The organism is Mucilaginibacter agri, from assembly GCF_009928685.1.
GTDB lineage: Bacteria > Bacteroidota > Bacteroidia > Sphingobacteriales > Sphingobacteriaceae > Mucilaginibacter > Mucilaginibacter agri.
In genome coordinates this window covers 461,371-519,041 of sequence record NZ_WWEO01000041.1, presented here as the reverse complement: position 1 = coordinate 519,041, position 57,671 = coordinate 461,371, and the positions used below count along the sequence as shown (strand labels likewise).

The following is a 57,671-nucleotide window of genomic DNA, read 5'->3' as shown; positions in this document are numbered from 1 at the left end:
GGAAGTGCCCGGCCTGGCCATTATTGTGGTAAAAGACAATAAGGTTGTGTTTAAGAAAGGCTATGGCGTATTAGAGAAAGGGAAAGCCGGTATGGTTGATACGCAAACGATGTTCGGTATAGCATCTACCACAAAAGCTATGACTGCTGCCTGCGCGGGCATTTTGGTTGACGAAGGAAAACTACATTGGGAGGATAAGGTAACTGACTATTTGCCCGACTTTCAGCTGTATGACCCTTATGCAACCCGGGAGCTCACCGTGCGCGATTTATTTTTGCACGATAGCGGCGTGGGCAACACCGACTATTTATGGGGCATGATGGACATTAAATCGGACGAAATGCTTCGCAAGCTGAGGCTAGTTAAGCCTCAGTATAGCTTCCGTTCGGGTTTTGTTTATCAAAACATGTTTTACCTGGCAGCAGGAAAAGTAATAGAAAAAGCAAGCGGCATGCCTTGGGAAACCTTTATTAAAACCCAAATTTTCGAGCCGCTTCATATGACCCGCACCGTAGCCTCAATTAAAGACACTAAAGGGTTGGATAATTTAACATCGGCCCATATGAAGATAGACAGTGTGATTAAAAAGGTACCGCTGGATGCAACCGATCAGATAGGCCCTGCCGGAGGTGTATGGTCGTGCGTGGATGATATGGGCAGGTGGTTACAATGCATGCTGGATAGTACAAAGTACGGCGACAATAAACGCCTATTAAAAGCGGATACCTGGGCTTATTTGTTAGCACCGCACACATTAGTAACTGAAGAAGAATTTTATCCTACAGCCCAGCTAACCCACCCGCATTGGGAAACTTATGGCATGGGCTGGTTTCAGCAGGATTATAAAGGGCAGATGGTTAACTTCCATACCGGTAGTTTAAGCGGACTTATTGCCATTAACGGCATGCTGGTTGATAAAAAAATGGGGGTGTACCTATTAGCCAACCTCGACCATGCCGAGTTACGTCACGCCCTGATGTTCAGGGCCTTCGACACCTTTGCACTCGGTGGTGAAACCGATTGGAGCGCCGACTTTTTAAAGCTCTACAAGGGAATACAAGAAAAGCAAGACAAAGTAGAAAAAGAGACAATTGCCAAGCGCGTGATGGGAACCAAGCCTTCACTGCCCCTAAGTGATTATGCCAGTAAATACACCGACCCGCTATATGGCGAAGTAAATGTTAAGGTTGATAAAGACTCGCTGGTGGTAGATATTAATCACATACTCACGGCTACTGTAACCCACTGGCACTACGATACTTTTGTTGGTAATTACAGCAACATAGCGTATGGCAAAGGAGGAGTAAGCTTTACTTTAGACCCAATAAGCGGGAACGTAAGTACTATCAATATTGACGGGTTTACCCTGAACAAAGTTAACTGATAAAAAACAGGGCAACGGCGTTATTATTGCCTTCTGTACCATTGCAAACCTATGCAGCTGGCATTTGGGGGGCAATTGATAGTTAAGGCTAACGAGTCTTTTTTTGCATTGAAAGCATATGTATATGTGTTTGCAGCACCTTGTCCGCTTAGTGCCACCAATTGATCTTCGGGAACGGGAGTAGTGCCATTATCCTTAATAGCATAGTTAGTTACATTACTAAATGCTAACTGATTAGTTGTGAGCGTATAGCTGCCGGTGCTTTTGTAAAAATAACCCAATAATTTATCGCTAACCGGATCGAATGCACTCTGTTTTATTTCAAATTTGCCGTCGCTATTAAATGTATACGTTGTAGCCCGGGCTGTTGCATTTGGATAAATTTGCTTATTGGCCCAGGTGCCTTCAATGCCCCCATTATTGGATTTAGACGAATCCTTTTTACACCCTGCTACAAAAGCAAACAGTACTACTGCTAAAATTAAAGCTGCGATCGGTTTCATAATTGCTGGTTTTTAATCAATACGCAGCAGCTCAACAAATTGTAACAGGCAAGAAATAAAAAATCCCTCCGGTATGCCGAAGGGATTTTTTATTTCGCTTATCTGCCTCCCGGAGGACAATGTTCTTTCAAGTACTGTGTAAACAGTGTGCGTAAATGTTCCGTTGTACCTTCCCCCTCGCTTATGGCGTGAGTGCGGTTAGGGTACGACATTAGCTGAAACTGCTTGTTATACTTTACCAGTTGGTTAATCAGTTGCTCGGCGTTATCGTAGTGTACGTTATCGTCGCCCGTGCCATGAATATACAGCAGGTTACCTCTTAGGTTTTTAGCATAAGTAATAGGCGAACCTTTGACAAATGGCGCGCGGCCGTCGGCATCGGTTGGTACGCCCATATAGCGCTCCTGGTAAATATTATCGTAGGTAAGCTGGTTGCCAACTGCTGCTATGGCGATACCTGTTTTGTAGATCTCCGGGTATTGGAACATCAGGTTCAATGTTGATGAACCACCACCACTCCAGCCCCAAACGGCTATGCGGCTACTGTCAACGTATTTCCATTTCAGGATTTCTTTAGCAGCCATGGCCTGGTCGCGAATGTTAAGCGTACCGATGTTTTTGTAGATAGACCTGCGCCACTCACGGCCGCGCGGGGCCGGTGCGCCACGGTTGTCAACTGAAATGTAGATATACCCATCATCGGCCATGCTGCCTTTGTACAAGCCGTTACGCGATGCACCAAACCGATCTGTCACGGTTTGCGAAGCAGGTTCGCCATAAACCATAAATACAACAGGATATTTCTTTTCAGGATCGAAATTGGTTGGTTTAACCATCCAACCATCAATGTCGATGCCATCAACAGTTTTCACCCTGAAAAACTCTGCTTTATTTTTTGCAGCCGCCGGATCAACCTTAATTAAGCTGCCGCTGATGTGTTGGTGCTGCGGTATATTAATGACTTCCGACACCGGACGGGTATAAATATTTGAGAAGTTATGCAAAGCCAGTTTGCCATTAGGCGACATTTCATAGCCATGCGTACCTGGTTGATCTACCGGGGTAATCCGATCAGGCACGGTGCTGCTGCCATCTAATTTAACGCGGTACAAGTAGCGCTGCATCGGGTTTTCGGGGGACGCTATGAAGTAAATAAAACCGTTGGCTTCGTCTATCAGGCTTACGCTTATGGCGTCGTAATCGCCTTTGGTTAATAGTTTCTCTTGCCCATCGCGGTCTATTTTGTAAAGGTGTTTCCAGCCGTCTTTTTCGCTGGCCCAGATAAAGGATTTGTAGTTGTTAACCCAATCCCAACCAATCGGCTCTTCCTTTACTTCAACCCAAGCTTTGTCCTTGTCGGTGCTGATTAACCGAGCTATGCCGTTGGATACATTGCAAATAAAAATCTTACTTTCATTTTGCGGACGGCTTAATTGCTGCAAGATCAACTCGTTTGAGTTGCCAGCCCATTCCATTCTTGGGATGTAATGCTGTATGGCATCGCCCGGCACTTTCATCCAATTGGTTTTGCCGGTGGCAATGTTTACCACACCTACTTTACAAGCACTGGGGTCGGTACCCGAAACCGGATATTCAACCGGCACAACATGTGAGTAAACTGAGTCAGTTGTATTCAACATTAGGTAATTACGGATCTTTCGGGCATCAATTTGCCAATAAGCAACAGAACGGCTGTCAGGCGACCAACGGAAACCATCGCGACAATCCAGCTCTTCTTCATAAGCCCAGTCGAACGTACCGTTAATGAGGCGTGTAGTGCCGTCAGTAGTTAATTGCTTGGTGGCGCCGGTAGCAATATCTTCTACAAAGAGGTTATGCTCGCTTACGTAGGCTACCTTATTGCCATCGGGCGATATTTTGGCAAACATTAAAGATGATACCGGTCTGGCTGCGCCAATTTGTTTCAGCTTGTTGGTCGTAAGGTCGTACAACCAGTAATCGCCACGTGTATCGCGTCGCCAAACCTTTTTAGTGTTGTTGTTGATCAGGATCTTTTTTCCATCGGCAGAAACTTCAAACCTGCGGATCTTCAGCGTATCATTATTCTTGAGGGCGAGCTTGCTCCGGCTTAGCAATACGGTTGCTTTGGCATCGTCGCGGGCATCATCAATCATAATGTTGCCGTTCTTCAGGTCGTAATAGTGGTAGCCATCTTTAGTCCATTGGGTGTCGCTTTGGGCATTAGCGGTGTTTCCAACTGCCATTACAAACGCTAGGGCAATTGCGGGGGTAAAACATTTTTTAATATTCATTTAGATCAAAATTGTATCAGATTCGTTACTAAGTATCGAAAGTAGTTTGTAAATATCTAATTTTATCGACCTATGAAGAAGCGCTCCCATGTTTTTTCGGGATTTTTACTGATTTTATTAATAGCGAGCCATGCAACACAGGCACAAAATGTTAACCGCAGTAGATTTATCCCCGATAGTATCGATAATTATATTAACCGCGCGCTAACCAACTGGCGTATTCCCGGTGCAGCAGTTTGTATTGTAAAAGATAATCGCATTGTGCTGTTAAAGGGCTACGGTATTAAAGAGCTGGGGGTGCCAACCAAGGTAGACCAGAACACGCTCTTTATGATTGGCAGCAACACCAAGGCTTTTACCGCCACCGCGCTGGCCATGCTACAAGATCAACACAAGTTATCGTTAGACGATAAGGTAACCAAGTACATCCCAGATTTTAAACTCGAAAATAAATTAGCCACACAAGAGGTTACCATCCGCGATCTGCTTTGCCACCGCTTGGGCATAGGAACGTTTCAGGGCGACTTTACTTACTGGACCAGCAACTTAACCCGTGGCGAAGTAATGGCTAAACTAGGAAGCGTAAAAGCGCCTTATCAGTTCCGCACTAAATGGGGGTATACTAATGCTGCATTTGTAACGGCCGGCGAAATCATCCCACGTATTACGGGCAAAACCTGGGAGCAATATATAAAAGAAAATATTTTTGCACCACTGGGCATGACTAACTCTTTATTGCTCAGCGCCGATTTTCCGAAATCTATCAACAAGGCTTCGGCACATACCCTGGTCGACGGTAGGTTGGTAGCCATACCATTCCCTCAATTAGATAACCTGGCACCGGCTGGGGCTATCAGTTCTTCGGCGCAGGATATGAGTAAATGGGTTTTCTCCTTGTTAGATCAGGGCAAAGTTGGTGCACGACAAGTGATACCAACAGCAGCCATTGAAGCTACCCGCCAGGCGCAGGATATTGTATCGAGCGGTAAACGCATTACCGGCGAAAGCTATTACGAGCTGTATGGCTTAGGCTGGTTTTTGCAGGATTATGACGGCAAGCGATTAGTAATGCACGATGGTGGTGTTAATGGCTACGTATCGTCGGTTACGCTGGTGCCCTCGGAACACCTGGGTATTATCATCCTAACCAACAGCGACCAAAACAGCCTGTACGAAGCATTGCGCTGGGAGATACTCGACGCCTACTTTAACCGCCCTTTTCAGGATTACAGCGAAAAATACCTTGCCGGTTTCAAATTACGTTACAACAACGAATTGCAGGCCAACCAAAAACTACGCGATTCGGTGGCGCTTAACTTAAAACCAGCGCTATCCTTAAACAGCTATACTGGAAAATACACTAACGAACTGTACGGCAACCTTACCGTAAGCAAGGGCGAAAACAACGATCTGGAGGTGCGTTTCGAACATCATCAACGCATGTATGCCAAGCTGCAACCGTTGGGAGGCAATCGCTTTTTCGCTATTTTCTCTGATCCGGAATTTGGCAGGGCGGTGTTCCCGTTCAATGTGCAAAACGGCAAAGTAACCGGCCTACATGTTAAAGTGGCCGATTTTATTGAGTATACGCCGTATGAGTTTAAGAAAGATTAGGTTGACTTGTTGATGGGGTAACTTGGCAATATCTCCTTCGTCCGTCCGTTTCCTCCCGCCATACTCAGCGTTACAACGCCGGACAGCTGTAAATATAGCCTGAAGACTATCGGCAAAGTAGTTCGAAGCCCGGAGACTTCGAATAGCACAGAGTAAACTTTAAAAATATAATGATTTCAAAAAATGTCATTCCGAGGTACGAGGAATCTTCTTCGCCATGTAAGCCGGACTAGCATTGCGAAGAAGATGCTTCACTATCGTTCAGAATGACAAAATAGAGAGAGTCGTTATTTACCCTTCCCACCCATATAATCCAGCGTCAAATCGCATAATGCTTTCACACCCAATGTAAATCCGCTCTCATCAATATAAAAATCGGGGGTGTGGTGCGGTGGCGCTTTCATCGGGTCGCCGCCTTTGGGCATGCCGCCTAAGAAGAAGAACAGTCCGGGTACTTTTTGCTGGTAAAAGCTAAAATCCTCCGCACCGGTTACCGCCTGGCGTAACAGCACGTTATCGGCACCCGCAACAGATTGCAGTGTAGGCAGCATCTGGGCGGTAAGCTTTGGATCATTATAAGTTACTGGGTAATGATTGCTGTACGGAATTTTAACCTCGGCAGTTGCGCCGTTTGCTTCAGCGGTTTTGGTGGCTATGGTTTTAACGCGTTCTATCAGCATTTTTTCGTCAGCAGCGCTTAGTGCACGCAGGGTGCCCAGCATTTCTACCTTTTCGGGGATAATGTTAGATCTATTGCCGCCATTAATAGCACCTATAGTTACCACGCCTCCGTTTTGGGTAACATCCAGGTTGCGGCTTACAATGGTTTGCAGGTTATTAATAATTTGTGCCGAAACCACAATCGGGTCGATACTGCTCCAAGGGTATGCACCGTGCGACGAGCGCCCTTTAACCACAATCTGCATATCATTAACCGCAGCCATTGTGCCACCCGGGCGATAGCCTATTTTGCCAACTTCGGTTTGTGAGTTGATATGCAGGCCAAAAATCACGTCGACCTTTGGATTTTCCAATACACCTTCTTTTACCATTAGTTCAGCACCACCTTCTTCACCGGCAGGCGGCCCTTCTTCAGCAGGTTGAAATATGAATTTTACTGTACCGTGCAGGTCGTTCTTCATAGATGCCAATATCTCGGCAACACCCATTAATATCGCCACGTGCGAGTCGTGCCCACAGGCCGCCATTACGCCCACCTCGTTGCCATTATACATGGTTTTTACTTTAGAGGCGAAGGGGATATTTACCCGCTCGGTAACCGGCAAACCATCCATATCGGCACGCAACGCTACAACCGGACCGGGCTTGCCGCCCCTAAGCACACCCACTACGCCGGTATGCGCTACGCCTGTTTTAACTTCGATCCCTAAAGATTGAAGGTGCTTTGCTACAATATCTGCCGTGCGCACCTCGTGGTTACCCAGTTCGGGGTGCTCATGAAAGTCGCGGCGCCAGGCAATTACCTTTTGCTCCAGGGCATCGGCCTTTTTGCTTACGGTAGCGTGCCTAGCCGGGGTTTGCGCAAAAGCGCTTAAGGATAAAAATGAGAATACTAAGGGGTAAAGTTTTTTCATTATGCTTCAGTAAGTTAGTTGAGACCGTAAGATAATGAAAATACTGATACGATGCAGGGGCGTTAAACAGCAAAAGCGGCTTTTAGGGCCGCTTTTGACATATTATATAGTTGAGTTAAAACTTGATCAGATCTACCGTAAAGTCTAACACCGAGTTTGCAGGTATTTTACCCGATGCGGTATTTTTGTAAGCAAGCGTGCTAGGGATAAGCAGCCTGATACGGCCGCCTTTGTTAATATGCGGAATACCGTACTGCCAGCCTGCAATAACGCTGGTTAACGAGAAGGTAGAGCTGCTGCCCGAATCGAACAAAGTACCATCGAGCAGGTAGCCTTTGTAGTTAACGGTTACAGTTGAAGTAGCGGTTGGGTAGGCGCCATCTCCTGCAATTACCACCTGGTAGTAAACGCCTGACGGGTCTTTCACTGCGGTAATGTTGTTAGTTTTAATAAAGGCCTGAATGGTGGCGTCGTCTTTAGCTGCCTGGGCAGTGGCATCATAAGTAGATGTTGTCGAATCGTCTTTTTTGCTGCACGATGCCAGGCCAACTACGGCTGTTAAAAGTAGGAATAGATATTTTTTCATGTGTGTTTTGAGTCCGGAAGTCGGAAAGACCGAGAGTCCGGGATTTTGTTTTTGTGTCTGTACGTTTGTTTACCGTGAATTGTAACGCTGGATTTAAATAAAAAGTCCGAAAGAGAAAAAATATTTCTTCCGGACTTTCAGGCGTGCTTTATTTCGGACTATTAAACAGTAGTCTTAATTTTCAATTCGGTCATTTGGGCATCTGCAATGGTTGATGGTGAATCTATCATTACATCGCGGCCCGAGTTATTTTTAGGGAAGGCAATCACATCGCGGATAGAATCCAGTCCGGCGAAGATGGAAGCCAGCCTGTCGAAACCAAAAGCAATACCACCATGCGGAGGTGCACCATATTCAAAGGCATCCATCAGGAAGCCGAATTGCTTTTGCGCTTCTTCCTTGCTAAAGCCTAAGTGTTTAAACATTAAGCCTTGCAGATCTTTATTGTGGATACGGATAGATCCACCACCAATTTCTGTACCGTTAATTACTAAATCATAAGCATTGGCGCGTACTTCGCCCGGGTTAGTATCCAGCAGGGCAATATCCTCTGGCTTAGGCGAAGTGAACGGATGGTGCATGGCATGGTAACGGCCGCTTTCTTCATCAAACTCCAACAGCGGGAAATCGATAACCCAAAGCGGTGCGAAAGTATTTTTATCCCGCAAACCTAAACGCGTACCCATTTCCAGGCGCAGCTCGTTCATTTGCTTACGTACTTTATCGGTATTACCGGCAAGAATTAAAATTAAGTCGCCTTGCTCTGCACCGAAAGCAGCAGCCCAGTTAGTCAGGTCGTCTTCGTTAAAGAATTTATCCACTGATGACTTTAATGTGCCATCGGTATTGTAACGCATGTATATTAAGCCAGTAGCACCAATTTGAGGGCGTTTTAACCACTCGGTCAGCTCATCTAATTGCTTACGGGTATAACCCGCAGCACCTTTGGCGTTGATACCAACCACCAGTTCGGCATTATCAAATACGCTGAAATCTTTGCCCTTTACCAGATCGTTCATTTCTACAAACTCCATCCCGAATCTGCGGTCTGGTTTGTCTGATCCATATAAACGCATGGCATCGGCATAATACATGCGCGGGAACTCGTTTAGTTCAATACCTTTCACCTTATTGAACAGGTGACGAGTAAGGCCTTCAAATATATTCAGAATATCTTCCTGGGTTACGAAAGAAAGCTCACAATCAATCTGGGTAAATTCAGGCTGACGGTCGGCACGTAAATCTTCGTCACGGAAACATTTCACAATTTGGAAATAACGGTCGAAACCGCTTACCATCAGCAATTGCTTAAATGTTTGCGGCGATTGCGGCAGGGCATAAAACTCGCCCGGGTTCATGCGGCTTGGCACTACAAAGTCGCGCGCACCTTCCGGGGTCGACTTAATTAATACCGGGGTTTCCACCTCAATAAAGTCCAGATCGCTTAAATAACGGCGAACTTCCTGTGCCATTTTATGACGCAGGATGAGGTTGTTGCGGATAGGCGCACGGCGTAAATCCAAATAGCGATATTTAGCACGCAGTTCTTCGCCGCCGTCGGTATCATCCTCAATCAGGAATGGAGGAATTTTAGCCTCGTTTAATATTTCGATACCCTCAACAGCGATTTCAATTTCGCCGGTAGGGATCTTTGTGTTTTTGTTAGAGCGTTCTAACACCTTACCGGTAACCTTGATCACAAACTCGCGACCAAGCCCGCGGCCCTGCTCGCGCAGTGCAGCATCGGTATCTGTATTAAAAACTAATTGCGTTAAACCATAACGATCGCGGATATCAACGAAAGTTGTACCGCCTAAATCGCGCGATTTCTGAACCCATCCGGTTAAGGTTACTGTTTCACCTAAGTTACTGATGTTTAATTCGCCGCAAGTGTGTGTTCTGAGCATAGCTTCTTAAATTGTCAAAGTCTGCAAAAGTGTAGAAAATGTGCGGAATTATGGAAAATAGTATCGGATTTTTTTCCGAAAACGGAATATTTTCCACTTTCATATTTGTCATCTCGAACGATAGTGAGAGATCTTTTGCGATAATTTATTGTGTGTTGTCATGCTGAGCTCCGTCGAAGCATAGAGGTTGGCCAACTGCGTCCGGTCTTGAACCAGAATCTTCAGAATGTAAGAATTAACAGAATGTTTTAAGTTCAGGTCTCTGTCTCACTCATAATCACTCTTTCACTCATCAAATATAGGCGTTGCCTTCGGTCGGGCTATCCGCTCATACTGCACGGGCATTAGTCACGGGCCGATATCCGCTATTACCACTAACGCGAGAAATTCTTTATAAAACTTATAAAATTTCGATAAACTACTTAGCTTAGAAAATGAAAATAAATGATGCGCAAATTATTCCTGCTACTAATAATAGTGCTTACCGGCTGCCATTCGAAAAGTGACCACGCTGCACAAAAATTAAACGATACCTTGGCAAAACTTCGGATTATGACCGATTTCAGGCCATTGGATAGCACGGAAGCTTACTCATTTATCAACAAATATTATTTGCCGCGATTAGATACCATACCTACCGGGCGCAAAATTTCTATAACCCCATTAATGGGAGGTGATTTTAAAGAAATATTTGAAAGAGATAGCATTCGTTTAACCAAAGAATACCAAGCTAAAAAACAGAGTATTGAACTTTACCCGCCGTCACCAAATTTTTATGACAGCTCTTATAGATGGAATAGCAAACATTTGATAAATACTCAAATAGTTGCAGGTATAGAGAATTTAGATCGACATTCGATCTCGAATCTTTCCAAATGGCACAAAAAGTACGGTTGGGGTTATATGTGCATATCGTATCCTCAATATAATCCACATACAAATAAATTGTTTATACGCGAATACATTGAAAATGGGGATTGGTGCGGCACTGGCAGGGAAAGAACTTTTTTTTATACAAAAACAGCAGACGGCTGGAAACGCGATTAAACGAGATGATTATTTTCGAGCGCTGTCATGCTGAGCTCCGTCGAAGGATAAGCCACCCGCGCCATGCTTCGAGTGCCTCAACATGACAGCCCCATTAATCCGTTTTCCCCAATTCCTCATATTCCAAATCAAATACTATATTTGCCGTATAATTCTTAAGGGGTGCCTTGCTTTGGTTGCAAACAAACTGCAGATTGTTTACCAAACTGAAAGACAGGCTGAGATCATACCCATGGAGAGAAGTTTTAAGTACTGAGTTTTGAGTTCCGAGTCGTTTCCGGCTATGAACCATGAACCAGCAATTAAGAACTTCCTCCTGCACCTGATCCGGGTAATGCCGGCGTAGGGATGAGGTAAAAAGTTAAGTGTACTGCCCGTTTACTCCCTTATGGGCAGATGGTTTAACTCATGTTATTAGTATCACATTTTGAAAAATTTATTTCTGGCGACAATCGCCTTGCTGCTGCCATTTTGGGCGTCGGCGCAATTCACGCTATCAGGCACTGTTATCGATAGCCAAACCGGCAACACACTTCCGGGTGCAACCGTAAGCATTTCTAAAGCACAAACCATTATTGCCGATGCCACAGGGCATTACCAACTTGGCGGCCTTAAAAAGGGCAGCTATATTCTTCACGTAAGTTTTATCGGCTATACCTCCGTAAATCAGGAGATCAATTTATCGGCCAACCTTACAAGCGATATTAAACTAACAAGCGGCGCAATTATTACCGAAGATGTTAACGTAAGCGCCACAAGGGCAAGCAGCAAGTCGCCCACGGCCTTTACTAACCTAAAACGCAAAGACATTCAGAAAAATAACCTGGGGCAAGATCTGCCGATGCTTTTAGGTGGCACACCTTCGGCGGTCACCACGTCAGATGCCGGTGCAGGCGTGGGTTATACGGGTATCCGTATCCGCGGGTCCGATGGCACACGCATCAACGTAACGGTTAATGGTATTCCGTTAAACGACTCCGAAAGTCAGGGTAGCTACTTTGTAGACCTGCCCGACTTCGCTTCGTCAGTAGATAACATACAGGTACAACGTGGCGTGGGTACATCAACCAATGGAGCCGGTGCATTTGGTGCCAGTATTAATATCCAAACCACCACCCGTCGCGATTCGGCTTATTTGGAACTAAACAATTCGGCCGGTTCTTACGGAACGGTTAAAAACACCGTACAATTAGGTACGGGTTTATTAGGCGGGCATTTTAGTTTTGATGGAAGGCTATCGCGCATAAACTCTGATGGTTATATCGATAGGGCCTTCTCTAAACTGAAATCATACTTTTTGAGTGGGGCATACTATGGTAAAAACAGTATTGTGCGGGTGAATGTATTTTCGGGACAGGAGCAAACTTACCAGGCCTGGGACGGCGTTCCGGCTGATAGCATCGCCAAAGGCAATCGTACTTATAACGAGTTGGGCTACATTAACTCAAGCGGCACTTATTATAAAAATCAGACCGACAATTATACCCAAAACCATTATCAGTTATTGTACGATCAGCAATTGGGCAGCAAGCTGTCTTTCAGCGGCGCATTACACTATACCAAAGGTTATGGTTATTACGAAGAATACAAGAACAACGCAGCAGTAGCTGACTATGGCTTAACACCGGTTGTGACAGGCGGTGTTAGTATCGACGAAACAGATTTAGTTAGGCGCTTGTGGCTTAATAACGAGTTTTACGGTTTAACCTACAACTTCAAATATCAGCCTATTAATCCGCTTAACATTATTTTAGGCGGGGCTTATAACGAGTACAAAGGTGCGCACTACAACAACATCGAGTGGACGCAGTTGAGTACAACCGCAAGTCCGGATTATGAGTACTCGCGCGATGATGCTAAAAAGAAAGACTTTAACACGTTTGCCCGTGCAGAATTGCAGGCAGGAAAGTTTTTGCTCTACGGCGATTTGCAATACCGACATATTAATTACTCGTTCCTCGGCTTCGACAGAAACCTGAACAATGTTCAGCAAGCAGTTCAACTTAACTTTTTCAATCCCAAAGCTGGTATTACTTATGAGTTGAACGATCATAACAACGTGTACGCATCCTTTGCTGTAGGTAACCACGAGCCTAACCGCGACGACTATACCAACTCTACGCCAGACAGTCGCCCGAAATCTGAAAACCTGAAAGATTTTGAATTAGGGTACCGCACCAACCAAGGTATATTTACCGGAGGCATCAACGCCTTTTACATGCTGTACAAAAATCAGCTGGTGTTAACCGGATCGTTAAATGATGTTGGCGCAGCCATCCGTACTAACATAAAAGATAGCTACCGTGAGGGTGTAGAACTCGATGGTCGTTTGCGTATTACCCAACAATTAAGCTGGGCGGCAAATCTTGCCTTCAGCAGCAATAAGGTTAAAAACTTTAAACAGTTTCTGTATAACTACGACACCGAGGCTTATGTAGAAACCGATTACAAGAAGACAGACATCGCCTTTTCGCCAAACGTTGTCGGCAATAGCGAGATCAGTTTCCGCCCGATTAAAAACGGTGAGATTGCCCTGATTAGCAAATACGTAAGCAAGCAATATTTGGATAATACTTCGAACACAAACCCGGCAGGAGTGCCTTCTGCTGGCGAAAACGAGTATGCTGTTAACCGTTACCTGAAATCGTACTTCGTAAACAATATTAGGCTCAACTACAATTTCAGCATCAAATCTGTTAAGAACCTCGGGGTAACCTTGTTGGTTAACAATATATTCAGCACCAAATACGAGGCCAATGGCGCAACCTATCCGGATATTGAGGGTGGGCAGGTTGTTAACTACAATTATTACTATCCACAGGCTCCGCGAAACTTTTTGGCATCGCTTAACTTAAAATTCTAACCCATGCATCAATGGCTTGAGTTGCTGGCAGAACAAATTCGGCAAACCACTTTAATAGAGTGGCTTGCCGTTATATTGGGCGTCGCCGAGGTTTTGCTGGCGCGAAAAAATAACATTTTGCTTTACCCAGCGGGTATAGGCGGTTCTGCCATCAGTATCATCCTGTTTATTAAAGCAGGTTTATTTGCCGATGCCGGATTAAGCTTTTATTATGTAATAGTAAGTGTCTACGGCTGGATTATCTGGAGCCGCCGCAAAAACGAGCCGCCTTTGCAAGTTGCCTATGCCAGTAAACAGGAGTGGCTGATGACATTGCTCATTGCCTTTGGCGGCGGGATAGCCATTTATTGGATCCTCATCACTTTTACGCCATCAACCGTGCCAATTATGGATGCCTGGGTAACCTCATCTGCATGGGCAGGCACCTGGCTGCTGGCCCGCCGGCGGATAGAGAACTGGGTTATACTTAACGTAAGTAACCTTTTCGCCATTCCGCTTTTATTTTACAAACATTTGCCGCTGTTTGCCCTGTTAACTCTCTTTTTGTTCGTGATAGCCATTTTTGGCTTTTTCGACTGGCAGAAGGTTTACCGTAAGCAGCAGCTCCAAACATTAGTCCATTAACCTATGAATGATATAGAACATCCATCGGTATTGCTGAAACCAAAGTGGGTTGAGGTGATCCGTCGGGAAGCCTTGACCGCAGAGCAGGAAGGACTTTTACAAGCCGGTCAACTCGATTTAATCTATCAGCAAAACTGGTTTAAGTTACTCGTACCCAAAATATACGGTGGACTGGAAATGCTACTGCCTGAACTGATCCGCATGGAAGAAGCCCTCAGCTGGGCCGACGGCAGCCTGGGTTGGGTGGTTACGCTTTGTGCCGGTGCGGGATGGTTTGGTGGATTTATTAATACCGAAATAGCCGCGCACATTTTTGCTGACCCTAAAGTTTGTTTGGCGGGTAGTGGCGCATCTACAGGAACGGCAACCCAAACCGACCATGGTACTTACATTATTAACGGCAGTTGGAAATATGCCAGCGGCGTAAAACATGCAACCCAGTTTACGGCAAATTGCGTTATTAAACAGGGTGAAGAAACAGTTTTAAACGCCGAGGGTACTCCGCTAATTCTTCCTTTTGTTATCGATAGCCAATACGCCACGCTGATACCAGCCTGGAAATACGTAGGTATGATGGGCACAGGCAGCCATGCCTTCGAGATAAATAATTTAGAGGTTAACGCCAACCGGTGCTTTAAGATTGATGCCGATGCCAAGGCGATTGACTCTACGTTATACAACTATCCTTTCCGTCAACTGGCGGAGGGTACACTGGCTGCAAACCTATCAGGTATGGCGCTGCATTTTGTTGACCTGTGCGGGCCGATATTCGAAGAGCGGGCGAAACTACCCAAGCTTACTACAGCCAACCGGGTTACACTAATGTACGATCTGAAAGAAGTAAAAACCAATCTTCAAAACCTTCGCAATGAGTTTTACGAGACCCTAGACACTTCATGGCGAAACTTTGACGCAGGGTTCGAGTCGCCCGAAGAGCTGCAATCGGTAAGCCATACCAGCAGGCAACTGGCTATTGCAGCCCGTGAAAGTGTAGATAAACTTTATCCCTACTGCGGCCTGGTTGCGGCATCGCCCGATAAAGAAATTAACCAGGTTTGGCGCGATCTGCACACGGCAAGCCAGCATTCGTTATTGACGTTCGCCGAATAGTTATCATATTGTTTATCCATTCATAACAAAAATATCACACGCGTTTTTATTTACAATCGTGATATTTGCGACAAAATAAACGCCCCTATCGATGAACATCAAACATTTTATACTTGGTATTTTAGTAGTAGCCGGCACCTCGGCTTCTGCGCAAACACGTAAAAAAGCAACTGTTGCTCCGGCGGCGGCGACTTCTAACGGCATTGCCCGCCCCAAACTGGTTGTGGGTATAGTGATAGATCAGATGCGCTGGGATTACCTGTATCGTTACTACGATCGTTATCAGGCAGGCGGCTTAAAGCGCATGCTTAACGAAGGCTTCACCTGCGAAAACACCCAGATAGATTATCTACCTACAGAAACCGGCCCTGGCCATAGCTGTATATACACCGGTTCGGTGCCCGCTATACACGGGATTGCTGCTAACGATTTTATTGAGCAGGCAACAGGCCGCCATTTATATTGTGCAGGCGATTCTACCGTTCAAAGCGTAGGGAGTATTTCTCCTGCCGGACAAATGTCTCCCCGTAACTTACAGGTTACCACCATTACTGATGAACTGCGTTTAGGCACTAACTTCCGCTCGAAGGTTATCGGTATTTCATTGAAAGATCGCGGCGCTATTTTACCAGCAGGTCACACAGCAAATGCCGCTTATTGGTTTGACGATGCCAGCGGCAACTTTATCAGCAGTACTTATTACATGACCGATTTGCCTGCCTGGGTAAAAACCTTTAACAGTAGCGGTAAATTACAAAGCTATTTAGGCCAGAAATGGAATACGTTGTATCCGATTGACACCTACGTACAAAGCACTACAGATAATTCACCTTATGAGGGTAAGTATCGCGGCGAAACTGCTCCGGTATTCCCGCACGATCTTTCAGTGATCAGCAAGAAGGAAAACAGTGGTAACGGCGCCATCCGTAGCTCGCCTTTTGGCATCAGCCTAAGCATTGATTTTGCTGAGAAGGCTATTGAGGCTGAGAAATTAGGACAGAATACCGTGACCGATTTTCTTGCCCTGAGCTTGTCGTCAACAGATTATGTTGGGCACCAGTTTGGCCCGAATGCTATCGAGACGGAAGATACTTACCTACGCTTAGATAAAGACCTGGCAGCGTTTTTCAGCTATCTGGATGCCAAGATTGGCAAGGGTAACTACACAGTATTTTTAACGGCTGATCACGGCGCAGCACATAACCCTAAATTTTTACAAGACCGCAACGTACCTGCAGGTTATGTAAACCCAGGTATCATGGCCCGCGACCTGAACACCTTGTTAGAGAAAAAGTATGATGCAAAAGGTTTGGTACTCGATGCCAATAACTACATGATCAACTTTAACAATGTATTGATTGCGAATAAAAAATTGAGCATCGACGCTATTAAGGCTGATTGTATCGATTGGTTGAACAAACAGTCAACCGTTTTATTTGCAGTAGATATGGCCAACGTAAATCAGGCCAATCTGCCCGACTGGATCAAAACCCGCATTATTAACGGTTACAGTAAAGAATTTAGCGGCGCAATACAGGTGATATTAAAGCCGGGTTATTATGCAGGCAGCCCTAACGCCACCGGCACAACCCATGGCACCTGGACAGCCTACGATACACATATTCCGCTGGTATTTATGGGCTGGGGTGTTCAGCATGGCGCATTAAACCGTGAAACGCATATGACCGACATTTCGGCCACGCTTGCAGCCCTTTTACACCTGCAAAGGCCCGACGGCTGTATTGGTAATCCGATCAGCGAGTTGATTAAGAGATAAGTATGAGCTGACTTGTTTATTGAGTTAAATAAGTTTGATTGGGCGAAGTAAAACAGTTTACTTCGCCCAATTGCTTTTATGACTATTACTATTAACCTGCGCTCATGAAAAAATATATTTCCCGTTTCCATTACCTCACCCAAGACCTGCCCGAACGCTCGCACGTTGAACAAGTGCAGATAGCCTGCGAGAACGGTGCCAACTGGATCCAATACAGATGTTTAACGAAGTCGGACGAAGACCTGGTAGAAGAAATCCACCAGATAGCTGCCATTTGCGATGATTGGGGCGCTACGCTGATCTTAACCAATCATTACCACCTCTTAGACCGGGTTGATGCACAGGGTGTACACATAGAAGATGTTAACGCCAATTTTGAAGCAATACGTCAACAGATTACGGACGAGAAAACCATGGGTGCATCAGCTTACACAACCGAAGAAATATTAACACTACAAGCCGCAGGTATAGTAGACTATTGTGGCTACGGCCCTTTCGCCAGTACAACAACCCGAACGCATGATCGCCCGTTGCTGGGTTTTAAAGGCTATAGAGAGCTGGAAGAACTGCGGATAGATTTACTACCTGTAATTGCAGTGGGCGGTATCCGTTTGCCAGACGTAGAACTTTTATTAAACACCGGCATACATGGCATTGCGGTATCGTCAGCAATTAATCTGGCACCCGATCCTGGCGAAGCTGTTAAGGCTTTCTACAGAGCAGTTTATTAATCATTTCCCTTTCAACCAATTTTTAATCTTTTTAAAAATGTCTTCCTTACGGGGCTTGGGTTTACCATCGTGGGTTAGTAGATTATTGTAATGGTTTTCTAATTCTATCGCGTAATCAACTTGCTCGCAATCGTTTTTTAACTCTTCAATATAAGGCAACACCCTCTCATTTAACGCGCTGTTTTGAGATACCGTTTGGTAACCGCTTCGCAACGTTGGATTCGGATTAACGTTGATTTCCCCGTGTCCGTTTTCGGCAAAGTAATCAACCTGATATATCTCGGGGTTTAATTTTTTGAGGCGCTGTGTGCCTTTGCGCTCGTTGCGCCAGGGGTGTTCATTTGGGGGGAGTTGATTTAGCAAGAATTCCCGGTCCCAAATCGTAACCTGATGCGACATCAAGTAGCCAGACGCCTCGTTATCCAATTTAGCGATAGTGAACCCTTCAATTCCGTATCCGGCCGGCTCTGTCTTATAAACATCTGAGCTGGTTAGCTTTACTTGTTTCCACTCTTTCTTTTCAATCAGGGTAAATAATTCGCTGAAAAACTCAGGATCAACCGGTTTATTCAACCACATATCTTCCTGAAAATAAATCACATATTTTTCAGTGATCTCATGCCGCAACAAGTGGGCCAGGCGGTTACTCCACTCGCCCGAACCGGAGCGGACATTCTTAAACCCATCAATAGTTACCTCTAAATTTTCGGTGGCGAAATAATAATTACATGGAATTTTAAAATCCCAGTATTTATTAAAGAAGGCCGAAAAGCCCTGATATAAAAAGCGGTACCTGTCGCAGGTATGCACAAGTAAGGCGAAGTTAGACGAGTTTTTTGTGGCCATAGTAAACAGGTGTGCAAAAATACAATTAGCTTTACCAAACTGGTTAAATAAATTTCATGTCGTCACATCACATTGTTAGGGAAAAGCAAGAACCGGCTTTATTGGTACTTAATTTAAGCGAGTTTTCGTTCGAACTGCTTGGCCAGTTACTGGAGTGGAGCCCGACGCTTATTGCCATTCCCGAAACCGCCGAACAGCTTCACAACAACCAGATCAAGATCGACTGGCTGATTGCCAACCAACATATCAACGACCTTCAATCTGATGTAAAACTAATTCCGGTTGAAAATGAGCAGTACCTCCAAACAGCCTTTTTTCAATTAATAGATCAGGGTTACAGGGCGGTAAACATTATCACCGATCAGTTCGACGCCGATAAGTACCTGCCTTATGCCAGCCAGATAGATTTAGTGGTTTACCACAACAACGAGAAAATCTTCCCCATTAAATCCGGCTTTAGTAAGTGGAAACCGGCAGGCGATAAAATTCGCCTAATTAGCCAGTCCCCAAGCTTTTCCTATACCGGACTTATACCTTTAGACGATCAATCTTTCGAAACTACAGCTGATGGTTTTGTCACGCTTACCTTCAATGAGCCTTACTTATTCATTGCAGAAACCATTTAAAAACGGAAGCGCGTAGTGGTGCATGGTGCAAAGTTCCACATGCACCACTGTGTTCCTACTTAAAAGTCCTTTTGCAAAAAGATTTAACTTAAATAACTAATATTAAATACGTTGCAAAAACACCTTTTTCGTTAAGAATCTTCCCGTGCACCACTTTTGATGACTTAAAAGTCCTTTTTTAATTGGCAAGTTCAGGCATTCATGCTTAAATTGATGAATTTTTAGGTGCTCGATCCACGCAAATAAATACCTCATAAAAGCACCGCAATTAGCAAGGCTTATGCATCCCCTCAAGAGTAAAGCAGAACCCTTTCCAATGTTAACAGATTGATACAAACAGCTCTAATTTATCCATCAATTTAAACACCTCTATAACAAATGAACTGAGCGATAGATTTTAACTATACAGCAGCTTTCATCAACAAAATCAGCGCTTTTTTGTCTTTCACTATCTAACAATTACTATAACCTGTATATTGGGTTTGTAAAACAACCAATTATTTCTATATATATGACTTCTTCGAGAGTAACCTTAGCTTTACTGGGGCTTGCCATGTTATCATGCGGAAGCAAAGGCAGTGCACCAGTGCCAGATACCACCACCAAAACCACTCCAGCCGACAAAGTATACACTTTTGAATCTACCCCGTATTGGGCCGATGAGTTTAACAGCGGCGCCAAGCCCGATACCTCCAAATGGGGCTACGATATTGGTGGCGACGGCTGGGGTAATCATGAACTCGAATACTACACCAATGCAAGCAATGCCGACATTAGCAATGGCAATCTTAATATTAACTTACGTAAAGAAAAATTCGGCAATAATAATTACACTTCCGCCCGCTTATTTTCAAAAGGGACTACGGGCAACTTCACTTACGGCAGGTTCGAAGTGCGTGCTAAACTCCCTGCGGGAAAAGGCACATGGCCTGCCATCTGGATGTTACCTACAGATTATGTTTACGGCGGTTGGCCAAAGTCGGGCGAGATTGATATTATGGAACATGTTGGCTACGACCCTACCAACATTCATATAACCGTACATACAGATGCGTACAACCATACCATAGGCACTCAAAAAAGTGCGGAAATGAAAGTGCCTACCGCGTTAACAGATTTCCACGTATACCGGGTAGACTGGACTCCCACAGCTATTACGGGCTATATCGATGATACTTTGGTATTCACCTTTAAAAATGAAGGCACCGGCAGCGCGGCTTGGCCTTTTGATAAACGCTTTCACCTGATGCTTAACCTGGCCTACGGCGGCGATTGGGGTGGGGCACAAGGCGTTGATGATAGCGTATTGCCGGCCACTATGCAGGTAGATTACGTGAGGGTTTACAGGGTAAATAATCTGTAAAGTCATTTTAATGTAGCCTTAACAAATTTTTAAAGGTTGATTAAACTTTTTAACGCGCCCTTCGTCATACTAATACCAACAGCGATAAAGCGCTGGGATGAAGGTTAAATTATGAAACGCATATATCAATTTTTTTCACTAACGTTTATAACAGGCCTACTAACCCTGTTTGTAGCAACAAATGCTGATGCCCAACGTGGCGGAGGCGGCCACGGTGGTGGCGGGGGCGGTGGTTCTCGCGGCAGCGGCGGTGGTGGAGGCGGTGGCTTCCATGGCGGCGGTGGCGGTGGCTTCTCTGGAGGCAGTCGCCCAAGTGGTGGTGGCTTTTCAGGCGGAGGCCGTCCTAGCGGCGGTTTCTCAGGCGGAGGTCGCCCAAGTAATGGTTTTTCAGGCGGAAGCCGTCCGGGTGGCAATTACTCAGCCCCGCGTGCCAACAATGGCATAGGTGGCTCTTATAACGGCCATCCAAATGCGGGTATTGCACCAAGAGGCAACTATGGCTACGGTCACTACAACGGCGGTCGTCCGGGTTATACCCCCGGCCGTCCGGGATACGGGCCAGGCAGACCAGGTTACGGATACAACCGTCCGGGCTACGGAGGCCGCCCAGGTTATTACAGGCCAGGTTATGGCTACGGTCGCCCGGGCTATTATCGCGGTCCGTTCAGAGGCGGCTATTATAACTACGGAGGCTTCTACGGCCGTTATTATGGCCCACGTATCGGTTTTAGCATAGGTGTATTGCCTTACGGTTATTACCCATTCTATTACGGTGCCGATCAGTATTTCTATAGTGGTGGTTACTTTTACCAACAAAACGACAACCAATATACCATTGTTGAACCACCTATAGGTGCCGAGGTTAACAGCCTTCCGTCAAACGCACAATCTATCGTGATAGACGGCCAGCAATACTACGAAGCTAACGGTGTGTATTACCTGCCAATAACCCGCGACGATGGCACAACCGCTTACCAGGTTACCGGTAAAGACGGTCAGTTAAGCACAGGCGCAGGCAGCAATTACGAAGACGACCCGAATGCTTATCCGCAAGATCAGCAAATGCAACAAGGCCCTAGCAATTTGCCAAAACCGGGCGATGTTTTACAAGCCTTGCCACCTGATTGCAGAAAAGTAAAAATTGGCGACGAAAGATATTATGTTGATCCTGCCGGTATCTATTACCACGAAGAACGCGACCAATATGGTCAGAAAGTTTACCGTGTAACAGATGTTAGCGACGACAATCAATAATAAAGAAGCTAAATAGTTCTATAGTGTTTTGACAAAGGGGATGAGGGCGCAAGGCTTTCATCCCTTTTTTATTTCAAATAATTCCGTCCCTTGGGATGCTGTAGGGAGGGGTTTCTGCGCTTGAATTGCGACGAAACCCCTCCCCGCCACTACGCATTTCCATCGCACCCCTCCCAAGGGAGGGAATTGAATCCTGCGAAAGCGAAAATCTCACGAACACGTATTTCTGTTTTCGCAAGGTCTCTCGTAGAGTACCCTGAGCACTTAGGTTGATCTGCTATATCAAGGCAGGGTCCTCTGCGAGAGACCCTGCGCGGACAAATAAATGATAAATACTGATTGGTCAGCTTTGCCAACACAAACTAAACTAATACTCATCCCGTAAACTCTTATTCAATTTTTTCATGGTGCCAAAAGCCTGTTTAAATGTTAATATATTTAGGAGTCCAATTTTGTATCACGATGAAGTATTACCTCTGCCTACTGTTTTGCCTTACAGTTTACTTTTCGCAAGCCAAACATAATCCTGCCAAGCTCACTCTTTTTGCGGCCAACAATCCCAAAATACAATACACCGGCCGCATTGATTTTGCCGATCCGCTGAAACCACGGTTCTGGTCGCCGGCGGTATATATTCTGGCTAAATTTAAGGGCTCTTCGTGCGAAGTGATCCTGAACGATGAAGTACGATACGGCAAACTGCACAACTATATAGAAATAGCAATAGACAATAATAAACCTTACCGCCTGCAAATTACCGGCAAAGTAAATGTAATTAAAGCGGCTGAGCATCTATCCGGCGGTGAACACACGATAACCATTTGCAAGAATACCGAATCGGGCATTGGCTATGTAGAATTTGCCGGTATCCGGTGTGTCGAATTGCTAACACTGCCTGCAAAACCCGCCCGTAAAATAGAATACATTGGCGACTCTATAACCTGTGGCAGCAGCATGGATCAGTCTGCAATTAAATGCGATTCGGGCCAATGGTATGATCAGCATAATGCCTTTATGAGCTACGGTGCCGTAACTGCACGTGCACTTAATGCCCAATATGTGCTGAGCTCGGTTTCGGGCATTGGCCTTATTCATAGTTGCTGCAGTATGGGTGTTACTATGCCACAGGTTTTTGATAAGGTTGATATGCGGGCCGACTCGGGCAAATGGAACTTTGGCCTTTACAAACCCGACGTAGTTACCGTTTGCTTGGGGCAGAATGATGGCGTACAAGACTCTACAGATTATTGCAGCGCCTACGTTAAATTTATTGGCGATATCCGCAAGCAATACCCCAAGGCTAACATTGTTTGCCTGAGCAGCCCAATGGCCGATGAAACACTGAGCCCGGTGCTAAAGAAATACATAACAGCCATAAACAATTATGTAAACAAAGCGGGCGATGCCAAAGTAAGCCATTACTTTTTTAGCAAAAGATATTTCCATGGCTGTGGCACGCACCCAGATATGGCCGAACACCGGGAGATGGCAGCCGAGCTAACAGCCTACATTAAGAAACTTAAAAATTGGTAGCTAATTCTATTTACTTAAAACATAGCGCGGAGTATGGGTATTACTATAAGGTAAACAAACACAAAACGTTATGTCAAAAAATCATAATCACCAGCAATTAATACAAACACTTTTAAACTGCGTACTGGCCTGCGAGCATTGCGCAACCGCATGCCTGGGCGAACAGGATGTTAACATGATGGCTGGCTGTATTAAACTCGACCGCGACTGCGCCGACATTTGCAGCCAGGGAGCTCGTCTTCTACAGCGCGACTCGGTTATAGCACACCAATACCTGGTTTTGTGCGAAGAGATCTGTCGGCTTTGTGCCCAAGAATGCGGCAAGCACAATATGGATCATTGCCAGCAATGTGCCGAAGCCTGCCGCCAATGCGCCGAGGCTTGCCATGCGCACCACGAGCCCATTACCCAGGACTAGCAAATCCGTTAGAATTTAATTATTCAGGCCGGTTGAGATTTTAACCGGCCTTTTTTATTTCATATCGCAAAAGCATCTTCTATGTCCAATCACACAAAATAACTTAAAAGTCATGAAAATTTGATTTTTTAGTCATCTGTTTCTCCTTATTGTATTTTTTAAAATACAGTTTTAAACAAGGCTCAATTTAAAAAAAGCCTTTTTTGCCTTCAAGGAAAAGCTTTGGCACGTTTGGCATAATTATCGTATTAAACCTAACACAACTAACTAAGAAAAAAACATTAACACAACCGATATGAAAACCATTAACAACACCGACCTACTTTTAAGATCAATCGATATTCAATTGAAAAAAATGTTACAGGCTGATTTGAAAGCATATCGTACAGCCCAACACAAAAACGGCAACAACCAGGGAGCTAAAAAAGCTGCCTGATCTATATATATCCTACCTATGATGAAAATAAAAAGAGTCCATAATTATTGGACTCTTTTTTTGTTTAGGAGGGTATAAAAAGGGGCTGTCACACTGAGGTACTCGAAGTGTCGCGCGTAGAAGCCGGCCCATCTTGCTTCGTCCAAACAAGCGTCGGAACATTCTCGGCAAGTAATCACAGTCGCCTCCAATTCAACAACATCCAAAAGCCATCGTTCTTCTTCCGCATCACCCATATTATCGCTATTTTAGCGCTGCAATGTTAACTGTAAGCCAGCTGTTTATTTACCCCATTAAATCCCTAGGCGGCCTTGCTTTAGATACTGCCGAGGTCACCGACCGCGGTTTGAAATACGACCGCCGTTGGATGTTGATCGACGATAATAACCGTTTTCTGTCGCAGCGTGAGTTTGCACAAATGGCTTTGCTGAGCGTAAGTATAGAAGCCGCCGGTCTGCGCGTTACTTACTTAAAAGATGGCTCGTCTATAGGTATCCCTTTTATACCGCAAACGAACACCGACATTCCCGTAACTGTTTGGGATGATACCTGTACAGGCACATTGGTTTGCCCTGATATAGACAAATGGTTTACCAATGTGCTGGGCATGAATGCCCGGCTGGTTTACATGGCCGACGTATCGCGTCGGGAGGTTGACCCAAGGTACGCGCACGAACAGCAGATCACCTCCTTTGCTGATGCTTATCCTTTTTTGCTTATCGGCCAGGCATCATTGGATGAATTGAATACCCGCCTGCAGAGCCCGATCAGGATGGACCGTTTCCGGCCCAATATCGTTTTCAGCGGTGGCGAACCTTTTGAGGAAGATGTAATGCCGCACATTCGCATAGGTGATATAGATTTTTACGGCGTAAAACGCTGCGCACGATGTGTGATGATCACCATCGATCAGCAAAGCGCAGCCAAACACCCCGAACCCTTGAAGGTGCTGGCCAAATACCGGGCGCAGAACAACAAGATCTACTTCGGCCAAAACCTGTTGCATAAAGGCACAGGCAACATTAGCGTTGGCGATGTATTGGAAGTGGTAGCAAAACCCGCCGCTATCTTGTAGCATTTTAAAACAAAAATGTTATAATGTATCTTTAAACCCAAATACTTGTGTTAAACAGCCCCCAGTATGAATTTTGCCAGCGACATTAATCCCGATGAGATTGATATACTCCGCGCGCTTATAGAAGGCGCCCCCGATCCAATCGGCTTATATGTTGGGCCAGAAATGCGAATCCGCGTGGCTAATAAAGCTATTCACGAAGCCTGGGGCAAAACAGAATCCGTTGTTGGCAAAACCTTTCGCGAAGCTTTACCAGAGGTTGATGGCCAGGGTTTTAACGAACTGCTCGACCAGGTATTTACTACCGGCATTGCCTACGAAGCAAAAACACAACGGGTAGACTTTTTGCGCGACGGTAAAGTTCAAACCTTTTATTTTGATTTTGCTTACACGCCACTTAAAAATGCAAATGGCGAGGTATGGGGCATCCTAAATACCGCCAAAGACCTTACCGAACTTGTTTTAGCCAAACGCCAGGCCACCGAAGCCGACGAACGCAGAAGCTTTACACTTGCCGCCGCCGGCATTGGCAACTGGGACCTGGACATTCTGAATAATACTGTTTGGTGGGATGATCGTTGCAAGGAGCTTTACGGTTTCAGCAAAGATGATATCGTTCCGTACAAAGAAGTATTAAAGTACATGCACCCTGTCGACAGGCTAAAGGTAGATAAAGCGGTGGCCGCAGCACTAAGGCCCGAGTCGGGGGGCAGTTATGATGTAAAGTTCAGGACCATTGGCGCCGATGATAACCGCTTACGCTGGCTGCATTGCCAGGGCAAGGCTTATTTCGATATCGAAAACAACCCTATCCGCTTTTCGGGCATCGCTCAGGATATTACCGAACAAATTGCTGCAGACGAAAAGGCAAAATCGGCCGAGCAGTTAACCTCGCTGGCTATTGAAGCGGCTGGTGCCGGAACCTTTTTCCTCGATATTATTACTGATGAGACGATTTATTCGCCTACGTTTATTAAAATTCTAACCGGCCAGGATGAGGCGGAGTTGAGCCATGACGACATGATCGACCTAATTCATCCCGATGACCTGAATAAACGAAAACAAGCCTTCGAGATTGCCATGGAAACAGGCAAACTCCATTACGAGATCCGTTTTACTTGGCTGGACGGCTCTGTACATTGGATAAGGACACTGGGCTCATACATATTTGATCCCGAAGGCATTCCCGTTGTGCTGATGGGCATATGCCAGGATGTTACTGCCGAGGTAGAAGCCCGCGAAGAACAGCAACGTCTGCTGTGGCTAATAGAAAACAGCAGCGATTTTATTAGCCTATCCAGCAGCGAAGGCCATGTTACCTATGTAAACAAAACAGGTATAGAGTTGATGGGGCTCGAAAACCTCGAAGCTGCCAAAAGACATAATTCGGACTATGTTTTACCTTCCGAGCTGGAAAAACTTCGCGAAGAAATAAACCCTATATTGTTAAGAGACGGCCGATGGGAGGGCCAGGTAACCTATAAACATTTTGTTACCGGCGAAGCAATACCCGGCCAGGGCATAACCCTTTTACTGCGCGAACCCGTTACCGGCAAGCCGCTGGGTAGGGCTTCGTTATTTAGAGACTTACGCCCCGATATTGCCGCCCGTAAAGCACTTGCAGACCGGGAGCAATTATTCAGGGGGATTACTACTGCCTCGCCAACGGCTTTGTGGATGTCGGATGCGAATGCTATGATCACTTATGTAAACCAGATCTGGATAGACTGGACCGGCCATCCATTGGAAAGCCACATGGGCGAAGGCTGGCTGAGCACCGTATTGGAAGAAGATGTACAACAGGCTATCGACAAGTTTTTAGGCGATTTTAAAGACCGCAAGTTTCACGAAAGCCAATTCCGGATCAAACATACCGATGGTACCCTGCGTTGGATAGTTTGCACAGGCAACCCTCAATATAACGAAGCCGGAAAATTTTCAGGTTACATCGGTGCTTGTGTAGATATTACCGAGCAAAAGCAACTGCAGAATCAAAAAGATGAGTTTATTGGCATAGCCAGCCACGAGCTTAAAACGCCAGTTACCAGCATTAAAGCCTACGCCCAGGTACTCGAAGCCATGTTTCTAAAGAGCGGCGACGAGCGTAAAGCCGCCATGCTGGTAAAAATGAACAATCAGATAGACCGCCTTACCAGCTTGATAGGCGACTTATTAGACGTAACCAAAATTCAGTCGGGCAGGTTGCAGTTTAACGATACCTGGTTTGATTTTAACCAACTGTTGCTGGAGCTTGTCGAAGACCTGCAGCGCACCACCGAGCGCCACCAGATTATACCCGAACTGCAACCCATAGGCAGCGTATATGCCGATAAAGACCGCATAGGCCAAGTGCTTACCAACCTAGTTACCAACGCTATCAAATATTCGCCCGATGCAGATAAAATTATCGTTAAAGCCAAGGTGGTCGATGGCGAAGTATCCGTATGTGTGGAAGATTTTGGTATCGGCATCAGCCATGATAAAAAGGACAAAGTTTTTGAGCAATTTTACCGTGTAAGCGGCGACAAGCAGCATACATTTCCGGGCCTGGGTTTGGGATTATATATATCCTCCGAAATTGTTAAGCGCGAGGGCGGCCGTATATGGGTGAACTCCGTGCCGGGACAAGGATCTACCTTTTGCTTCGCTTTGCCTATTAAGCAAATGTAAAATGCCATTGTGTTCCAAATACACAATATTAATGCATTGTATATCAGGTTAATTTACTATTGGTTAAGTTGAAAATATTTCTTCTTTAACTTAACAATTTTTATAAGTTTGCTTCACCTGTAAATAACATGCTTAAGAAGATATTAATAGCCGACGACGATCCGGGGATTGTGGACGCCGTTGAAATGATGCTCAATTTTTATGACTACGACGTAAGAACAACTTACGACGGACGCGATACCCTTAAGCTATCAGACGAACAACTTCCCGACCTTTTTTTACTGGACATCTGGATGTCGGGTGTGGATGGCCGCGATATATGCCGCGAACTAAAAGCCAGCGATAAAACCCGTCATATCCCTGTACTAATGATCTCTGCCAGTAACGACGTAGGTACCTCTGCCCACGATGCCGGTGCCGACGACTTTATGACTAAACCGTTTGACATGCAACAACTCATTACCAAAATTGAGAATTTGTTGGATAAACGAGGTGAGGTTGTGGAGATGGCGTAAGATTCTTCTTAAATGCTGTGCTCTTAATGAACGTTAGCCGCTGTGCTTCGTTACTGTTTTAGTCTTTGTAGGGTCTCCTGCAGAGGCGACAAAGAATGAAAATGGATTATGCATTTTATACTTAGCGAGTGGGGTGCTGAAACAAGTTCAGCATGACGAATAGCGGCTAATAATGGGGTTAAGGATAAAAACAAAAAAGTCCCACCGATAAGGGTGAGACTTTCTTTAAAGCTGTAATGCTTATTTCTTACCAGCTCTCTTATTCAAATCCGTAACCGGGATAGTGATCAATCTGCCGATTGGCTCGTTACCGCGATAGGTGATCATTTTTAGCTGAAATGCATCTTTCGGTATTACAACCGGGGTAGTGTATTTCGGGTAATGATTATCCGGAAAGGAGTTATCGAATGTGTAATAAATATCCAGGCCTTTCATCTCGGTGCTTAAAAACACCTGCACTTGCTGATCTGCGGTTTGGCTTGCGGTGATGATAGGATCGTATACACTTGGTGCATATTTAATATCGGCTACTTTAAAACGGTCGAACTGTGTTTCTACACGAGTTACAAAGTTGTCCCAGTTTTTCTTTGCCTTCGGCGACCATAGCGTTTCAGATATGGCAAAACCACGCGGCCAGGTCATGTACTCGGCATGGCGCATATTGTAAACTTGTTCGGTCCAAAGGTTAGCTTGCCCACCTTTAATGTATTGTGCATCTACGCTGTCTGGCACGGGTTCAAACGCGTAGGTTTTAGATAGACGAAGCGTTGCGTAAACACGTGGCTCTATAGCCACATCGCCGTTCATGTAATCCAGGTAGGCGAAAGTGGTAGGGCTCATCACCACCTCGTGTTTAGCCTTGGCAGCAGCAATGCCACCTTCCATTCCGCGCCAGCTCATTACAGCTGCGCCAGGGGCAAGTCCACCTTCCAAAATCTCATCCCAACCCATAAATTTCTTGCCTTTAGATTCTACTATCTTTTCCAAACGTTTCTCGAAGTAGCTTTGCACCTCTTCCATGTTCTTCAGATTTTCTTTCGCCATCAGGTCTTTTACAGCCTGACTTTGTTCCCAGAAATTTTTAGGGCATTCGTCGCCACCCATGTGGATGTATTGGAACGGAAACAATGGAGCAATTTCTGTTAATACCTTATCTAAAAATTCATAAACTTTTCCGTTGGCAGGGCAAAGGGTGTTATCAACCAAAGCTTTCGGTGGGCGAACGCTCCAATCCATAATTACTTCACCCGAACGTACGTGGTAGTTCTCGGCACCAGGCGTGCAAGATAATTCCGGGTAGGCAGAAACAGCGGCTAAGCTATGACCGGGAACATCAATTTCTGGCATAATATCAACAAAACGATCTTTTGCATATTTAACCAACTCGCGAATATCATCCTGAGTATAGAAACCTCCGTAATTTCTTGGCTCGTCGGCTGTTGGGGCAGAGAAGGTCCCGAAATAGCCTACTTTTTTAACGTTGTATGCGCCAACTTCTGTTAGCTTCGGCAAGCTTTTTATCTCAATTCTCCAGCCTTCGTCATCTGCCAAATGCAGGTGCAACAAGTTAAATTTATAGCGCACCATGTTATCAATGTATTGCTTAACCTCTTCTTTGGTAAAAAAGTGGCGGGCAACGTCAAACATCAAACCCCTCCATGCGAAGCGTGGGTAGTCGGTTATTTTAGCACATGGAAGTGTCCAGGTTTTCTTAACAACGGTAGGGCTCTCTATTTCTTTAGGGAATAACTGCAGCAAGGTTTGCACACCGTAAAATAAACCGGCTGGCTGGTTTGCTGTAATTAAAATATTCTTGGTAGATACTGTTAGATGGTAGCCCTCGGTGCCCAATACCGCATCGGCTTTAGTGTTTAAAGCTAGCTTTACAGTATAAACAGGGCCGCTGGTTCTTTCGGCAATAGTAACTGCGGTAGCGGTGGTCAGTTTCTTTTTCAGATAATTGGTTACCGGGGTAACACCGCTGCCAACGCCTTCAACAATAACAACTTTTGGTAGGGTAAATGTTCCGGGGGTTTCTATAACCTCTACCGGTTGAGGGATAATGGCTATTTTTTTAGTTGCCTGCCCAAATGATGAGATGGCAAGGCTACCAAGAAAAGCGAGAGCTATGAGTTTCTTCATAAAAATTAAATGTGAGAGATTTTAATTGATGTAGATATAGACTGCAAATTATAATTATGCAGCTGATTATGCAACTTAAATTTAGGTTGCATATTAACATCTTTACAATGCAGGCAGGGTCCTCTGCGAGAGATCGCTGCGAGGACAAAAAAGTCGACCCCTTATTTAAGTTGGTGGTATTAGCACTGGCATTGCCTTCCCAAGAAACCTCTCCCTAAACCCTCCCAAGGGAGGGAATCGCCGCCGCATTTTTTCCGTCTAATCGATCATGAACTTTACATACAAAAAAAGCGACCCACAAGGGGCCGCTTTCAGAGTTTAGTTAGTGTGGTGCGTGTATTATTGGGTCAGTTCGGTTATCGGCGCAGCCGGTGCAAGCACCTTGTGCACTTTTAACACATTGATGTTTTTATTCAGGTTGAATTTTCCCGATTCTTTGATATCTTTTGATGAAGCACCGATTTTTACTTTGTAATCGCCGCTTTCGGCAATCCATGTTTCGGTAGCGGTGTCAAATGAGGCCAGGTCGGCGCTGTTAATGTTAAAGGTTAACAATTGTGCTTCGCCCGGTTTCAGCAAGCGGGTTTTAGCAAAGCCTTTCAGCTCGCTCTCTGGCTTGTTAAGCATTTTGGCTGGTGCGCTAATGTATAGCTGCACAACTTCTTTACCTGCTCTTTTGCCTTTATTGGTAACCAAAACAGTGGCAGTAATTTTGCCGTTAAAGCTTGCACTGCTCAGTTTAAATTTGCTGTAGCCGAAATCGGTATACGATAAACCGTAGCCAAATTCGTAAGCTGGTTTAACATCGAAAGTGTTGAAATAGCGGTAACCTACATAAATACCATCATCATAAGTAACCTCGGCAGGGCGGCCCATTAGTGGGTTGGCAGACTCGCCACCCGGTAATTCTTTACCCGGGAAAGTTTTAGAGTTAGGCACATCGCTGTAAGCCATTGGAAAAGTTGCTGTTAGCTTACCAGATGGGTTAACCTTGCCGCTTAACACGTCGGCAATGGCGTTACCGCCCTCTAAACCAGGGTGCCATGCTAATAAGATAGCATCTGGTTTATCGCGCCAGCTAGCAGTTTCAACAACACCGCCGATGTTTAGTACCACAACTACATTTTTTTCTTTACCGTGGAAAGCTTTGGTAATATCCGCTATCATGGTTTGCTCGGCTGCGGTCAGGGTAAAATCGTCGGCTTCTTTACGGTCGCCACCTTCGCCTGCAATACGGCCAATGGTAATAACTGCCACATCAGCTTTTTCGGCTTTTTCTTTCAGCAAGTTTTCGTCAAGCGGCATCTCGGCAATAGGAGCCGGTGCCAGAAACATCATTTTAGGTTTTGGACGTTTAGCTTTTTCTGCAGCGATGTAAGATTTATAATTATCAGCTAACGACGGATCTAAACGGTAGCCGCTGTTTACCAATCCCTGGTTTAATGAAATCACGTACGCCTTGTTAACATCACCACTACCTGTGCCACCGGCAATCAGATCGTAAGATGTGTTACCGAACAGGGCGACAGTTTTGCTGGTTAAAGGCAAAGCATGGCTCTCATTTTTCAACAACACCATACCCTCGGTAGCAGCCATACGGCTAACTTTAGCATCAGCTTTCAGGTCTGGCTTGTCAGAGTATTTGTAGCCTTTAAACGTTGGGGATTTAAGCATGATGTTTAAGATATTGGTCACATTTTTATCTAATTGTGCCATCGTGATCTTGCCATCTTTTACACCTTCAATAATGGCCTTGGTTTGCATCGGGGTACCCGGCATTAATTGGTCGTTACCTGCATTTACCTGTGCCACAGCATTTTTACCGCCAAACCAGTCGGTCATTACATAGCCTTTAAAGCCCCACTCGTTACGCAGAACAGTAGTTAATAAATCTTTACTTTCTGAAGTATAAGTGCCGTTAATGAGGTTGTATGACGACATTACCGTCCATGGCTGTGCTTTTTTAACAGCAATCTCAAAACCCTTCAGGTAGATCTCGCGCATAGCACGTTCGCTCACAAAGGTGTTCAAGTTCATGCGGTTAAACTCGGCGTTGTTTGCTGCAAAGTGTTTGATTGATGTACCCACGCCATTGCTCTGGATACCCTTTACAAAGCTGGCAGCCATATTACCGGCAATCAGCGGATCTTCCGAGTAGTACTCGAAGTTACGGCCGCCAAGCGGGTTACGCTGGATGTTCATACCCGGCGCTAACAGGATATCGATACCGTACTCCAATACTTCGTGGCCAAATGCAATACCTACATGGCGAACCAGCGAAGTATCCCATGATGAGGCCAGTAACGTACCCACCGGGAAAGCGGTAGCATAATATGTGCGGGTACTGTCTTTATGTCTTATTGGGTTGATACGAACCCCGGCAGGGCCATCGGATAATGTAAGTGTTGGGATACCCAAACGAGGTATAGCGTGCGAACGACCGGCAGCGCCAACCACTTTCTCGGCAATATTATCAGCCGGGTCAATCGGTGGCAGCATACCCGGAGGGATACCTTCAATATTAAAGCCCATGCCTACTATCAGTTTCACTTTTTCTTCTACGGTCATAGCGGCAACAACATCTTTTACTGGGCTTTTACCCAACTGGGGCAGCGTAGCGGCAGGTTTTTTTTGGGCACTAAGAAGCGAGGGCATCAGCAATGCCAGGCATAGTACTTTAATTGGTTTCATAATAGTTTTAATTGGTTTATACTCTACCTTTGTGTAAGAGTGACACAATGTAAGATATATTTATTCAATTATAAAAATATTTTTAAATATAATTTCATAACCAACTATTAATCAATAATTAAAGAGTGTAATTCCAGCCGTCCAACCTAGCCAGCGGGTAAAATATGTATTGCTAGTTGAGTGATGATTGGACTCATCTTTGACATAGGCATAGCCATTAATGGCCTGTTTTTGGTCGGAATAATAATAGTTGTAAGATGGGCCGCCGATAATACTTAATGAACGCCCCAACTTAATATTTATGCCGACATCCAACCGGTTGAGCAGGTTGGTGTATTTGGTATCGCCCTGATAAAGGTACCGGGTGCTGATCTCCGTGTTCAACGCCAGCCACTTAAAAACATTGATCTGGTTACCAAAGCCAAGGCCGCCCTCGTAAAGCTTTTTATTACCGGATAGATCAGCACCCACCAACACGATGTTGTGCAGCATAGCCGTGCCTGTTTTGTACAACAGGTTGGCATCTACGGTTTCGTTAGTATTGATTACGATGCGATGATACCCATGCCTCACTAAATTAATAAGGCCAATGCTGGCGCCCGACGAGGTATCCGATATATTGATAAGCCCGAATTGTACACCGCGCAGATTGCGCGCGTAATTAAACAAGGGGCCGAACTGAACCCCGCTGAATTTTCCCTGGGCTATGTTGCCAAGCGCAATTTGTCCGCCTTCTGCATCCCCCGTTGCAATGTTCATCGCAACAGAAGCCTGCACCCCTTCCATCTGTTTGCTGCGGTTTAGGCCAATGGCTAACTGCACACCATTAAGCCTTCCTTCTGCAAAATTAAACCCACCACCAAACTGAAACCCTTTTACTCCGGAAAGCACATGATTAAAGGCCCCGGCCAATTGGATACCGCTCATGGTGCCGCCCACTTCGTTAAACACGGTAGCCATTTGAAAAAAGGTAACATCACCACGATCGAGGTTAAACACACCGCCAACTTCGGCACCATTTACGCCAGCGTTGTAGCCACCCGCAAGGTTTAACGATACTTTGTTAACCACCTGCCCGCTCAGCGAGCCATGCGAACTTAACCCGGGCACAATAGATGCCTGGAACGGCTGACGGGTAATTAACCCGCCTAAATTCACAGCCTGAATTTGCTGTTTAGTGGAAATAAAGAAACGCCCCAAGCCTGTCTGATCTAACCGCGAAAGATCACCAGGCAGATAAGTGAATTCATTATCGCCGGATGTGCCATTAATAGTTACGTCGGACAAGAAGGTAACCGTAGTATCCCGGTAATTTTCTTTGCTGATGGTTAAGGTTATTGGCTGCACCTCATTCTTCAGTTTGATATCGAAGTAGCCGTTCTGATCTGTTAAGGCGGATTGCAACGTACGCCTGTCGTACACGCTGGCGTTGGCTAACTTCTGGCCGTTTTGTTCATTAATAATAAACCCGCTGATGTGATAGCTATGATCTTCGTTCATCACCTTATCTGTAGTAAGCGTCAACCGGGAAGGTGCATATCGCAGGATGATAAAGTTCTGGGCTTCTCGATATTCAAAGCGATTACTTAATAGTTGATCAAGCGCTGACTTGACCGATTGATTTGCGATATGTAAGTTCACCAAACTGTCTTTCGGCACCAGGTTGCTGTTGTAGGAGAAGGTAAAGTTGCCCCGCTGCTCCATTAAATGCAATACTGTACCCAAACGTTGTTGACTTGCATTAATGGTAATGCTTTTCTGCAACACGCCCTGCGCGTTGGCGTACGTACACACCAATAGCATAAGGATTAACGTTAAGATCCTGTATTTAGCAGCAGCAATAACCATAAATTATTTCAGAAGAATGGTGTTACCTTCATGTGCTACTTGCACATTAAAAGTTTCGGCAATTACTTTCAACACCTGGTCTAAAGGTTGTTGTTTAAATACAACCGTTATTGGCAGGTTATTTAGTTTGGGGTTAGCAATTTTAATCTGTGCGTTATAAACTTCGTTCAATTTATCTACCAGTTCGTGCAGCGGGGTATTATCGCATACCAGTTCTTTGGTAATGTAATAGTTGTACAGCTTGCCTTTACTTTCATTTTTTAGTAGCTGCGTACCGGCTTCATCAGCAATCACCTTTTCGCCGGGATGCAGCAGTACTTCCTGCCCATGGGCGCTTACCTTAACTATACCGGTTTCTACAGTCACTTCGGTTTTCCCTTTACTGTTCTTTACGTCAAAAGACGTTCCCACTACGCGAACCGTTACATTTTTTATACTGATAATAAAGGGCTTGGTTTTATCGGGCGCTATTTTAAAAAAGGCCTCACCACTTAACTTAACCGGCCGCTCGTTGCCCTTGAACCGAGATGGGTACGAGAGTTCTGAATTACTGTTCAACGTAACCACCGAACCATCTGACAAATGTTCGTCAACCACATTGACACCGCTCGACCTACTGATCATTTTATTACTTTCCGACTGGTTGCGCATAATGTACCCGATCAGGCATACCAGAACTATCGAAGCGGCCAACTGTATCCAACGATTCTTTATCTTCGATTTTGGCTTATGATTACCATGTGCTATGGCCATTCGGCTTTGTAGCCTCGCCCAGGCTGCATTTTCATCAACATTTCTGTTAGCGCCAACGCCCTCGCTTTCGTCCCAAATCAGTTTAAAATGGGTATAGTATTTTTTGTTGGTTTCGCTTGCGTTTATCCATAGTTCGGCATTTGTTGCCTCCTCGGGGCTAGCTTCACCTGCCAGGTATTTCACCAGCAAATCATCTGTTATATGGTTATCGGGGCTATTCATTTTTTAAATAAACCGGTTAAGAAAAATAAAACAAGTGGTAAAAATTCAGCCAGCTTTACCCGCAATATTTTTAACGCTTTGCCCATCTGGTTCTCTACTGTTTTTATCGAAAGATTAAGCTGATCTGCTATTTGCTGATACTTCAGATGTTCAAACCTGCTCATCTGAAATATGGTGCGGCATTGTTGCGGCAGTTCGTCAAGCGCCTTTTGTATGTGTTGCCCTAATTCGGCAGTCAATACTTTTTCGGAAGCGTGCCCAGCCAATGCCTCCCCCGACTGATTATAATGTACCTGAAACGCATCCCGTGTTTTTTGGTGCTTTAAATAGTTAAGGCTTTCGTTATGCACCGCGCGATACAGATAGCCTTTTAATGAACCATCCGTTTTTAGCTGACTGCGTTTTTCCCATATGCGGCAAAACACGTTCTGCACAATTTCTTCGGCTTGATCGTCGTCCTTCATAAAAGTATAAGCATAGGCGTGCAGGCCCTTAAAGTATTGCTTAAATACCTTTTCAAAGGCCTGTTCGTTTCCCTGTTTTATTAAACCAATAAGACCGCTGTCGCGTTGTTCCAATTTAGGAGATAGGTTATTGTAATCAAATATAACCTGTTTCTCCGATAATATTAATGGCTGTACTATCAAACTTTTAGCATGGGTTTTAAGCGATTCTTAATGATCATATCTTTCACAAAGCCGGGCAGCAAGCCGTTTAACACAACCAATAATCGATTGATCCGGCCGGGGATTATCTCCCGCTTACCTGCCAGCAACCCCGTAATAGCTTCTTGTGCAACACGGTGGGGTTCTGTGATAGTGGCCCGTGCAACACCTTTTAGCGAGTGATTAAGCACCAGCAATTCGGGTTTAGTATTAATGCCACCCGGGCTTAATAAACTGATACGGATATTGGCACTACCCAACTCCAATTGCAGGCAACGGGTAAAGTAGCTGATAAAAGATTTAGTAGCGCCATACACCTGTTTCCGGGGCACCAAGAAACGGCCGCCCAAACTGCCCACATTTAGCAAGTAGGCTGTTTTACTGCTATCCAGCTGTGCTAAAAACAAGCGGGTGAGCAGCACAGGGGTTATCACGTTCAACTCTATTTGTTTTTTGTAGAAACCGATACTTCGATCCTCAAACCAATCCCAATTGCCCAAGCCTGCATTGTTAATGAGAATGTGGGCGACAACCTTTTTTTCATTAAGCTGATCAAATAGCAAAGTATAACTTGAAGCATCAGTCAGATCCAACTCAAACTCCATCACCCTTACCTGGTAGTTTTGCCGGATATAGTTTGCCAATTGCGGCAAGCCAGATAACGGCAACGACACCAGTATCAAATCAATATTTCTTGAAGCCAGTTCGAGTGCAAATGATTTGCCCAGCCCTTCGCTTGCTCCGGTTACAATGGCTGTTAATTGCATGTTTTTTTAATATAGTTTATGGTGCGCGCCAGGCCTTCTTCAAAGGGCGTAATATGGTAGTTGAGTTGCGATATGGCTTTCTGACTGCTATATTTTTGATCGCGTTTTAAACGCTCCGCAAACTCAGGCAAAAACACCGGCGGGATGCCGGTGATCGTAGCCTTTAACCACTCGGCCCGACTGTAAGCTTCAATCAGTTTCTGCGGAATTTTCACCATCCCGTATTCCATGCCCGAAACATACTGAAGCGTGTTAAAGAAGGTATTAAAGCTGACATCCTCGCCACCCAAAATATAACGTTGCCCTGAGACACCCAACTCCATTGCTGCGATATGACCCTTAACCACATCGTCCAGATAAGCATAGTTGGCAACCTGCTCCCCCTTACCTGGAATGATGCGCCACCTGCCTTTTAAATACCCGCTTACCATTTTACCCACGGTGTTACTATCGGTAACCGGACCCTCGCCATAAACACGCGATGGGTTTACAGTTACTACATCCAGCCCTTGTTCGGCAAACTTGCGGGCTTCTATTTCGGCCAGGTATTTGGTGCGTTCATAGTCAATGGCAAATCCATCTATCCGCGGATCGTCTTCGTGCATAGGATGTTTAATGGTTGGCCCCCAAACGCCGCAAGTGGATGTGTAGACAATTCTCTTAACCCCCGCTTCGCCGGCGGCATTCAACAGGTTTCGGGTGCCGATAACGTTGATGTTATAATAATCGTCTTTGTTACGGCACCACATTTTGGCAAGTGCCGCGGTATGATAAACCTGATCGATACCTATAACAGCGTTCTTTAAACCAGGCACATCTAAAATATCGCCTTTAATGGGTGTGATGTTAGGATGATCAATCAGGTAGGGGTGATCGGTATTGCGACATAAGGCTACAACTTTTAAACCGCTTTGGGCGAGGGAAAGGCTCAAACTTCGCCCTATAAACCCGGTTGCGCCGGTAACTAATATTTTCATGATGGGTGTAGGATTAAGTTAACTGGATCTGGATTTTGTAAAACGAATGATGCAGTTCGGCCTTGCTGCAAATGCCATTTGTATAAGTGTAGTAATTGTAATTACCGTCGGGCAAATCAATGCGGTAGGTATGGGTATCGGTTTTCTTTACCAAGATGAACTGCTGAAAATTATCCGAATAAATCTGTGTACCTTCGGCAGGTTCATGCAGGTAGAGCATAGTCATATTAGTGCCTATTTGTTTTTGATTGAGCGATCCGGTTTTACCATCATCAATCAGTTGGTAGCAATCGCCAGATGCCTTGGTATACTTATTGGCCTTCTCTTTGCCGTTTACCGTGCGGTACACGTGCGAACAAATGAGCTTACCGTTGCGATAGTGCGAATCTTCCTGCACATTTACAGCGATACTCATTATAAAGCGCATCTTCACTTCAGATGTTACCTTGAGGTATAGGTCCTCGCCATCCTGCTTTTGCTGTAATTGCATACGGCCAACAGTGTTGCCATTGTGCAACACGCTATAGTTTAGTATCTGATCTTGTGCAAAGGCGCCGGGTGGGATAATCATCAGCGCAATTGCTACAATTGTCCTTCGCGAAATATTTAGCAGGATATCTAAAGAAATATTGTGGCTAATAAGAAACGGCAGTCCGTACTTTTTAAAAAGCCATATTACAGATGCAATGATCATAGCGCTTCGGTTTTTAATTGTTTCTTACAGGTTGCTTTATATCTGTAATACATCCCCTTAAAACTTTACCCCTATGCCGGCTTCAATTTTTTTTATTTATTTTTCAGGCTGCTACCTAAATACCGTTATGAAGAAGCTTTTACTGCTCTGTTATTTATTTCTGGCTTGCATGGTTGCCACCAGGGCTACCAGTAAATCGCCACGCTTTCATGTTTTAGCCTTGTACGAAAATGGCGGTCATCATGTAGAATACTCTAAGGTAGCCAAAGTATGGCTCGATAAGCTAGCTATCGATAGTAACTTTGCCGTTGACTATATTCAGAACACCGACAAAATAAATGAAGCCTTTTTGGCGCACTATCAATTATTTATCCAACTCGATTATGCCCCTTACGTCTGGAAAGCGCCAGCCGTGGCCGCATTTGAAAAGGCTATTGAGCAAGGCACCATCGGTTGGATAGGATTTCACCACGCCACCTTATTGGGCGAGTTTGATGGCTATCCGATGTGGCAATGGTTTTCGCAATTTATGGGTGGTATACAGTTTAAAAACTATATCGCAACTTTTGTACAGGGAAAAGTAAATGTGGAAGATACGCAACACCCCGTAATGAAAGGCGTACCGGCGTCTTTCCTTATCAAGCAAGAGGAGTTTTACACGTACAATAAAAGCCCACGGCCTAACGTACACGTAATAGCAAGCGTTGACGAAAATACCTACACCCCAAATTCCGATATTAAAATGGGCGACCACCCGGTAGCGTGGACCAATCCTCATTATAAAGCCCGAAATCTATACATTTTTATGGGACACTCACCCAACCTTTTTGACAACACAGCATATACCACACTTTTCCGAAATGCGATATTTTGGGCCGCACACCGATAATAACCTAACTCCTAAAACCGATGAAAATATTAAGATCTGCACTAGCAATTGTTGCGATACTGTTAAGTCTGCAAGCCTCGGCTTCGACAGAAATATTTGTAAACCAGGTGGCTTTCGATAGCGGTGCACCCAAAATAGCAGTGGTTGGCCTTGATGAAAAACTGACCCGCAAAAGCGTTTTCAGCCTCATCAATACCGCCACCAATAAAACTGTATTTACCGGCGTGCTAAGCGGCCCCATGCAGGTGGATGACTGGACGCCCGGCAAGTTTTATTACTACGCCGATTTCTCGTCAGTTAAATTAAAAGGGAATTATAAGATCAGCACCAGCGTGGGTAATGCGCTTACCACATCAACTGGTTTTGCGATAGATGATAATGCACTGGCTCAACTCACCATTCCATCTATTATTCATTATTACCATAACCAACGAGCCACTACCCCAGCCGAGCTCAATGCAGATAAGCAGGTGCTGCTTTTTGGCAGCAACGAGCGGGTTGATATGCGTGGTGGCTGGTGCGATGCCTCGGGCGATGTGAGTAAATACTTTTCGCATCTCGCCTATGCCAACTTTATGTCGCCTCAGCAAATTCCGTTGGTAACCTGGTCTATGATAAACACAGCCGAACGTTTGCCCAAACTAATGGCCAATTTAAAGGTGCAGGACTCGTTGCGAAATGAAGCGCTATACGGAGCGGACTACATGATGCGGGCTCTATCTAAAGATGGCTATTTCCGCATGATCGTGTTCAGTTACTTCAATAAAAATCCTGATGCACGCCGCGTGGTTGGCCTGCTTGCCAATAGTGTTACTACTGATCAATATCAATGTGCCTTTCGTGAGGGTGGAGGAATGGCTATAGCTGCACTGGCCCGGGTATCGCGTTGGAGCAAACATGGCGAGTATACTCAGCAACAATACCTGGCCGCAGCCAGGCGTGCCTTTGCACACCTGCTGGTAAACAACACCAAATACGACGATGACGGCAAAGAGAACATCATAGACGATTACTGCGCCCTGATGGCAGCCACCGAATTATGGAACGCTACCAACGAGGTACAGTATCGCGCAGAGGCCCGCAAGCGAGCAGCAAATTTAGAAAAACGCTTAGCCCCCGAAGGTTACTTCATTGCCGACGACGGCAGTCGCCCGTATTGGCATGCATCTGATGCGGGTTTGCCTGTTGTTGCCCTATGCCGGTACTTAGGCAAAGAAAGTGACCCGGCTTTGCGCAGTGCAGCTACAAATACTATTCGGAAAGCACTGGAGTATAACCTGCACGTTACTAATGATGTTGTTAATCCATTTGGTTATGCACGTCAAACCTTCAGATTAAAAGACGAGATTAGAGAAGGCTTTTTTATCCCTCACGAAAATGAAACCGGCTGGTGGTGGCAGGGCGAAAATGCCCGCCTTGGCTCTTTGGCTACCGCCGCAATTGAGGGTAGCAAAATATTGTACGCCGCCGATCATAACCAGGCGCGTAAAGATTCGCTGGCAGTGTATGCTTCGCAGCAACTCTCGTGGATATTGGGTTGCAACCCTTACGCCATGTGCTTTATGTACAAATTCGGTAAAAATAATGTGCCCTATATGAGTTCCAACTTTGGGCATGGTTCGCAACGCGGGGGCATCTCTAACGGCATCACCGGCAAAGAAGGAAATGCGGATGGTAGCGGCATAGATTTTAAGAAAGAAGATAAAGGCGATGAATGGCGCTGGACCGAGCAATGGCTGCCCCACGCCGCCTGGTTTTTGGATGCGGTAACGGCTTTTAGCGTTGATAAATAGCAGCAATACTTAATTAGAATATATAATTTCTCGAAATGGTATCCATATCAAATAAGGTGTTTATACGGGTTGTCTGAGGCTCTTTTTATTGTTATATTTAACATACCGCCCCCCAATAACCTTTAAACCATATGTCGCCATGTCAGTACAAAAAATTTTGAATGAAGACTGGTCGCTGATAGATGACAAAAAAATACCCGAGCACCGCGGATATATATCATGCGAAGAAGTAAGCGAGATTGATTACCTGATAGCAGTGTTCAGGAAACATTATCCTACTAAATCTGAAATAGAAATAATTTATGCCATAGCTGCCGGCTGGCGATGCTCCAGCAGCCCTAAGCCCAGGCAACAATTTATTGAGGCAGTAAGCTCCAAATTATTTGCCCGCGAGGCAATGATTGCGTAAAAACTTGTTTTAACTCTTAAGTTTCAGCAGAGTCTCTTAAGTCCTGGCAGGGTTTCTCACAGGAAATCCTGCCATTTAGGAACTTACCGCCCACCGTTTGCGGCTACAACTAAAATGTTTAGACCCGCGAATGTATCTTTTTCAATTGCAAACCCGTATACCAATAAGAATCTGTCACTTAACATGAAATACCGGGTGCTTCCATATACTTTAAAAGTTTGGCTTACCAGCGTGGCCCTGGCACCTGTGTTGCAAATGTTTGTACAGCTAATAACCCAAACACCCTACAAATTTAATACGTTACGCGATGTAGTTGTTTACCTGCTGTATATGCTGGTATGTGGTTGGTTATTTTCTATCCCGTGTTGGCTCTTACTTTTATTTAGTGCATGGATCACTAATCTTTTTACTTCTAAAACAAGGTTAATTAAAATCATCCTCACATTTGCGGGTATGGTAATAGCCTTGCTTCCCTTTGTAACTTACGCTGGTAATTCGTTGCCACAATATAATAACCCCGATTTCGCGTGGGTGATGTTTTATCCGCTAACTATTGGCCTGGGTGTATGGATGTATAAGCTCAAGCCTACTGCTCAGGTAGCTGAGACACATACACCTCATTTCGATGAGCACATTGGCCATACGGATGAACCGATTATTACTTAAATAAAAAAGCCCCCGGCAAACCAGAGGCTCTCTATCTTTCCAAAAGTCTTGATTCTTGTATCTCGATTCCAGACTCTACTTAAAGTTATTTTTTGCTACTGTTTTTGATGATGTTCTTAACTTCTTTTACCAGTTTAATTTTTAGAACAACAAAGGTGGCGCCTACCAATACGGCCGCCATCACAAATTCATAACGGCTATTCTGAAAACCCCATATCAGGGTAATAATACATAGAAATATACCCACAGTATAGAGGGTATTAAGCACTATTTTGCCTTTCATGCTTAGTAAACGCTAATGGTAGGGTCTATTTCGGCTTGCCAGGCTAAGATACCGCCTTGCAGGTTAGCCAGGTTGGTAAAGCCTTGTTGCTCTAGCTGGTATAAAGCCACCGCGCTGCGTTTGCCGCTGCGGCACATAATAACTACGGGTTTATCCTTGCTTATTTTATCAGTTTCAATTAAAATGCCACCCAGCGGAATGTTCTCGCCGTCAAGGTTCGACATCTGGTATTCAAAGTCCTCGCGCACATCGATCAGTTGAAAATCTTGTCCGCTATCTTTCATATCTTTCAGTTCCTGTACTGTTACTTCTTTCATGGTTTAATATTATAAGGCAAAGGTAAGTTTTTTATGTTATACAAGTTGTTTGTAACAATCAAAGCCTTAGTGCGTTTCATAGGTGTAACAAAGAAGTAAAACACGCTATAAATCAATGAAAAAAGTAACCCGTTTCTTTTGGTTCTGTTCGGGCGCACATATAGGCACATTAAAAAAATACCCTATCGAGCATAATAAATATGTGGGTATTGGTGCCACCATTTTCTTTACCGCATTATTTGCATCCCTGTCTGGCGGATACGCTATGTACTTCGTATTCAGCGGCAATGCGTTTGCCGTAGGCTTCGCAATTCTGTTTGGCTTACTATGGGGTACCGCCATTTTTAATATGGACCGCTACATTGTATCCAGCATAAACAAACAAGGCACCACCAATCAGCAAATACTGCAAGCCTCGCCACGTATCCTGTTGGCTATTATGATCGGTATCGTAATTTCCCGCCCGCTCGAACTTAAGATCTTCGATAAAGAGATCCGCCAGAAATTAAAAACCGCTTATCTAAAAGGACAGCACAGCAAGATAGACACCCTGCAGAAAACCTACCAGCAGAAATACGCTATGGAGCTTGGCCACAATCTCGATCTTAAAAAGGAAAAAGATTCGCTGGAGAAAGACATTAACCATTCGCGCTACGAACTCAACCAGGAGGTTTTTGGGGATAAAACGAACCAGACTTCCGGTATTTCGGGCTATGGAACTTACGCCAAGCAAAAGGCCGCGATACTAGCCGAAAAGGAAAATCGCCTCAAAACGGTTACCGACGATCTGGGTAAGATGGACAACTACCTTGGTGCCCGAAAAGATTATGAAGGATTAAACAGCACGCGTTTATTTACCGACAAACAATTGGACAGCCTCGCCAACGTAGCTGGCTTTGCCGACCGAAACTGGGCTTTAGGGCAGCTCTCGTACAACACCAACGGCACCCGCGATCTGGATACCTATATGGCGCAGTCATTTATAGGTTATCTCTTTATTTTGTTCGAATGCTTACCGGTATTTGTTAAGCTGATGTCGCCGAAGGGGCCTTATGATGTGGCCGTTGCAAAGCTCTCTGAAGCCAACATTCACTTTGCCGAACGCGATAAAGATCGCGACATAGCCGTTACCGACCAGGTTTATGATTACCAGCTCGAAAATGACGTGGAGCATCGAAAGAAGATCATCACTGGGCAATCGGATTATGACATGGAGCGGCAGAGCTATGATTAAGTAACAATATCGGGGCAACAAATAGTTTTTTAAGGTTTATCTCTTAAATTCGGGACCATATTAATTTAGTCCCCTCATGAAAAAACTATTACTTGCAGCAAGCGCCCTCGGGCTATGGTCGGCCACTGCGGTTGCCCAAACCCTCACTCCGGTTGCTTATTCTATATCTTTTCCTAATGCCGTGCACCACGAGGCCGAGGTTACCATGCGTGTAAAGCAATTACCGGGTGGTCCGCTCAGAATGCGCATGAGCCGTTCGTCGCCGGGCAGGTATGCCACGCACGAATTTGGCAAAAACGTTTACCAGGTAAAAGCCTTCGATAAAAACGATAAACCATTAACCGTTAATCAACTGGAAGGCGATGTTTACGAGATCCCTTACCACGACGATGGTGTTAAGATCACTTATACGCTTTTCGGCAACATGGTAGACGGTACCTATGTAAGTATAGACGAAAGCCACGCACACCTGAATATGCCTGGTACGATGATGTGGATCTATGGCATGGACAAACGCCCTATAACCGTACAGTTTCCGGATGCAGAGCAAAAAGGCTGGCGCGTAGCCACGCAACTAAAACCAGAAGGTTTTAATACCTTCTCGGCTCCGGACCTGCAATACCTGATGGATAGCCCAACCGAGCTTTCGGATTACAAGCAATACAGCTGGGAAGTGGTTAACACCGACGGCAAAAAAGAGGCAATCCATTTAACCACGCACTCTAACGACGATCAGGCCACTATTGATAACTTTGGTAAAATGGTACAGCGTTTAGTGCTGGAAGAAAAAGCCGTTTTTGGCGAGTTGCCGACTTATGATTTTGGCAACTACACCTTCATAGACGATATTTATCCAACCAACTCTGGCGATGGTATGGAACACCGCAACTCTACCTGCATAGTACAAACGTCGGCAAAAGTAGCAGGTAACGAGAAACGGTTATTAGGTACGTTTTCGCATGAGTATTTCCACAGCTGGAATGTGGAGCGCATTCGCCCTAAAACATTGGAGCCCTTTAACTTTGAGCATGCCAACATGAGCAATGAGCTTTGGTTTGCCGAAGGCTTCACCCAATATTATGGCGAACTATTGTTGAGCCGTGCTGGTTTTAATACGCCGGAAGATTTTTACGGTAGCGCTGCGGGGTTAATCAACTCTGTATTGAACACGCCGGGAGCGACTAACTATTCGGCTGTACAGGCGAGCCGCTATGCGGTTTATGCAGATGCGGGTGTAGCTATCGACCCTACCAATAAAAACAACATTTTTAACAGCTATTATGTATACGGTGGCGCTATTGCATTAGCGCTTGATTTGCATCTGCGCAGCGAGTTTAACTTAACGCTCGACGATTACATGCGCCAGGTATGGTTAGCACATGGTAAGGTAGAAAGAGCATATACTATTTCAGACCTGCAAAACGTACTGGCTAAATTCACTAAGAGCCCAACATTTGCTGCCGACTTCTTTAAAAAATATGTTTACGGTTTAGATAAAAACAACTATGCTGCTTTGTTAGATAAAGCGGGTTTAATATTGCAACATGCTAACCCTGGTAAGGCCTGGGCTGGGCGTATCGCAGCTCCTGCATTTCGCGGTAGCGAGGGCATGGCGCGCAGTGTTGGTACCGAAGGTTTGTTAATTACCTCGAGCACATTACAAGGTACACCTGCTTACAAAGCCGGCCTCGATGCCGGCGACCGTGTTACATTGGCTGATGGGCAGCCCGTAAAAGATGGCGCCTCATTTAATGCTATTGTAGCAGCTAAAAAACCGGGCGATAAAATTGAAGTAGCATACAGCAACCGTACCGGAGAACATAAAACTACCATTACCCTCGCAGAAGATCCTTCTTACGAAATTGTATCTTACGAGAAAGCAGGCAAAACACCAAGTCAACCACAATTAACCCTACGCAACGAATGGTTATCAACCAAAGTAAAATAATGATGAAGAAAACTTTTATAGCCGCTTCGCTGGTATTATCGAGCGCTTATAGCTTCGGTCAGAATGTAGATAAACTGATCAAACAGGATGATATTCTTAAAATTATCACAACGCTAACTGCTGATGATATGCAGGGTCGCGCCACCTTTACACCGGGCATTGAAAAAGCTGCCCAGTTTATAGAGGGCGAATACAAAAAAGCCGGCCTTGAGCCACTGCCCGGCGACGACGGCTTCCGTCAGAATTTTAAAATGACCCACACTACGCCGGTAAAGGTAGAGGCAAGTATTAATGGTACTGCCGTAGCCGGTGATCATGTGGTGGCGATGACTAACGGTAACTTTAAGTGGGCAAGCAATGCCGATGTACAGGTTATTAAAGTAGGAGCCGATCAAAACTTCCAGAAAGAATTTGGCACCATCAGAAAAAGCGGCAAGAACTCACTGGTATTGGTAGATCCGAAATTCGAAGCATTTTTCGGACGCATCCGTGGTGCTTTCGGCAAAGGCAGCAACTCATTAAAACCGGCAGAAGGCGGCCCTCAGATTGTGTTTGTTTTAGGCACGTTTGACGATGTAAAATCTTTTGATGTAAACGTGGAGATCAAATCTGAGCAACTACCGTTGTTCAACATTGCAGGTATGATCAAGGGCAAGACCAAGCCAGACGAGTACGTAATTTTCAGTGGCCACTACGATCACCTGGGGATTATTAAACCAATGGAGGGCGATAGTATTGCTAACGGTGCTGATGATGATGCATCTGGTACAACGGCTGTCATCACCCTGGCTAAATACTATAAAAAGTTAAACAACAACGCACGCAGCATTATCTTCGTTGCCTTTACTGCCGAAGAGATCGGCGAATACGGTTCGCAATATTTTGCTACGCAGGTTGATCCGCAAAAAGTATCTGCCATGTTCAACATCGAGATGATCGGTAAGGCATCAAAATTTGGTGAAAACTCGGCATTTATTACAGGTTACGAACGTTCGGATTTTGGGAAGATTCTGCAAAAGAACCTTGACGGCACCGCGTTTAAATTCTATCCGGACCCTTATACCGAGCAAAACCTGTTTTACCGCAGCGACAATGCTTCTTTAGCCAAAGTAGGCGTACCGGCTCACACTATCTCAACTGATCAGATCGACATTGATAAGTATTATCACACTGTGAAAGACGAGTTGAGCACGCTGGATGTAGCTAACATTACCGCTACCATTAAGGCTATTGCTTTAAGCTCTAAAACTATTATTGCAGGCACAGATACGCCAACCCGTATCCCACCACTTAGCGTAAACTAAGGGATAAGCGGTTTCTGCATTATATAATCATTCATCCAATATGGGCCTATGGCAATGTCTTCTTCGCGAGCAATGTCAAAGCCCATTTTTTGGTAAAAGGAGAGTGCTGTGTTGTGTCGATTAACGTTCAACAACAGCTTAGTGGCCCCTGTACCGGCTGCAATACGGCTTACGGTATTTATCAAAATACGGCCATAACCTTTGCCCTGAGTTTCGGGCAGGCAATATAGCTTGTGCAGTTTGTAGGCAGCAGGTTCAGCAACATAAGGCGAGTATCCCGCAAAGGCAACAGCCTTGTCGCCTTCTTTTAAAAGCAGAAAAATCTGCTCTCCTTCTTCAATTTGCTTTTTTATAGTATCCTCATTATAGATCAGATCCAACATAAAACGAATCTGCTCTTTCTCCAATATTGGTGAATAGGTAGGCCACCAGGTATCTTCTGCCAATTGGCGAATGGTAGATACATCGGTAATGGTAGCGGAGGTGATGGTATGCATGCGATCGGTGATTTAACAGCTAAAATAAGTTGTTTATTTTAAAGAACCCACTCATCCGCACCCGATATATCCCCTTTGTCATTTCGACGATAGGAGAAATCTTATGCATTTAACATTAACGCTATACACTATTTCTCCTATCGTCGAAATGACAGAAGCTTTATTTTACTTGCTCACTATACAGTCTGCCCACCAACGGCAAAATAAGCCTCCAAATCTGTTAAGGTCGACGAGTTGGTTTCGATATCCTTAATGATCTTACCTTTCTCCATTAACAAAATTCGGTTACTTACGTCGGTAACGTGGTTTAAATCGTGGCTGGATACTAGTGTGGTTATGCCCTGGCTATTTAGCTCCTTCAATACGTTTTTGAGGCGGATCTGGGTACTCGGGTCAATATTGGCGAAAGGCTCGTCGAGCATAAGCAGATCGGGTTTTTGGAGCAGGCAAGCAGCAACCCCCACTTTGCATTGATTTCCTTTAGAAAGATCGCGGATGTATTTGCCACGTTTCAATATTTCACCGTTAAAGAAATCTGCTTTTCCGGCCAGGTATTCATCTACCTGCGGGCGGCTGTATTTGTGCAGGCCGCCGATAAAATAGAAATATTCCTCGGGGGTTAAGTAGTCTATTAAAAATCCTTCGTCGAGATAGGCTGCAGTATAATTTTTCCAGTGCTCGTGGCCAGCCACCACTTCACCATTAGATAACACCTCACCACCATCCGGTCGAATGAGATCGAGCATCATCCGAAACAGTGTTGTTTTACCGGCACCGTTATTACCAACCAAACCAATGCTTTCGCCTCTGGCGATATTTAACTGCGGGATATTTACTACAGGCACACCCGCATAAACCTTTTTTAAGTCCTTTATTTCAATCATAACTATTTCGCTCTGAAGCCTTCGGCTATGGTGTATCTTTTTTCGTTAAAATCTTTTTCGAGTTGTTTGATCCAGTAACTGCGGGTGAGTATAAACAGCAAGCCCACAATACCAATAGCAATAAACGCAATATCGCGATGCCCAAACGCGGCGAGCGGCCAGTAAATTAAATATGGCCCTATCATTAATGGCAATCCCAGCAGCATTTGCGTAGCGCCAACGCCCTCCCAGTTAAATGATGCCCCTTTCGACAGATCGATGCGTTTGTAGTTACGGTTAGCGAAGAAGAGCACAATGGTGGTATTAATTCCGAGGTTCCACAAATACATGCAAAAATGGGCTAGCAATATATTCCAACCAAAATAAACGTATGGGATAGTGAGTATAAATACAAGGGTTGATATTAGGGTAAACAGCAGATACTTGCCCCTTAAAAAATCTTTAAAATCAACTTTGCTGACCAGTATGCCATCAAAATGATTGGCCTGCCAGCTAAACATAAACTGGCCGTAGCTGATAATAAAAATACCGGTCATAAATATAGCTGGCAACAATTTGATTCCCGGCGAGCTCTGATATTGCGGATTGGTATAAAATATCAAACCATAAAACATAAAGAACAGTGAAACCACCAGGGAAGACCGCGGCCTTTTATTGCGCAGTATGAGCTTGATCTCGTTTGCCACCAAATCGCCTATATGGCCAAAGTAACCCAGCAGCGGTATTTCTGTACTGCTTTTATAGGCCGATGCCTTGCGCGACCCTAACTCTTCGAGGTACAGATTTTCCTTGAGGTACAGAAAATTTAAATAATACATAGCTGCGCCTAATAACATTGGCAACAGCACTAATACGGGCTGCTTAATTAAATGCCCAAACAGATATGCCGAAATACCACGTATAGAGTACAGGTGCCAGGAGAAATCGGCAATGCCAATTAATATTAACACGCCCGCGGCAACCAAAAACACCCAGCCATTGAGATTGGATTTCCGCTTGATGTATAAAGCCAGGTAATTATTAAAAACGGTGAGGCCCAAAATAGCCAGTATGAAAACCGTTGCTACAGATGCACCGTTTTCGTGCGCAATAATCTTAACTGTAAATGGTGTAAACAGCAGCACCGGCCACAGGTTAAAAACGGAAAGTAGCGCTGTAAATGATAAATATCCAACCACGCTATTGCGCTTAATTGGTAATGTTAAATAGGGCTGCACCCGTAGTGTTGGTAATTCCTGTAATTGCAGGCGCATCAGCAAATCGGCCAGGAAATAGTAGAGCAGGATACCACAGAACCCGGGGATTATGTCCTCATCGGGCATAGCTTTATCGATGATCTTATCCAGATAAAAAGCAACTACCAATACGTTGAGGAGCAGGTATAAAATCAGTATAGCCATTACGATACGTGTGGCCAGATTTTTACCTGTATTTTTCGACCGCCAGAATGCCTTTAACTCGTGTTGTGCAAAAGTAGATATCATAGTGCTGATAAGGCTGGGTTACTTTTTAGTTTAAATAATTGATGGTCAATATAAATAATAAAAATAGACAATACATAGTAAAACAGCCCTTTTTAATTAAAAGAAAGCGCAATACCGGACTGATCTCATGCTATCACGCTTCGTCATCAAGAGATAACAATGTATATTTATATGGTTTATTGTGAAACCTTTGTCTTATCGTTCCGTACATCTCCCTGTAAATGAATAAACGCTCATCCATATGTAGAATCGGTTTAGTAGCCGCAATAGGTTTATTGGCTTTTCAGGCGTGTAAAAAGGAAGCAAAGTTGCAGCCCGATCCTCCTAAAAAGGACACCGTGGCTACTATTATAAGCCCTGTAAACGATGCCGCCCCCGTTAAAACACAGGGCTTTTTTATGGACGACTGGAAACCTAAGTTGTTAACCATAAATGGGCATACCGATGCACCTATACCAATCGGCGACGCAGAAAGCACCGTTACCATATTTGCTCACGATATCGTTAATAAGGTATCGCCATATCTCTTTGGCAACAACGTTAATACCTACATGACGCAGGTGGTTACCGAACCGCTGCTAATGCGGCACATCACCAATCTATCACCTAAAATTATACGCGCCCCTGGCGGCAGCGTTACCGATTTATATTTTTGGAACGCCCAGCCGGGAAAAGTACCTGCCGATATACCCGCACAAATAAATGTTAATAGCGCTACTGTGGGCGTTGACAGCACATTGTGGTACGGCAAAAACACGGCCGCATGGACATTAAGCATCGATAATTATTACCAGGCCCTACTAACTACCAATAATACAGGGCTTATTGCCGTTAACTACGGATATGCCCGTTACGGCACGAGCGCACATCCCGACCAGGCAGCAGCGCATTTGGCTGCCGACTGGGTGCGATATGACAGAGGGCGAACAAAATATTGGGAAGTTGGGAACGAGAATTATGGAATTTGGGAAGCCGGTTACCTAATTGACACTAAGAAAAATAAAGATGGGCAGCCCGAAGCATTAACCGGGGCCCTGTATGGTAAACATTTCAGGGTGTTTGCCGATTCGATGCGCAAAGCTGCTGCGGAAATTGGCGTTAAAATTAAAATCGGCGCTGTAATGACAGCCGACGACGTAGTTGCCGGCTCTACCATCGCGAACTGGAATAAAGAAGTTGCTGCCACCGCAGGCGATGCTATAGATTTTTATACGGTTCATAGTTACTTTACGCCCTATCTGGAGAGTTCATCGGCCGAAACTATTCTTAACTCGGCACATACAGTGAGCCGCGCTATACCTGCTTACCTATTAGCAAGTACGGGAACAGAAAAACCGATAGCATTAGGCGAGTGGAACATCCAGGCTATGGGTAAAAACCAGGCGGTATCTAACATTTCTGGCTTGCACGCGGCAATGACGTTGGGGGCAATAGCTTCTTACAAATACGGCCTGGCCTGCAAATGGAATCTTGCCAATAATTGGGCTAACGGCGATGATATGGGCATGTTTAATAACGGCGACGAACCCGGTGCGTCCAAATGGAACGCCAGGCCGGCCTTTTTTTACATGTACTATTTTCAAAAGTATTTTGGCGACCGTATGGTAAGTTCTACTGTAAGCGGCAACAATGATATCAAAAGCTATGCATCGAGTTTCTCGTCGGGGCATACGGGTACCGTGTTGGTAAACACAGGCACCAAAGACCATCTTGTCAGCATTAACTTCCAGGATTTTACACCCGGTAAAAACTATTATTACTATGTGCTAAATGGTGGTACAGAAAGTGAGTTTTCGCGCAAGGTTTATATAAATGGGATTGGGCCTTCGGGCGTATCCGGCGGGCCGACAGATTATAGTACCATTAGCCCATTTTCAGACATTTGGGGCCCGGGCTCTATCAAAGTCAAGGTTCCTGCGTATGGGGCTGTATTTTTAATGGCCGAAGGCAAGTAAGTACATCGGTATTAAAGTCCTATCTTCGCAACCTTATGTTAACTGTCTTATACCGCGACGAGCACCTTATTGCCATTAATAAACCTCATGGATTGCTGGTGCACCGTTCAAAAATTGCGGATGATACCGATGTATTTGCCCTGCAGTTGCTTCGCGACCAGATAGGCCAGCCGGTTTATCCGGTACATCGTCTCGATCGTAAAACGGCCGGCGTGTTACTTTTTGCGCTCAACAAAGAGACAGACATTAGCATGCAACAACAGTTTATGAACAAGGTGGTAATTAAAAAATACCTGGCTATTGTTCGGGGCTATACTGATCCGATAGGCGAGATTGATTACCCCTTACGCAAAGAGAATGGCACTTTACAGGATGCCTTTACGGCTTATACCACGCTTAAACAAGCCGAACTGCCAGTGGCATTTGGTAACCATCCAACTTCACGTTATTCGCTGGTAGAAGCTACGCCTACAACGGGCCGTATGCACCAATTACGCAAGCACTTTAAACATATCTTCCACCCTATTATTGGCGACCGCACACACGGATGCAACAAACAGAACAAACTTTTTAATGACCAGTGGCAAATGGAAACCATGATGCTGCATGCCTCGTACCTCTCATTTACCCATCCTTTAACAGGCGATATCATTGAGATAGAAGCCCCCGTACAACAAGAGTTTAACCGGGTAATGAACTTAATGAACTGGTAATATTTAGTTCGACAGTGTTTCTTTTACCAGGGCAACCACATCACTAACCATAGTTGGTTCGCGCAATATCTTGTCGTGCCCGGCACCGGTAAATGGCTTGGATACTATAAATGGGCGAGTCGACAGGAAGTCTTGTAGGTAGGGATATGGTGCTATTGCATCTTCTTCATCATAAGCTATCCAATGCTTAAGCTCGGGGCCGAAGGCATAGCGGGCATTCAGTACAAAAGTTGAGAAGTTGTCTTTAAACAAATCCCTGAAATCCTGGAAGAAAACTTCTTGTGCTTCAACAGGCACGTCGTTGGCATTAAGCGTTGCCTTAAAGTTTTCTTTTAAATTTACCAAAGGAGTAAGGCTGATGAGTTGCTTAGGCCTGATGCCGGTTTGTTCCAACGTAAATACGTTGGCCATAGCACCCAACGAGTGACCGATTAAAACCTCGGGCTCGCCGTATTCTTTAATAATTGCTTTAACGGCGTTTACATAGATCAATAGATTCGACCATTCGCCTTCCGAACTGCCATTACCCGGTGCATCAAAAGCGATGATCTGGGTATCCGGGATAGCACGTAACGCTGTAATAAGGTCAGCAAAGTCAGCGGCTTTGGATGCCCAACCGTGCGTAAGCAAAATCTTGCGGCTACCCTCACCCCATATAAAACCATTAAACTCCAGGTCCGATTTACTGAAGTAAGCATCGTTAGCTTTAAGGCTAAATTTGGTAGCCTCATCCATCAGTAAATTAACCGGGTAGCGCACCGCCACTTTGGGCGAATAACAAATGAGTTGCCAGAGCAGTTGAGTAAACTCAGGCGTTGTTTTATCAGTAGCGGTTCTTATATCGTTGATGATGGACTTCAACTTTTTCATAGACGTTCGGGTAGATGATTTGTCCTGCAAAGCTATGACAATGCTTCGTTTTGCAGGACAAATCTTGCAGTTCTGACAATCTATTGATCTGAAACTTGTTATGCCGGCACTTCCACCCGTTTTAGTTTAATATTGCTTAGCGGGTTTACCACCAAAGGGATTTTCTCTATCCGGGTTTCGCTGGTGTCTAAACCAAAGGCTTTGGCCTCACTCTGCGCTAGACCTTTAATGGCGAAATAGCTGTTTAATATGAACCCCTCCTTAACACTGAAATTGTTATTGTACGAAAGGAATTTCTCCATAATAATAAACTGGAAGTCCGCAGGCAGATTGTAGCTGCTTAAGGATTCGTACTTGCTGGTGATATCCAAATCACCACGACTTATCATGTCTTCAACCACCTTGCGGAACAGTACATTAATACGAGGCTGTATGCGGAAGCCCAAACGGAACTCAACGCGGATCACTTTATCGTCTTCCAGCTCCTGCACGCTGTACTCCATAGTAAACGGATCGTCCATGCGCTCGATATGCACAAACCAGTAAACATCGGCGCGTTTGGGCTTGCGGCTTAGTATAGAGTAAATGATCTTTTGCTCTATCTGCTTGCTGTTATTCGCCTTGGTCAGGTAAATTAAATGCGTTGCGTATTTTGGAATACCCTGATCACGGCTCATGGCGTTAAGCATCGGGATGTATTCTTTCAGATCGACAAAGTTAAGAAAGCGGTTATTGATCTTGCGGGCGCGGTACCAGATGTACATGGTAAATATCAAGCCAACCTCAAACACCAGGAAGAATAACCTTTTGAGCAATTTAACAGCATTGGCAACAAAGAAGGAGAACTCTACACTGAGAAACATACACACAATAATCACTACCAGCCACAACGGCCAGTGCTTTACGTAGCGCATAAAGTAGTACATCAGCACGGTTGTCATGAGCATGGCTACTGTGATAGAGAACCCATAGGCAGCTGTCATAGCTTCAGAAGTGCGGAAGTATATACTAACCGCTATACAGCCAAAACACAGTATCCAGTTAATACTCGGGATATAAATTTGTCCGCGAATGTTTGAGGGATATTTGATGGTGATACGCGGCCAGAAATTCATGCTTACTGCTTCGCTAATCAATGTAAACGACCCGCTAATTAAAGCCTGACTGGCAATGATGGTAGCCATGGTAGCGATCCCGATAGATGGGATCAGGAAAAAACGGGGCACAATTTCAAAGAAGGGATTAACACCGGCAAAGCTGGTATATTTATGTTGCGTTAATACCCACGCGCCCTGGCCAAGATAGTTTAACACTAATGTAGTTTTCACAAAAATCCAGCTTACCTGAATGTTTTTACGGCCGCAATGGCCAAGGTCTGAATATAAGGCTTCGGCGCCGGTTGTACATAAAAACACAGCACCCAGCAACCAGAAACCACGCGGATGCTCGGTTAGCAAATGGAACCCATACATCGGGTTTAGCGCCTTAAATATCTCAGGGTAGTGGCAAACCTGCAATATCCCTAAGGTACCCAACATCACAAACCATATTAACATCACGGGACCAAACAACGCCCCAACCACATTGGTACCGAACTGCTGAAAGAAGAACAGCAGCAGCAAAATACCGATAACAATACCGAGGATAAGCATATTGCCCGGTACAAAATCTTTGGCTAAGGACGGAACAAGGCCTAAACCTTCAATAGCAGAGGTTACCGAAATGGGCGGTGTAATTATCCCATCGGCCAGCAAAGTACCGGCACCGATAATGGATGGGATAGCCAGCCACTTACCATACCGGCGCACCAATGCATACAGGGAGAAAATACCGCCCTCGCCACGGTTATCGGCCTGTAGCGTAATAAAGATGTATTTAAAAGTAGTTTGCAGCGTAAGCGTCCAAAACACGCAGGAGATAGACCCCAGTACCAGGAACTCGCTGCCGTTGCCGCCTTCTTTTAATAATGTTTGAAATGTGTATAATGGCGAAGTACCGATATCGCCAAAGATGATACCTAGCGTAATTAACACGCCTGCGGCCGAGAGCTTTCTGACGTGCGAATTCATGAGCAGGGAATTGGATTAGTGCAGCTACCAGACAGGCTATCTGCAATTATAACTAAATAGGGGAATTGTAAATACATAACAATCGTCCAGCGACAACCGCCATGCCATTTTGAAAAAAACAGCGTTTATTCAATTTAAACGAAGATTTTAAATTCTCTCAACGCTCGGTACCACTCCATTTTGGTAGGGTCATTTTTTCATTTTGAATTAAAAAGCCCCGAACCTTTACAGTTCGGAGCTTCAATATTTTGCTTAGATCGATTATTCCAAAGGGCAGCACTCAAATCCCTTGTCGTTAACCAATTGCGCTATTTTTAGCGGACAAAACCCGTCGCCTTGGATACGCAATATCTTATCGCAATCGTCAAGGTCGAAGTTTATCTGGCTATGTGGAAAGTATTGTCGCAGCAGGGCAATCAGGCTTTTAGCTTGGGCCTGTCGCTTAACATTGGTTTTAAATACTTCCACCATATTAAGCCTTTCTTTTGGTTAAGACTGCTGATTACTGTGAGGTACTGAGTCGAAACTAATCATCCACTGAATGCCGAATTTATCTGTGAGCATACCGTAGTAGGACCCCCAAAACATATCTTGCATAGGCATGGTTGCGGTACCGCCTGCCGAAAGTTTTGCATACAAATCGTCGGCTTCTTCCTTGCTTTCGGTATGGATTGACAAACTAAAGTTATTGCCCGCAACTAAATGCTGACCCATTGATTCCAACGCATCTGTAGCCATCAGCGTATTGCCCTTAACAGGTAAGGCCACATGCATAATCTTTTCTTTTTCGGCCACCGGCATACCATCGCAACCGGGTACGCCATCAAAACGCTGTAGCATTGAAAAC

Annotated in this window: 49 protein-coding genes (2 of these 49 only partly in view); 26 read left to right on the top strand and 23 right to left on the bottom strand. The window is 45.0% G+C overall.

Going from position 1 to position 57,671, the window contains the following annotated elements; translation table 11 throughout:
- Positions 1–1,384: the 3' portion of a serine hydrolase gene (locus GSY63_RS09610; protein ID WP_166585568.1), read on the top strand. 119 nt of this gene lie to the left of the window's left edge; the window shows 1,384 of its 1,503 coding nt (coding positions 120–1,503); its start codon lies beyond the left edge, outside the window; its stop codon occupies positions 1,382–1,384.
- A 23-nt stretch (positions 1,385–1,407) separates the two neighbouring features.
- On the opposite strand, the gene GSY63_RS09605 is transcribed toward GSY63_RS09610, so the two are convergent.
- A complete protein-coding gene (locus tag GSY63_RS09605) occupies positions 1,408–1,887 on the bottom strand; it encodes a hypothetical protein (RefSeq protein ID WP_166585567.1) in 480 nt (159 codons plus the stop codon).
- A 98-nt stretch (positions 1,888–1,985) separates the two neighbouring features.
- Positions 1,986–4,112, bottom strand: coding sequence for a S9 family peptidase (locus GSY63_RS09600; protein ID WP_243749194.1), 2,127 nt, complete (start codon positions 4,110–4,112; stop codon positions 1,986–1,988).
- A gap of 120 nt (positions 4,113–4,232) precedes the next feature.
- Here GSY63_RS09600 and GSY63_RS09595 point away from each other — a divergent pair, with 120 nt between their 5' ends.
- A complete protein-coding gene (locus tag GSY63_RS09595; RefSeq protein WP_166585565.1) occupies positions 4,233–5,774 on the top strand; it encodes a serine hydrolase in 1,542 nt (513 codons plus the stop codon).
- 287 nt (positions 5,775–6,061) lie between these two features.
- Here GSY63_RS09595 and GSY63_RS09590 read toward each other — a convergent pair whose 3' ends face one another.
- The 3 genes from GSY63_RS09590 to aspS form a co-directional block, all read right to left on the bottom strand.
- Entirely contained in the window at positions 6,062–7,369 is a 1,308-nt protein-coding gene (locus GSY63_RS09590; RefSeq protein ID WP_166585564.1) for an amidohydrolase, read from the bottom strand.
- 115 nt (positions 7,370–7,484) lie between these two features.
- Positions 7,485–7,955 carry an FKBP-type peptidyl-prolyl cis-trans isomerase gene (locus tag GSY63_RS09585; protein WP_166585563.1) on the bottom strand — a complete coding sequence of 157 codons (471 nt, stop codon included), beginning with the start codon at positions 7,953–7,955 and terminating at the stop codon, positions 7,485–7,487.
- Positions 7,956–8,116: 161 nt separating this feature from the next.
- Positions 8,117–9,862, bottom strand: coding sequence for an aspartate--tRNA ligase (gene aspS, locus GSY63_RS09580; protein WP_166585562.1), 1,746 nt, complete (start codon positions 9,860–9,862; stop codon positions 8,117–8,119).
- Between the two features lie 444 nt (positions 9,863–10,306).
- On the opposite strand from aspS, the gene GSY63_RS09575 reads away from it, so the two are divergent.
- The 6 genes from GSY63_RS09575 to GSY63_RS09550 all read left to right on the top strand — a co-directional run bounded on the left by GSY63_RS09575 (position 10,307) and on the right by GSY63_RS09550 (position 18,014).
- Complete coding sequence (locus tag GSY63_RS09575; protein ID WP_166585561.1) at positions 10,307–10,909, top strand: hypothetical protein; 603 nt, start codon at positions 10,307–10,309, stop codon at positions 10,907–10,909.
- Between the two features lie 427 nt (positions 10,910–11,336).
- The gene (locus GSY63_RS09570) at positions 11,337–13,772 is read left to right on the top strand and encodes a TonB-dependent receptor (RefSeq protein WP_243749193.1); all 2,436 of its coding nucleotides are present in this window, start codon (positions 11,337–11,339) and stop codon (positions 13,770–13,772) included.
- A 3-nt stretch (positions 13,773–13,775) separates the two neighbouring features.
- Positions 13,776–14,396 (top strand): nicotinamide riboside transporter PnuC, encoded by a 621-nt coding sequence (gene pnuC / locus GSY63_RS09565; protein ID WP_166585560.1) that lies wholly within the window; start codon positions 13,776–13,778, stop codon positions 14,394–14,396.
- 3 nt (positions 14,397–14,399) lie between these two features.
- Positions 14,400–15,506 (top strand): acyl-CoA dehydrogenase family protein, encoded by a 1,107-nt coding sequence (locus GSY63_RS09560; RefSeq protein WP_166585559.1) that lies wholly within the window; start codon positions 14,400–14,402, stop codon positions 15,504–15,506.
- Positions 15,507–15,597: 91 nt separating this feature from the next.
- Entirely contained in the window at positions 15,598–17,283 is a 1,686-nt protein-coding gene (gene pafA, locus GSY63_RS09555) for an alkaline phosphatase PafA (protein ID WP_166585558.1), read from the top strand.
- Between the two features lie 104 nt (positions 17,284–17,387).
- Positions 17,388–18,014, top strand: coding sequence for a thiamine phosphate synthase (locus GSY63_RS09550; RefSeq protein WP_166585557.1), 627 nt, complete (start codon positions 17,388–17,390; stop codon positions 18,012–18,014).
- On the opposite strand, the gene GSY63_RS09545 is transcribed toward GSY63_RS09550, so the two are convergent.
- The gene (locus tag GSY63_RS09545; protein WP_166585556.1) at positions 18,015–18,860 is read right to left on the bottom strand and encodes a hypothetical protein; all 846 of its coding nucleotides are present in this window, start codon (positions 18,858–18,860) and stop codon (positions 18,015–18,017) included.
- A gap of 56 nt (positions 18,861–18,916) precedes the next feature.
- Between GSY63_RS09545 and GSY63_RS09540 the strand changes: the two genes are divergently transcribed.
- From GSY63_RS09540 to GSY63_RS09500, 9 genes are all read left to right on the top strand, one after another.
- Complete coding sequence (locus GSY63_RS09540; RefSeq protein WP_166585555.1) at positions 18,917–19,486, top strand: thiamine diphosphokinase; 570 nt, start codon at positions 18,917–18,919, stop codon at positions 19,484–19,486.
- Positions 19,487–19,997: 511 nt separating this feature from the next.
- Entirely contained in the window at positions 19,998–20,849 is an 852-nt protein-coding gene (locus GSY63_RS09535) for a glycoside hydrolase family 16 protein (protein ID WP_166585554.1), read from the top strand.
- Positions 20,850–20,960: 111 nt separating this feature from the next.
- On the top strand, positions 20,961–22,103 hold the full coding sequence (locus GSY63_RS24680) for a DUF6515 family protein (RefSeq protein WP_208094503.1): 1,143 nt from the start codon (positions 20,961–20,963) through the stop codon (positions 22,101–22,103).
- Positions 22,104–22,565: 462 nt separating this feature from the next.
- The gene (locus GSY63_RS09525; RefSeq protein ID WP_166585553.1) at positions 22,566–23,636 is read left to right on the top strand and encodes an SGNH/GDSL hydrolase family protein; all 1,071 of its coding nucleotides are present in this window, start codon (positions 22,566–22,568) and stop codon (positions 23,634–23,636) included.
- Positions 23,637–23,706: 70 nt separating this feature from the next.
- Positions 23,707–24,054 (top strand): four-helix bundle copper-binding protein, encoded by a 348-nt coding sequence (locus GSY63_RS09520; RefSeq protein ID WP_166585552.1) that lies wholly within the window; start codon positions 23,707–23,709, stop codon positions 24,052–24,054.
- Positions 24,055–24,349: 295 nt separating this feature from the next.
- Positions 24,350–24,490 (top strand): hypothetical protein, encoded by a 141-nt coding sequence (locus GSY63_RS09515; protein ID WP_166585551.1) that lies wholly within the window; start codon positions 24,350–24,352, stop codon positions 24,488–24,490.
- A gap of 259 nt (positions 24,491–24,749) precedes the next feature.
- Positions 24,750–25,565 carry an MOSC domain-containing protein gene (locus GSY63_RS09510; protein WP_166585550.1) on the top strand — a complete coding sequence of 272 codons (816 nt, stop codon included), beginning with the start codon at positions 24,750–24,752 and terminating at the stop codon, positions 25,563–25,565.
- A 66-nt stretch (positions 25,566–25,631) separates the two neighbouring features.
- Positions 25,632–28,235, top strand: a complete 2,604-nt coding sequence (locus GSY63_RS09505; RefSeq protein WP_166585549.1) for a PAS domain S-box protein — start codon at positions 25,632–25,634, stop codon at positions 28,233–28,235.
- 128 nt (positions 28,236–28,363) lie between these two features.
- Positions 28,364–28,750, top strand: a complete 387-nt coding sequence (locus GSY63_RS09500) for a response regulator (protein WP_166585548.1) — start codon at positions 28,364–28,366, stop codon at positions 28,748–28,750.
- Positions 28,751–28,990: 240 nt separating this feature from the next.
- On the opposite strand, the gene GSY63_RS09495 is transcribed toward GSY63_RS09500, so the two are convergent.
- From GSY63_RS09495 to GSY63_RS09460, 8 genes are all read right to left on the bottom strand, one after another.
- Positions 28,991–30,892, bottom strand: coding sequence for a beta-N-acetylhexosaminidase (locus GSY63_RS09495; protein ID WP_166585547.1), 1,902 nt, complete (start codon positions 30,890–30,892; stop codon positions 28,991–28,993).
- 339 nt (positions 30,893–31,231) lie between these two features.
- Positions 31,232–33,583, bottom strand: coding sequence for a glycoside hydrolase family 3 C-terminal domain-containing protein (locus GSY63_RS09490; protein WP_166585546.1), 2,352 nt, complete (start codon positions 33,581–33,583; stop codon positions 31,232–31,234).
- 111 nt (positions 33,584–33,694) lie between these two features.
- Positions 33,695–35,431, bottom strand: a complete 1,737-nt coding sequence (locus GSY63_RS09485; protein WP_208094502.1) for an STN and carboxypeptidase regulatory-like domain-containing protein — start codon at positions 35,429–35,431, stop codon at positions 33,695–33,697.
- Positions 35,432–35,434: 3 nt separating this feature from the next.
- Complete coding sequence (locus GSY63_RS09480; protein ID WP_166585544.1) at positions 35,435–36,406, bottom strand: FecR family protein; 972 nt, start codon at positions 36,404–36,406, stop codon at positions 35,435–35,437.
- On the bottom strand, positions 36,403–37,053 hold the full coding sequence (locus GSY63_RS09475) for an RNA polymerase sigma-70 factor (protein ID WP_243749192.1): 651 nt from the start codon (positions 37,051–37,053) through the stop codon (positions 36,403–36,405). The genes GSY63_RS09480 and GSY63_RS09475 overlap by 4 nt, the downstream gene beginning before the upstream one ends.
- Complete coding sequence (locus GSY63_RS09470) at positions 37,050–37,838, bottom strand: SDR family NAD(P)-dependent oxidoreductase (RefSeq protein ID WP_166585543.1); 789 nt, start codon at positions 37,836–37,838, stop codon at positions 37,050–37,052. The genes GSY63_RS09475 and GSY63_RS09470 overlap by 4 nt, the downstream gene beginning before the upstream one ends.
- Positions 37,829–38,815: an NAD-dependent epimerase/dehydratase family protein gene (locus tag GSY63_RS09465; RefSeq protein ID WP_166585542.1), complete on the bottom strand. Its 987-nt coding sequence runs from the start codon at positions 38,813–38,815 to the stop codon at positions 37,829–37,831. The genes GSY63_RS09470 and GSY63_RS09465 overlap by 10 nt, the downstream gene beginning before the upstream one ends.
- A gap of 13 nt (positions 38,816–38,828) precedes the next feature.
- Positions 38,829–39,509, bottom strand: a complete 681-nt coding sequence (locus tag GSY63_RS09460; RefSeq protein ID WP_166585541.1) for a DUF6134 family protein — start codon at positions 39,507–39,509, stop codon at positions 38,829–38,831.
- 127 nt (positions 39,510–39,636) lie between these two features.
- Here GSY63_RS09460 and GSY63_RS09455 point away from each other — a divergent pair, with 127 nt between their 5' ends.
- The 4 genes from GSY63_RS09455 to GSY63_RS09440 all read left to right on the top strand — a co-directional run bounded on the left by GSY63_RS09455 (position 39,637) and on the right by GSY63_RS09440 (position 43,266).
- A complete protein-coding gene (locus GSY63_RS09455; RefSeq protein ID WP_166585540.1) occupies positions 39,637–40,398 on the top strand; it encodes a ThuA domain-containing protein in 762 nt (253 codons plus the stop codon).
- A gap of 20 nt (positions 40,399–40,418) precedes the next feature.
- Entirely contained in the window at positions 40,419–42,191 is a 1,773-nt protein-coding gene (locus GSY63_RS09450; RefSeq protein ID WP_166585539.1) for a glycoside hydrolase family 9 protein, read from the top strand.
- A gap of 139 nt (positions 42,192–42,330) precedes the next feature.
- On the top strand, positions 42,331–42,600 hold the full coding sequence (locus tag GSY63_RS09445) for a hypothetical protein (RefSeq protein WP_166585538.1): 270 nt from the start codon (positions 42,331–42,333) through the stop codon (positions 42,598–42,600).
- Positions 42,601–42,783: 183 nt separating this feature from the next.
- On the top strand, positions 42,784–43,266 hold the full coding sequence (locus GSY63_RS09440; protein WP_166585537.1) for a hypothetical protein: 483 nt from the start codon (positions 42,784–42,786) through the stop codon (positions 43,264–43,266).
- An 85-nt stretch (positions 43,267–43,351) separates the two neighbouring features.
- Here GSY63_RS09440 and GSY63_RS09435 read toward each other — a convergent pair whose 3' ends face one another.
- Together GSY63_RS09435 and GSY63_RS09430 are read right to left on the bottom strand one after the other, a co-directional pair.
- Positions 43,352–43,549: a DUF6358 family protein gene (locus tag GSY63_RS09435; protein WP_166585536.1), complete on the bottom strand. Its 198-nt coding sequence runs from the start codon at positions 43,547–43,549 to the stop codon at positions 43,352–43,354.
- Between the two features lie 2 nt (positions 43,550–43,551).
- The gene (locus GSY63_RS09430) at positions 43,552–43,866 is read right to left on the bottom strand and encodes a rhodanese-like domain-containing protein (RefSeq protein WP_166585535.1); all 315 of its coding nucleotides are present in this window, start codon (positions 43,864–43,866) and stop codon (positions 43,552–43,554) included.
- 115 nt (positions 43,867–43,981) lie between these two features.
- Here GSY63_RS09430 and GSY63_RS09425 point away from each other — a divergent pair, with 115 nt between their 5' ends.
- From GSY63_RS09425 to GSY63_RS09415, 3 genes are all read left to right on the top strand, one after another.
- Positions 43,982–45,100, top strand: a complete 1,119-nt coding sequence (locus tag GSY63_RS09425; protein WP_166585534.1) for a DUF4407 domain-containing protein — start codon at positions 43,982–43,984, stop codon at positions 45,098–45,100.
- Positions 45,101–45,176: 76 nt separating this feature from the next.
- The gene (locus GSY63_RS09420) at positions 45,177–47,048 is read left to right on the top strand and encodes a M61 family metallopeptidase (protein WP_166585533.1); all 1,872 of its coding nucleotides are present in this window, start codon (positions 45,177–45,179) and stop codon (positions 47,046–47,048) included.
- Entirely contained in the window at positions 47,048–48,352 is a 1,305-nt protein-coding gene (locus tag GSY63_RS09415) for a M20/M25/M40 family metallo-hydrolase (RefSeq protein WP_208094501.1), read from the top strand. The genes GSY63_RS09420 and GSY63_RS09415 overlap by 1 nt, the downstream gene beginning before the upstream one ends.
- On the opposite strand, the gene GSY63_RS09410 is transcribed toward GSY63_RS09415, so the two are convergent.
- From GSY63_RS09410 to GSY63_RS09400, 3 genes are all read right to left on the bottom strand, one after another.
- On the bottom strand, positions 48,349–48,849 hold the full coding sequence (locus GSY63_RS09410) for a GNAT family N-acetyltransferase (protein WP_166585532.1): 501 nt from the start codon (positions 48,847–48,849) through the stop codon (positions 48,349–48,351). The two genes, GSY63_RS09415 and GSY63_RS09410, sit on opposite strands and share 4 nt — an antisense overlap.
- A 176-nt stretch (positions 48,850–49,025) precedes the next feature.
- Positions 49,026–49,733 (bottom strand): ABC transporter ATP-binding protein, encoded by a 708-nt coding sequence (locus GSY63_RS09405; RefSeq protein WP_166585531.1) that lies wholly within the window; start codon positions 49,731–49,733, stop codon positions 49,026–49,028.
- A gap of 2 nt (positions 49,734–49,735) precedes the next feature.
- Positions 49,736–51,217 (bottom strand): DUF5687 family protein, encoded by a 1,482-nt coding sequence (locus GSY63_RS09400; protein WP_166585530.1) that lies wholly within the window; start codon positions 51,215–51,217, stop codon positions 49,736–49,738.
- A gap of 221 nt (positions 51,218–51,438) precedes the next feature.
- Between GSY63_RS09400 and GSY63_RS09395 the strand changes: the two genes are divergently transcribed.
- Positions 51,439–53,172 (top strand): alpha-L-arabinofuranosidase, encoded by a 1,734-nt coding sequence (locus GSY63_RS09395; RefSeq protein ID WP_166585529.1) that lies wholly within the window; start codon positions 51,439–51,441, stop codon positions 53,170–53,172.
- Between the two features lie 35 nt (positions 53,173–53,207).
- The gene (locus GSY63_RS09390) at positions 53,208–53,885 is read left to right on the top strand and encodes a pseudouridine synthase (protein ID WP_166585528.1); all 678 of its coding nucleotides are present in this window, start codon (positions 53,208–53,210) and stop codon (positions 53,883–53,885) included.
- A gap of 3 nt (positions 53,886–53,888) precedes the next feature.
- Here the strand turns inward: GSY63_RS09390 and GSY63_RS09385 are convergent, their stop codons facing one another.
- The 4 genes from GSY63_RS09385 to GSY63_RS09370 form a co-directional block, all read right to left on the bottom strand.
- Positions 53,889–54,755: an alpha/beta fold hydrolase gene (locus GSY63_RS09385; RefSeq protein ID WP_166585527.1), complete on the bottom strand. Its 867-nt coding sequence runs from the start codon at positions 54,753–54,755 to the stop codon at positions 53,889–53,891.
- Between the two features lie 98 nt (positions 54,756–54,853).
- Positions 54,854–56,824, bottom strand: coding sequence for a KUP/HAK/KT family potassium transporter (locus GSY63_RS09380; RefSeq protein ID WP_166585526.1), 1,971 nt, complete (start codon positions 56,822–56,824; stop codon positions 54,854–54,856).
- A gap of 261 nt (positions 56,825–57,085) precedes the next feature.
- Entirely contained in the window at positions 57,086–57,295 is a 210-nt protein-coding gene (locus tag GSY63_RS09375) for a hypothetical protein (protein ID WP_166585525.1), read from the bottom strand.
- Between the two features lie 18 nt (positions 57,296–57,313).
- Positions 57,314–57,671, bottom strand: the 3' portion of a protein-coding gene (locus GSY63_RS09370; protein WP_166585524.1) for a VOC family protein. Its footprint extends 83 nt past the window's final position; 358 of the gene's 441 nt are visible here — the last part of the coding sequence; its start codon lies beyond the right edge, outside the window — the gene reads right to left on this strand; it ends in the stop codon at positions 57,314–57,316.

Bases quoted from the DNA above. Each gene is read 5' to 3' on its own strand.
- GSY63_RS09545 (WP_166585556.1), bottom strand. From the start codon at position 18,860: ATGGCCACAAAAAACTCGTCTAACTTCGCCTTACTTGTGCATACCTGC.
- GSY63_RS09480 (WP_166585544.1), bottom strand. From the start codon at position 36,406: ATGAATAGCCCCGATAACCATATAACAGATGATTTGCTGGTGAAATAC.
- GSY63_RS09450 (WP_166585539.1), top strand. From the start codon at position 40,419: ATGAAAATATTAAGATCTGCACTAGCAATTGTTGCGATACTGTTAAGT.
- GSY63_RS09520 (WP_166585552.1), top strand. From the start codon at position 23,707: ATGTCAAAAAATCATAATCACCAGCAATTAATACAAACACTTTTAAAC.
- GSY63_RS09560 (WP_166585559.1), top strand. From the start codon at position 14,400: ATGAATGATATAGAACATCCATCGGTATTGCTGAAACCAAAGTGGGTT.
- GSY63_RS09435 (WP_166585536.1), bottom strand. From the start codon at position 43,549: ATGAAAGGCAAAATAGTGCTTAATACCCTCTATACTGTGGGTATATTT.
- GSY63_RS09405 (WP_166585531.1), bottom strand. From the start codon at position 49,733: ATGATTGAAATAAAGGACTTAAAAAAGGTTTATGCGGGTGTGCCTGTA.
- GSY63_RS09590 (WP_166585564.1), bottom strand. From the start codon at position 7,369: ATGAAAAAACTTTACCCCTTAGTATTCTCATTTTTATCCTTAAGCGCT.
- GSY63_RS09385 (WP_166585527.1), bottom strand. From the start codon at position 54,755: ATGAAAAAGTTGAAGTCCATCATCAACGATATAAGAACCGCTACTGAT.
- GSY63_RS09515 (WP_166585551.1), top strand. From the start codon at position 24,350: ATGAAAACCATTAACAACACCGACCTACTTTTAAGATCAATCGATATT.
- GSY63_RS09425 (WP_166585534.1), top strand. From the start codon at position 43,982: ATGAAAAAAGTAACCCGTTTCTTTTGGTTCTGTTCGGGCGCACATATA.
- GSY63_RS09455 (WP_166585540.1), top strand. From the start codon at position 39,637: ATGAAGAAGCTTTTACTGCTCTGTTATTTATTTCTGGCTTGCATGGTT.
- GSY63_RS09470 (WP_166585543.1), bottom strand. From the start codon at position 37,838: ATGCAATTAACAGCCATTGTAACCGGAGCAAGCGAAGGGCTGGGCAAA.
- GSY63_RS09415 (WP_208094501.1), top strand. From the start codon at position 47,048: ATGATGAAGAAAACTTTTATAGCCGCTTCGCTGGTATTATCGAGCGCT.
- pnuC (WP_166585560.1), top strand. From the start codon at position 13,776: ATGCATCAATGGCTTGAGTTGCTGGCAGAACAAATTCGGCAAACCACT.
- GSY63_RS09375 (WP_166585525.1), bottom strand. From the start codon at position 57,295: ATGGTGGAAGTATTTAAAACCAATGTTAAGCGACAGGCCCAAGCTAAA.
- GSY63_RS09540 (WP_166585555.1), top strand. From the start codon at position 18,917: ATGTCGTCACATCACATTGTTAGGGAAAAGCAAGAACCGGCTTTATTG.
- GSY63_RS09430 (WP_166585535.1), bottom strand. From the start codon at position 43,866: ATGAAAGAAGTAACAGTACAGGAACTGAAAGATATGAAAGATAGCGGA.
- GSY63_RS09465 (WP_166585542.1), bottom strand. From the start codon at position 38,815: ATGAAAATATTAGTTACCGGCGCAACCGGGTTTATAGGGCGAAGTTTG.
- GSY63_RS09510 (WP_166585550.1), top strand. From the start codon at position 24,750: ATGTTAACTGTAAGCCAGCTGTTTATTTACCCCATTAAATCCCTAGGC.
- GSY63_RS09505 (WP_166585549.1), top strand. From the start codon at position 25,632: ATGAATTTTGCCAGCGACATTAATCCCGATGAGATTGATATACTCCGC.
- GSY63_RS09585 (WP_166585563.1), bottom strand. From the start codon at position 7,955: ATGAAAAAATATCTATTCCTACTTTTAACAGCCGTAGTTGGCCTGGCA.
- GSY63_RS09395 (WP_166585529.1), top strand. From the start codon at position 51,439: ATGAATAAACGCTCATCCATATGTAGAATCGGTTTAGTAGCCGCAATA.
- GSY63_RS09595 (WP_166585565.1), top strand. From the start codon at position 4,233: ATGAAGAAGCGCTCCCATGTTTTTTCGGGATTTTTACTGATTTTATTA.
- GSY63_RS09495 (WP_166585547.1), bottom strand. From the start codon at position 30,892: ATGAAGAAACTCATAGCTCTCGCTTTTCTTGGTAGCCTTGCCATCTCA.
- GSY63_RS09440 (WP_166585537.1), top strand. From the start codon at position 42,784: ATGAAATACCGGGTGCTTCCATATACTTTAAAAGTTTGGCTTACCAGC.
- GSY63_RS09460 (WP_166585541.1), bottom strand. From the start codon at position 39,509: ATGATCATTGCATCTGTAATATGGCTTTTTAAAAAGTACGGACTGCCG.
- GSY63_RS09400 (WP_166585530.1), bottom strand. From the start codon at position 51,217: ATGATATCTACTTTTGCACAACACGAGTTAAAGGCATTCTGGCGGTCG.
- GSY63_RS09485 (WP_208094502.1), bottom strand. From the start codon at position 35,431: ATGGTTATTGCTGCTGCTAAATACAGGATCTTAACGTTAATCCTTATG.
- GSY63_RS09550 (WP_166585557.1), top strand. From the start codon at position 17,388: ATGAAAAAATATATTTCCCGTTTCCATTACCTCACCCAAGACCTGCCC.
- GSY63_RS09600 (WP_243749194.1), bottom strand. From the start codon at position 4,112: ATGGCAGTTGGAAACACCGCTAATGCCCAAAGCGACACCCAATGGACT.
- GSY63_RS09390 (WP_166585528.1), top strand. From the start codon at position 53,208: ATGTTAACTGTCTTATACCGCGACGAGCACCTTATTGCCATTAATAAA.
- GSY63_RS09380 (WP_166585526.1), bottom strand. From the start codon at position 56,824: ATGAATTCGCACGTCAGAAAGCTCTCGGCCGCAGGCGTGTTAATTACG.
- GSY63_RS09410 (WP_166585532.1), bottom strand. From the start codon at position 48,849: ATGCATACCATCACCTCCGCTACCATTACCGATGTATCTACCATTCGC.
- GSY63_RS09500 (WP_166585548.1), top strand. From the start codon at position 28,364: ATGCTTAAGAAGATATTAATAGCCGACGACGATCCGGGGATTGTGGAC.
- GSY63_RS09575 (WP_166585561.1), top strand. From the start codon at position 10,307: ATGATGCGCAAATTATTCCTGCTACTAATAATAGTGCTTACCGGCTGC.
- pafA (WP_166585558.1), top strand. From the start codon at position 15,598: ATGAACATCAAACATTTTATACTTGGTATTTTAGTAGTAGCCGGCACC.
- aspS (WP_166585562.1), bottom strand. From the start codon at position 9,862: ATGCTCAGAACACACACTTGCGGCGAATTAAACATCAGTAACTTAGGT.
- GSY63_RS09445 (WP_166585538.1), top strand. From the start codon at position 42,331: ATGTCAGTACAAAAAATTTTGAATGAAGACTGGTCGCTGATAGATGAC.
- GSY63_RS09420 (WP_166585533.1), top strand. From the start codon at position 45,177: ATGAAAAAACTATTACTTGCAGCAAGCGCCCTCGGGCTATGGTCGGCC.
- GSY63_RS09605 (WP_166585567.1), bottom strand. From the start codon at position 1,887: ATGAAACCGATCGCAGCTTTAATTTTAGCAGTAGTACTGTTTGCTTTT.
- GSY63_RS09535 (WP_166585554.1), top strand. From the start codon at position 19,998: ATGACTTCTTCGAGAGTAACCTTAGCTTTACTGGGGCTTGCCATGTTA.
- GSY63_RS24680 (WP_208094503.1), top strand. From the start codon at position 20,961: ATGAAACGCATATATCAATTTTTTTCACTAACGTTTATAACAGGCCTA.
- GSY63_RS09525 (WP_166585553.1), top strand. From the start codon at position 22,566: ATGAAGTATTACCTCTGCCTACTGTTTTGCCTTACAGTTTACTTTTCG.
- GSY63_RS09490 (WP_166585546.1), bottom strand. From the start codon at position 33,583: ATGAAACCAATTAAAGTACTATGCCTGGCATTGCTGATGCCCTCGCTT.